Source organism: Sandarakinorhabdus sp. AAP62 (assembly GCF_000331225.1).
Taxonomy (GTDB): Bacteria; Pseudomonadota; Alphaproteobacteria; order Sphingomonadales; family Sphingomonadaceae; genus Sandarakinorhabdus.
Window position 1 is genome coordinate 1 of sequence record NZ_ANFY01000018.1, and the last position, 54,485, is coordinate 54,485.

Below are 54,485 nucleotides of genomic sequence, written 5' to 3' on the forward strand. Positions count from 1 at the left end.
GGGCGGCGCGGCGCCGGCTGCGGGCGGCGCCGCTGGCGCTGCCGTACCGGGCGGGCCAGCAGCGCCGGGTGGGCGCTGGCCGGGCGTGAAGCCAAAGGGATTGCGTGTCAGGGTGCGCAGTTCGGGGGGCAGGCCATTGCCGGCGCGGAAGCTTTCCGCGGCCTTGGCGCGCAGTTCGGCAAAGCGCTTTTCCGCCGCCGCGCGCTCGGCCTTGCCGGGCTTGAGCTGCTGCGTGAAGGTGAAGCCCCAGCGCAGTTCCTGCCGCTGCGAATAGTCGAAATTCACCGGGCGATTGTCGATCTGCAGCAGGCGGCCGCTGCCATCACGGGTGAAGCGATCCGGGAAAGCGGCTTCCAGTTCGGCCGTCGCCGTGGGGAAGGACGCGATCGGATCATCGATGCGCGAACTGATGTAATTGGCGTTGAAGACGATATCGGTCTTTTCAAACGGCTTCAGGTTGAAACCCAGTTTCCACACCTGCCGCGTGTCGTTGAGCAGGGCGCGGTTGCCGCCATCCAATCGGCTGATGTCCACGGTTTCGCCGCGGATGAAGTCGAACACGCGCACATTGGGCGTGATGATGGTGGGATCACCCAACTGGCCAACGCTGGGCGCGCCCTGTTCGCGGGTGAAGCTGGCGATGAAGCTCCAGCCCGGCGACGGCTCCCAATTGGCGCCGGCGCCCCAGGTGATCAGCGTGCCGAAATCCGACAGCGTATCGGCGGCGATATTGCCGTTCAGCGTGAACTTGCCGAGAAATGGCAACACATTGTCGCGTGACGAGGCAATCGGCAGATCGATATTGGCCTGGAAATTGCCCTGCGTGCGCGACAGCTGCGCGGCGCTGACGATGCCGGCGCGGGTGGCGGACGCATCCAATGCCAGATGCTGCACCTGCGCCTTCAGCGCCACACCGACAGCGCCCGCCGGCAAGGAAAGCGGGCTGCCGTTCAGCAGCAGATCTGCGCTGAGATTGTCGGAGATGCTGCGGGCGGTATCGGTGAGCGTCGGCCCGCTGATCGCGCCATAGGGCGAAAGCGTGCCGGCCGTGATCTGGCTCTGCAGCGCGCTCACATCGATGCCACGTTCGATGCGGCTGCGGTTTTCGGCGTGGTTCCAGGTGCTGGTGAGATTCCAGCGCCAATTGCCGATATTGCCATCCAGCACGGTGCCGAGCCGGCTGTTCCAGTTGTCGCCAAAGCGGCCCAGCGGATCGGGGGCATAGCGGTTGACCAGCACCGGGCTGCTGAACGGCGAGAACGCACCGCCGGCAGGCAGATTGAAGCTGGCGGCGGGCAGGCCCTGCATGGCTTCCGTCAGCGTCCGCTCGATGCCGCCGGTCAGCGTCGCGCCCACGGTGGGCGACAGATTGCCGGCGATGGTGCCATTCAGGCTGGCGGTGCGGCTGTCGGGCAACAGGCTGCGGAACGGGCGGATATCGGTGCTGTTGAGGGGTGCGGCGGCAAACTGGCCCAGCGTAGGGCTGGCAACGCCGATCGGTACGCCGAGCACAGTGCGACCGGGAATGACCTCCGCGCCTGGCTGCAGCGCCGAAACATTGCCCTCCAGCGCGAAAGGGCGGCTCTGCGGCGGGGTGGTGATGCGGCGCTCGGCTTCCGTCACCATCGTGTTGATTTCATATTCGGCTTCGATGCTGGTGCGGGTGCCGTTGCGCAGGCGCAGCAGATTGACCTCAAGTTCAGAGGAAAAACGCCCGCCATCCGTGGGCCCGCCGATGTCGAACTCGCCGGTCCACGCCTGGAAGCGCGGGCGCAGCACGAAGTTGATCACCCGCTGATCGGCGCGGAAGCCATATTTCAGGCTGACTTCCTCGGGCAGCACTTCCACCCGGGCGATGGCTTCGGGCGGGATGTTGCGGATTTCCTGAAAGCCCGACGTGCGCTTGCCATTGAGCAGCACCGCCGGCGGGCCGCCGCCACGACCGCGGCCGCTCTGGGTTTGCGGCGCGATCTGGGCGAGGATCTCCGTGATCGAGCCGGCACCGAGCGCGCGCAGTTCCTGCGTGCCGAGAGTCAATTCCGGCTTGATATCGCCCACCACCTGGCCAGGCAGGCGCTGGGTGGAAACGGTGATCACCTCTTCGTCTTCCGGCATGGCTTGCGCGGTTTGGGCAGGCGCCGGCGCGGCAGGCACAGGCGCTTCCTGGGCAGAGGCGAGCGCAGCCGGAGCAGCCGCCAGCAACAGGGCAAATCGAAGGATCAAGGGGGCATTCCTGAATTCGGGGGGCAGATTGATTGGGCTGCCCCTAACCGCATAAGCAGCCAAGGGAAATCCCGTGCGGCAATGTCTACGGCTGGGCGCCGGCTTTCCCCCGCCCCTTGCGCGGGGGATGCGATCAAGGGCATCGTATCAGTGGCAAGGGGAGGACAGACGATGCGGGCACTCTGGATGGCGGCGGTGGCCGCTCTGGCGCTGGCCGGCGCGGCGCGCGCCGAACATCCGGTGCGGGTATATGATGTGCCCAAGGGCGCCCACCCGCATGATGTGGCGCCGGGCCCGCCCGGCACCATCTGGTACACCGCGCAATGGCAGGGCGCGCTGGGCATCATCGATATCAAGACCGGCAGCGTCGAGCAGGTAAGACTGGGCGAGAAATCCTCCCCCCACGGCGTCATCATGGGGCCGGACGGCGCGGCGTGGATCACCGATGGCGGGCTGAACGCCATCGTGCGGGTTGATCCGAAGACGAAGGCGGTAAGAAGCTGGCCGCTGCCCGCCGACAGCGGCTACACCAATCTCAACACGCCGGCCTTTGATGGCAAGGGCCGGGTGTGGTTCACCGGGCAGACCGGCATCTATGGCCGGCTCGATCCCAAGACCGGCAAGGTTGATGTGTGGCCGGCGCCGAAAGGCCGCGGGCCCTATGGCATCGCCGCGACGCCGGATGGCCAGATCTGGTATGTGTCACTGGCCGGCAGTTTCCTCGCCAAGGTGAACATGGAAACGGGCGCAACCACGGTGGTGGAACCGGTCGAACCGGGTGTCGGCAGCCGGCGCGTCTGGTCGGACAGCAAGGGACAGCTTTGGGTATCGGAATGGAACAGCGGGCATCTGGCGCGCTACACGCCCAAGGATGGCCAGTGGAAGCGCTGGAAGATGCCGGGGGACAAGCCGCGGGCCTATGCCGTCTATGTGGACGAGAAGGACGTGGCCTGGGTGACCGAATGGGCCGGCAATGTCACCATCGCCTTTGATACAAAGGCCGAAAAGATCATCGGCACCTATCCCGGCTCTGGCCCCAAGGCCGAAGTGCGGCAGATATTGGGCCGCAAGGGCGAAATCTATCTGCCGGAAAGCGGGCTTGATCGGGTGATGCTGGTGGAGACGGGCAAGAAGGGATGATGTTTGCCGCGCTGCTGCTGGCGGCGGCCCAGGCGCCGCAGGCCAACCAAACGCCGCCGGCGTTTCAATATTGCATCTCGTGCCACAGCGTTGATCCGGCCGAAACCGGCCTGCCGGCGCCCAATCTGGATGGCTTGGTGGGCAGGCGCGCGGGCAGCCGGGCCGATTTCGTCTATTCCCCTGCCCTGCGCGCGGCTGGTGACAAGGGGCTGGTGTGGACGCGCGAGACGCTGACGATGTTCCTGGCCAATCCGGACGCGCTGGTGCCCGGCACCGCCATGCAGCGGCTACCGCCCGGTGCGCCGGTGGACGCGGTGGTGGCGTGGCTGGCCCGGCGCTGATCGCTCCTGACCGCAATCACAAATCGCTCATGCCGAGCCTGGTCATGACCCGACGGATCATGTCGCAAGGCTGTGATCGAGCGCTTTGACCACCACGATATCCGCCACGTCCCTGGCCCGCGCGATATGCTCCAGCCAATTGGGGCGGTTGATGCCATTCCAGACGGACAGCGCGAACTGGCGGGCTTCAGCTTCGTTCAGGTGGCGGAAGCGGGCGTAGAAGCTGTTGGGGTCGTTCGCCGCCGCTGCCCACAGGCCCATGAAGCGGGCAAGGAACCAGGCGATGATGTCGTCTTCTGCCGCATCGATGTAGATCAGCAGGTCGAGCGGCGGGCGCTGGCCGGCGGCATCGGGGGCAAGGCCGAGGCCTTCCACCAGCACGATATCGGCGCCTGAAATGGTGCGGGCCGCTGCCGGATCGACGTCGTAGCTTGTGTGGCTGTAGGACGGAACCGTGACCGCGCCGTGCTTCAATCCGGCCAGCGCGGCCGCCATGGCCGGTGCGTCATAGCTTTCGGGAAAGCCCTTGCGCATGGACAGGCCTTCAGCCTCCAGCACCGCGTTGGGCTTCAGGAAGCCATCGGTGGAAACGATCTCCACCTTCACATTGGCTGGCAGCGCCTCGGCAATCTGGCGGGCCAGGGTGGTCTTGCCCACCGCCACCGATCCGGTGATGCCGACGATCAGCGTTTCGCCGGGGCGGTGCCGGGCGGCGATGCGGGCGGCGAGAGCGGCGGGGGTGGTGGGCGTCATGGCGCAAGTGTGGCTGGGGTTTGGAAGCGGCGCAACCGGCTCCCTTCCCTTGCCAAAGGGCGGGGCTGGGGGAGGGTCATTGGAGACAAGAACCTGCGCTGGCGGTGCGCACCCTCCCCCGGCCCCTCCCTGCAAACAGGGAGGGGAGAAGAATTACACCAGCCGGCTTTGCGCCATCGCCGCCGCGATGAACCCCGAAAACAGCGGGTGCGGGTCGAACGGCTTGGATTTCAGCTCCGGGTGGAACTGCACGCCGATGAACCAGGGATGGTCGGGCCGTTCCACCACTTCCGGCAGCAGGCCATCGGGGGACAGGCCGGAAAAGATCAGGCCTTCCTTCTCGAGCCGACCACGATAGGCGCCGTTGACTTCATAACGGTGGCGGTGGCGTTCCTCGATATGGGTGCTGCCATAGACGCTCGCCGCCACGCTGTTGGCCCCCAGTTCGGCCGGATAGGCGCCCAACCGCATGGTGCCACCCAGATCGCCGCCTTCGCTGCGCGTCTGCAGGCCTTCGGCGCTCATCCATTCGGTGATCAGGCCGACCACCGGCTCCCGCGTTTCGCCGAACTCGGTGGTGCTGGCCGCCGCGATGCCGGCCTGGTTGCGGGCGGCCTCGATGCAGGCCATCTGCATGCCCAGGCAGATGCCGAAGAAGGGCACGCGCCGTTCGCGGGCAAAGCGCACGCTGGCGATCTTGCCTTCGCTGCCACGCTCGCCAAAGCCGCCGGGCACCAATATGCCGTGCATCGGTTCCAGCCGGGCCGCCACATCGGTGCCTTCGAATTCCTCCGCATCCAGCCACTTGATGTTGACCTTCACCCGGTTGGCCAGGCCGCCGTGCACCAGCGCTTCGGTGAGCGATTTATAGGCGTCCTTCATGCCGGTATATTTGCCGACAACGCCGATGGTCACTTCGCCTTCCGGATTGTGGATGCGTTCCGAAATATTCTGCCAGCGGGTGAGATCGGGGCGCGGCGCATCGGTGATACCGAAGGCATGCAGCACTTCGTCATCAAGGCCCTCGGCATGATATTGCAGCGGCACTTCATAGATGCTCTCCGCATCCAGCGCCGAAATCACCGCTTCCTTGCGCACGTTGCAGAACAGCGCGATCTTGGCGCGGTCGCTTTCGGGCAGCGGGTGTTCGGACCGGCAGACCAGCACATCTGGCTGAATGCCGATGCCGCGCAGCTGGGCGACACTGTGCTGGGTCGGCTTGGTCTTCAGCTCGCCCGCCGCCGCGATGAATGGCACCAGCGTGACGTGGATATAGCAGACATTGGCCTTGCCCACGTCGGCGGCCATCTGGCGGATCGCCTCCATGAACGGCAGGCCCTCGATATCGCCAACGGTGCCGCCAATTTCGCAGATGACGAAATCCAGGCCGTCGGTGTCGGCGCGGGCGAATGTCTTGATGGCATCGGTCACGTGCGGGATCACCTGCACGGTGGCACCCAGATATTCGCCGCGGCGTTCGCGGGCGATGATATCGGAATAGATGCGACCCGAGGTGATATTGTCGGTCTTGCGGCTGGCCACGCCGGTGAAGCGTTCATAATGGCCGAGATCGAGATCGGTCTCTGCCCCGTCGTCGGTCACATAGACTTCGCCGTGCTGATAGGGGCTCATCGTGCCCGGATCGACATTGAGATAGGGATCGAACTTGCGGATGCGCACCTTGTAGCCGCGCGCCTGCAACAGGGCCGCCAGCGAAGCGCCCATGAGTCCTTTGCCCAGCGAGGAAACCACGCCGCCGGTGATGAAAATATACCGCGTCATGGGAGAAAAGCCTTAAGCCCATATCGCCGGCCAGCGCCAGCCCCTGCGTTCGCCTGACGCCAATTTCACTGTGGACGAAACTTACCAGCGCAGGAAGAAACGCACCGCCGCGCCATCGTCATCGGGGCTGGCCGCGATATGGCCGGGGTGTTCGCGGTGGAACAGGCTGAACTGCAACTGCCCGGCGGCAAGCGGCACGGCATAGAGCGCCTCGGCGGCGGTTTCGCGCACGCTGGGGCCTGCCCGCACGGGATCGGCAAGGCCAAGCAGCCACAATGCGCCCGACAGGGCGAGCGGGCGCGTGACGGCGAGCGTGAGCGAATCACCCGGCAAACCTGCGCCATCCAGCGTCAGCGCCAGGCTGGCGGCATCGCCGGTCAAGGCGCCGGCGCCGGCAATCAGGCCGCCTGACAGAGCGAGCCGGCTGCTGGCCCGGCGCCATTCGCCCGCCAACCGCGCCCGCGGGCCCAGCGCCAGCCGGCCTGCGAGGCCAAGGCTGGTGGTGGTGCCGCCCGCCAGGCCGAAGCCGGTAGAAAGCCGCGTGCCCATCAGGCTGCCGCGTTCTGCGTCCAGCCGCAGCAGCGCCGCCAGTTCAAGGCCCGGTGTGAGAGTGCGCGACAGACGGACAATCGCCGTGGATTGCAGTGCGGCGGCCTGCCGGTCCTGCGCCGGCAGTACCGATTGGCCAAAGCCGGCGGCCAGGGTGAAGCCGCCCAGCGGCTGGGCGAAAGCGGCCGCACCCAGGGGTCGGCTGCCCAGCGGCAGCGCCGGATCGGCCGTGACCAGATCGGGGCCGCGGCCGTTTGGTTCGGCCCCAGAGTCTGCCAATGCAACCAGCCCGGCCACTGCCTCGCCATGCCCGGCGACCAGCACGGAACCGCCCGAAAGCGCGAGGCGGACATGGCCAACGGGACTCGCCTGCGGCCGCTGGCCGGGGCCGAGCGCCGCCATGGTAGCGCGGTCGCCTGCCCATTGATTGCGCTGTTCGCCGAGCAGCGAGAAGGCGGTGCTGGTGCCATCGCTGCTGGTGAGGGCGCTTTCCGTCGGCGTGGCGAGCAGGCGGCCGGCCAGACGGCCCGGCGGAGCCGTGACCAGGCCCTGGGCCAGATCGACCGTGAAGGCGCGGCCATAGATATCCGTGATGGCGACGCCGGCCAGTGCATTGGTCAGCCGCCCGCCATCGCCCAGCGCTGCCCCCAGCGTACCGCCGGCGGTGATTGCCACGGTCTGGCCGCCGATGCTGCTGGTGCCCAGCGGCTGGAAGGCGCGGGCGATATTGAGCAGGCCGCGGCCATAAATCTCGTCGGTGCCGGCAGCGCCCAGATCATCGGCGGAGCGCAGCAGGATATCGACAATCTGCGCGCCCGAAAGCGCCGGAAAGGCCTGGGCCAGCAACGCCGCCGCGCCGGAAACCACGGGCGCCGCCACCGACGTGCCGCTGTAGAGAAAGGCGGTGCCATCCTGGTTGAAGCTGCGCAGCTCCACGCCCGGCGCCACCAGGAAGTTCGGTGCCAGCACGCCGGCGCGGTTGGAGAAACTGGCAATCTCGTTGCTGGCGTTGACCGCGCCCACCACGATGGTGGTGGCCTGGGACACGGCGACGAGCTGGTTGGCGAAACTTTGTGGGGTGGACAGGGCTTCATTGCCGGCGGACAGCACCAATATGCCGCCGGCTGCAGCCAATCGCGCGGCCGCCGCGCGCTCCGCCGTTGCGGTGCCCGTGCCGCCCAGCGAGACGTTGACAACCCGGGCGCGGGCGTCGGCTGCTGCCGCAAGGCCAGCGGCGATGGCCGTGCCGGAATAGGAACAGCCCTGATCATCACAACTGCCCGGCGTGTCCGCACGCAGGGCCAGCAATGTCGCCTGCGGGGCGACGCCGTGGATGCCGCTGCCATTGCGCGCCGCCAGCAGGATACCGGTGACCGACGTGCCATGGCCGCGTTCATCGGCCAGCGCCCGGTTGGACGCCACGTCGCGGCTGGCCGGCGAGATGCGACCAGCGAATTCGGCCAGCGCCGGGTTCACGCCGGAATCGAGCACGGCGACGGTGATGCCGCTGCCACTGAAGCCGCGATCATAGGCCGCCAGCGCCTGTACCTGCACCGCGCCGTTGGAGCGGCGATATTCCACCGTGTCAAACGCGCTGGGCGTGGGCGTTGGCGTGGGCGTGGGCGTGGGTGTGGGGGTTGGTGCCGGCGGCGGCGCGGGCACTGTTCCTACCCCGCCACCACTGCCGCCGCAGCCGGCAAGCAGCAGCACCAGCGCAAGTGAAGGCAGGACAAGTGAACGCGACATCGGCCGCAGAATGCGCAGATTCGGACCTGAACACAACTGCAGCCCATTGGCTGAACGCGTTGTTTTCAATCCGTTTCGATGCGGCTGTTGGCCTTGGTATCGGGCAAGGCAAGCGCCGCAGTGAGGGCGATGCCGGACATGCCGGTCACATACCAGAAGAAGCCGGATTCGATGCCGGCGCCCTTGAAGGCCAGCGCCACATATTCGGCCGATCCGCCGAAGATGGCGACCCCCAGCGCATAGGGCATGCCGACGCCGAGCGCGCGGATATGGGCCGGGAACATCTCGGCCTTCACCAGGCCCGAAATGCTGGTGTAGCAGGACAATATGGCGAGGCAGCCGATCATCATGGCGAGGCCTTCGATGCCCGGTTTCGCCGTCCCGAGCGCGGTGAGTGCCGGCACGGTGGCGAGGGTGGACATGATGCCGAAGCTGACCAGCAGCGTGCGCCGGCCAAGGATATCGGAAGCAGCGCCAAACAATGGCTGCATGGCGGCATAGGCCAGCAGCGCCATGGCCGAAGCCGACGTGGCCTCCTGCTTGCTCCAGCCGGCCGAGAGCACCAGATATTTCTGCATGTAGGTGGTGAAGGTGTAGAACCACAGGCTGCCGCCGGCGGTGAGCGCCAGCACGATCAGCAGTTCGCGCGGATGGGCGAGCAGGCGCTGCAGCAGCGTGCCGGGCGGGATGACGGCCTTCTGGAACGCCTCGGTTTCATGCAGACCGGTGCGCAGCCAGAACACCAGCACCGCGCAGGCCGCACCGACCACGAACGGGATGCGCCAGCCCCACGCCTTCAGGGCGGCATCATCCATCAGGCCCTGCAGCAGCACCAGCAGCGCCAGCGCCAGCAATTGCCCGCCGACCAGCGTGACATATTGGAAGCTGGCGAGGAAGCCGCGCCATTTCGCCCGCGCCACCTCGCTCATGAAGGTGGCAGACGCGCCATATTCGCCGCCGACCGAAAGCCCCTGCACCAGCCGCGCCAGCAGCAATATCGCCGGCGCCAGCAGCCCGACATCATCATAGGTGGGGGCGACCGCGATCATCAGCGATCCGGTGCACATCATGGCCACCGAGAGCGTGAGCGCCGACTTGCGCCCACGCTTGTCGGCCCAGGCGCCCAGCATCCAGCTGCCGATCGGCCGCATGAGAAAGCCGACCGCGAAAATGGCGGCACTGTTCAGCGCAGCGGCCAGATCATCACCCGGCGGGAAGAAGCGCGGCCCGAAATAGAGCGCGAAGGCCGAATAGGCGTACCAATCATACCATTCGACCAGATTGCCGGCCGCGCCGCCGAAAATCTGGCGCAACTGGCCGGGTTTAGCGGATCCGGCCACGCGATGCGGTTTACTGGGCGACCGGAACGCCGGGCAGGCCCGGCAATTGCTGCGCCGGCGCCGCAGGCGGCGGCGCGGCGGGCGCACCCGCCTTGGCCGCCACGGTGGGATCAATCACCCGCGCCTTGTTGGTGCCCGCTGCCAGCACGGCGAGCAGGATCGCCATCACGATGAACAAGGCCGCCAGGATGGTGGTCGCGCGCGTCAGCAGATTGGCCGCACCACGCGCCGTCATCAGGCCGCCGCCACCGCCGCCTCCAATGCCCAGCGCGCCGCCTTCGGAGCGCTGCAACAGGATCACCGCCACCAGCGCAAGGGTGATGAGGCCGTGGACGACAAGCAGGAAGGTGATCACGTGCGGGCAGGCTTTCGTTCAATCGTGCGGAATATGGGGACGCGCCTTACATGGCTTCGGGCGCGGGTGCAATCAAGGTGCGGGATTGTCGATGGGCCGCGTTACGGCGCAGTGGCTGCGATCGCCAGCAAACTCGCCGCCGTCAGGCTTGCCCCGCCCACCAGCACCCCGCCAACATCGGCGACACCCAGCAATTCGCCTGCATTGGCCGGTGTGACCGAGCCGCCATAGAGAATACGCACGCCATGGCCGGCCGGGCCGAAATGGGCTGTCAGATGCTGGCGGATATGGGCGTGGGCGGCGGCGACATCGTCCAGCGTCGGGATCAGCCCGGTGCCGATGGCCCATACCGGTTCATAGGCGATGATCAGCGCTTCGGCGTCATCCGGCAGCGAGCCTGACAATTGGCTGGTGAGCACCGCATTGGTCTGCCCGGCGTCCCGCTGCGCCCGCGTCTCGCCGATGCACAAGATCACCTCCAGCCCCGCCGCCTGGCCGGCCTGCGCCTTGGCGCGCACGTCGGCATCCGTTTCGCCATTGTCGCGCCGCCGCTCGCTATGGCCCACGATCACGAACCCCGCGCCCAGATCGGCCAGCATCGCCGCCGACACGCAACCGGTGTGGGCGCCCTTGGCGTTTGCATGGCAATCCTGGCCGCCAATCTTCACTGCACCGGCCGAAACAATCACCGCGCGATCAATCAGGGTGAAGGGCGGCGCGATCCACACGCCACGCGCTCCGCTGCCCGCCATCGCGGCAATCTCTGCGATATCCTCGCCAAGGCCATTCATCTTCCAGTTGCCGACAATCAGGGCAGGCATTGGCGCTCCTCCGGTTGGTGGTGGCGCTTGTGGCAAGCGGTGCGCCTCGTTACAAGCGGCGCGTTCGCCTATCCATGGAATTTCGATGCTTGCATTTTTCCGCCGTTCGCTCACCAGCTGGCCCGTGCTCGCCCTGTTCGGGTTGATCCTGGTCGCCTTTGCCATCACCGGGGTGAATGATCCGCTGGGCGGCAGCGCGCCGGCCGGTTCGGTGGCGAAAGTGGGGGAACGCACCATCACCGAGCCCGATCTGCTGCAGGCCATCGATCGCACCGTGCGCGACCTGCGCCAGCGCGATCCCAACCTCACCCAGGCCGAAGCCGCGCGCCAGGGCGTGGTGGAGCTGATGGCCACCCAGTTGATCGGCCAGACCGCCATGGAAGAAATGGGCGGGAAGGCTGGGCTCAGCGCGTCGGACACCGCGGTTGACGTGGTGATCACCGGCATCCCCGCCTTCCAGAGCGGCGGCAAGTTCGATCAGGGCAGCTATGATCGCGCGCTGGCCCAACAGGGGCTGACCGACAAGCGCCTGCGCCAGTCCATCGCCCGCGATCTGGTGCGCGAACAGTTGATCAAGCCGGTCACCGGCGCGCTGGCCGTGCCGGATGGCGTGGCCGAACTCTATGCGCGGCTGCTGGTGGACCGCCACGAAGGCGCCGTTGCCACCATCCCGGCCCCGCCAGCCGGCGCGCCGACGGCGGCCGAAGCCCAGGCCTGGTACAAGGCCAACAGCGCCCGTTTCACCATCCCCGAACGCCGCGGCTTCCGCTATGCCATCATCGATCGCGCCCAGATCGCCGCTGGCGTGACCCTCAGCGACAAGGCCATTGCCGACGAATTTGCCAAGGATCCGGCCAAATATGGCGGCGCCGCCACCCGCGTGCTCGAACAGGTGGTGGTGCCCGACGAAGCCAAGGCCAAGGCCATCGTGGCAGCCGCCGGTACGCAGGGCTTTGCGGCCGCAGCCCAAACGCTGGCCGGCTTTGGTGCCAGCGATATCGCGCTGGGCAGCCAGACCCAGGCCGGCTTTGCTAGGGCGACCTCCAGCGAGGTGGCCAAGGCCGCCTTTGCCCTGCCGGTTGGCGGCGTTTCGGCGCCGATCAAGTCCGGCTTTGGCTGGCACGTGGTGCGCGTCGCCAGCCTTGGCAGCGCCGGCAAATCGCTGGCGCAGGCCCGGCCGGCCGTGGAAGCCGGCCTGAAGGAACGCGCCATCGAAGACGCCGTCGCCGATGTGGTGGCCAGCATCGAAGACGGGGTGGAAGCCGGCAAGAGCTTTGCCGATATCGCCAGGGAAGCATCGCTCATCATCAAGAGCCAGACGCCGGTCACCGACAAAGGTCTGAGTATTGGGGGCCTGGCCCAGGGCCAGCCGCCGCTCACCGGGGAACTGGCCACCATCGCCGCGCGCGCGTTCAAGCATGAGCCGGCCGATGGCCCGGTGGTGGAGGATATTGGCGGCGGCAAACTGGTGGTGATCGAAACCGCCACCGTGTTGCCGGCCGCACCGCCGCCGATTGCCGAAGTGATGCCGCTGGCCATGGCCGGCGCCGCACAGGACAAGGCGATGAAAGCCGCCAAGGTGAAAGCCGATGCCGTGCTGGCCGCCACGAAGAAGGGCGTGAATTTCGCCAAGGCGCTGGCCGATGCCGGCCTTGCCAGCCCGCGCCCGCTGAATGGCCGTCGCATCGACATCATCAATCAGCAAAATGTGCCCGAAGCCGCCCGCGCCTTCCTGAACGGCGCGGCGGGCAGCACGCAACTGATCGCCGGCCAGGGCGGCTGGATCCTCATCCACGTCGATCGCATCATTCCCGGCGATCCCAAGGCGCAGGCCGGCCTGATCGAAGCCAGCCGCCGCGAAGTGGGCAGCGCCCTGCCCGGCGAAATGGCCGAAGGCCTGGCCAAGGCCAGCATGGCTGCCGTTGGCGTGGACAAGAACGACGCCACCATCAAGAAGCTGCGCCAGCGCCTGTCGGGCGACGGCCTGCAATAATCATCATGGCCAACAGCCCGCCAGACCGGCGCATCGCCCCCGATCGCGCCAGCGCCAGCGCGGCCCTCGCCAATGGCAAGCCGCAGCTGATCTGGACGCGCATCGTTGCCGATACCGAAACCCCGGTCTCGGCCATGCTGAAACTGGGCCGCGAAGGTTCGGGCGCCTTTCTGCTGGAATCGGTGGAAGGCGGCAGCGTGCGCGCGCGCTATTCGTTGCTCGGCCTCGATCCCGATCTGGTGTGGCGGGCGCGCGGCGACACGAGCGAAATCAACCGCAACTGGCGGCACGATCAATCCGCCTTCACGCCGGTTGATGGCGACACGCTGACCGCCCTGCGCGCACTGGTGGCCGAAGCCCGCGCCGATGTGCCGGCCGAACTGCCGGCGGCGCTGGCCTGCCTGGTCGGCTATATGGGCTATGAAACGGTGCGGCTGGTCGAACCCAGCGTGCCCGATGCAGGCCCGTCGGCGCTGGGCCTGCCCGACATGGTGTTCGTGCGCCCGACCCTGCTCCTGGTGTTCGACCGGCTGAAGGACGAATTGTTCATCGTCGCGCCGATCTTTGACGCCGCCGATCCCGGTGCCGCCTGGGATGCCGCCGCCGAGCGGCTGGTGGAGGCCGAGCGCCGGCTGGCGCAGGCCCTGCCCGCGCAGCCGCGTGCCCTGGAGGACCTGCCCGCTGCCAATCCCCGCCACCATACCGACAAGGCGCGCTTTGCCGCCATGGTGGACAAGGCGCGCGCGTATATTCTTGCTGGCGACATCTTCCAGGTCGTGCTGTCCCAGCGTTTCTCGGTCGATTTCCCGCTGCCGGCGTTCGATCTCTATCGCGCCTTGCGCCGCATCAACCCCTCGCCCTTCCTCTATTTCCTCGATCTGCCGGGCTTTGCGCTGGTGGGATCATCGCCGGAAATCCTGGTGCGCGCCCGCGCCGGCGACGTGACGATCCGGCCGATCGCCGGCACCAGGCCGCGCGGCAAGGATGCCGCCGAGGATGCCGAGAACCGGGAAAGCCTGCTCGCCGATCCCAAGGAATTGTCCGAGCACCTGATGCTGCTCGATCTGGGCCGCCACGACACGGCGCGGGTTTCGGTGCCGGGCAGCGTGAAGGTGACCGACAAGTTCTTCGTCGAATTCTACAGCCATGTCATGCACATCGTCTCGAACGTGCAGGGCCGGCTGGCCGATGGCGTGGACGCGGTGGCAGCATTGCTCGCCGGCTTCCCGGCCGGCACGGTTTCAGGAGCGCCCAAGGTGCGCGCCATGCAGATCATCGCCGAACTGGAAGGCGTTGGCCGCGGGCCCTATGCCGGCGGTGTGGGTTATTTCAGCCCCAATGGCGACATGGATAGTTGCATCGTGCTGCGCACTGCCGTGGTGAAGGATGGCGTGATGCACGTGCAGGCCGGCGCCGGCATCGTGGCCGACAGCCAGGCCGAATATGAGCAGCGCGAATGCGAGGCCAAGGCCGGCGCCCTGATCGCGGCAGCGCGCGAAGCCATCGCCACGGCTGCCCAAGCCGGATTCGGACAATGAGCATCCCCCATCGCATCCTCGTCATCGACAATTACGACAGCTTCACCTTCAATCTCGTCCATTATCTGGCCGAGTTGGGGGCGGAAACCGTCGTGGTGCGCAACGACGCGCTGACGACGCAGGACGCGATGGCGATGCACCCTGAGGCCATCCTGCTCTCGCCCGGCCCGTGCACGCCGAACGAGGCCGGCATCTGCCTCGCGCTGATCGCGGCGGCGGCCGAAACGAAAACGCCGCTGTTCGGCGTCTGCCTCGGCCACCAGGCGCTGGGCCAGGCCTTTGGCGGCATCGTGGAGCGGGCGCCGCAGGTGATGCACGGCAAGGTGAGCGCCATCACTCATGATGGCACCGGCGTGTTCGCCGGCATCCCCTCCCCGTTCGAAGCGACGCGCTATCACAGCCTCGTCGTGCGCGAGGCCGGCTTGCCGGCCGAACTGGTGGTGAACGCCCACAGCCCCGATGGCCTGATCATGGGCATGCATCACCGCGAACTGCCGCTGCACGGCGTGCAGTTCCACCCCGAATCCATCGCCACCCAGCATGGCCACCGCCTGCTCGCCAATTTCATGGTGCTGGCCGGCCTGAAACCCGATCTTTCGGTCGCGGCATGAGCCTGCTGCCCGATCCGTCCTGCCCGCTTGAGGAAGGCGCGGCGGCCGAGGCCTTTGCCGCCATCTTCGACGGCAAGGTGAGCGACGAGGCTTTGGCCAGTTTCCTGACCACCCTGGCCGATCGTGGCGAGACGGTGGGCGAAGTGGTGGCCGCCGCCCGCGCCCTGCGCGCCCGCGCCATCCAGCCGTTCCGCGCTGCCGATGCGCTCGACGTGTGCGGCACCGGCGGCGATGGCATGCACAGCCTCAACATCTCGACGGCGGTGTCGCTGGTGGTCGCTGCCTGCGGAGTGAAGCTGGCCAAACACGGCAATCGCGCCGCCTCCTCCACCAGTGGCGCGGCCGACGTGCTGATGGTGCTGGGCGTGCCGGAACTGCCGATGGACCGGCTGGGGCCGTGTCTGGACAAGGTCGGCATCACCTTCCTGCATGCGGCCCGCCACCACCCGGCGATGGCCCGCGTCGCCCCGGTGCGGCGCGCGCTGGGCCGGCGGACGATCTTCAATCTGCTTGGGCCCCTGTGCAATCCGGCCGGCGTCGATCAGCAATTGCTGGGCGTCTTCGCCCCCGGCCCGGTGCCGCTGATGGCCGAAGCGCTCCAGCATCTGGGCAGCCGCGCCGCGCTGGTGGTGCACGGCCAGGGCTTTGATGAAGTGGCGCTGTCTGGCGAAACGCACGCCGTGGCGCTGACCGGCGGTGCGCTGAGTGCCCACACCATCACCCCGGAAGCCGCCGGCTTGCCGCGCCAGCCGAACGCGGCGCTGAAGGGCGGCAGCCCAGATTACAACGCCGAGCGGTTGAAGGCCCTGCTCGCTGGCCAGGCCGACGCCTATCGCGACATGGTGCTGCTCAATGCGGCTGCCGCGCTGGGCGTGGTGCGCCCCGGCCTGACCTTGCCCCAAGGCGTGGCGCAAGCCGCCGCCGCCATTGACAGCGGCGCCGCTGCTGACATCCTCGCTCGCTGGATCGCCTTTCGATGACTGACACGCTTTCAACCATCGTCGCTCACAAACGCGACCTCTATGCCGCCCGCAAGGCGCAGCGGGCACTGGCGGATGTGGAAGCCGCCGCCCGTGCGGCCGATGCCCCGCGCGGCTTCATCGCGGCGCTGCACGCGGCGCATGCAGACGGCCGCCACGCGCTTATTGCCGAGTGCAAGAAGGCCAGCCCGTCCAAGGGCCTGATCCGTGCCGATTTCGATCCCGCAGCCCTGGCCCGCGCCTATGCTGCCGGCGGTGCAGCCTGTCTTTCGGTGCTGACCGAGGAACGCTGGTTCCTGGGATCTGACGCCTATCTGCAGGCCGCGCGCGCCGCCGTGTCGCTGCCGGTGATCCGCAAGGATTTCATCGTCGATCCCTACCAGGTGATCGAAGCCCGCGCGCTGGGGGCGGATGCCATCCTGCTGATCATGGCGGCCCTGTCTGACGCGCAGGCCGCCGAACTGGAAGCCGTGGCCCACGATTGGGGCATGGACGTGCTGATCGAAGTGCATGATGCCCCCGAACGGGATCGCGCGCTGCTGCTGAAGACGCCACTGCTTGGCATCAATAATCGCAATCTCAAGACGTTGGACGTCAGTCTTCAGACGAGTTTTGATCTTGCCGATACGCTGGCAATGGATGAGGGCAAGACGCTGGTGGCTGAATCCGGCCTGAGCTCGAATGCCGATCTGGCCGCGCTGGCCGGTGTTGGCATCCGCACCTTCCTGGTTGGGGAAAGCCTGATGCGGCAGGCCGACGTGACGGCAGCCACCCGCCAATTGCTGGGCCTCGCCGCATGAGCAAGCTCAGCCATCTCGATGACAGCGGCGCCGCGCGCATGGTGGACATCAGCGCCAAGGCCGCCACGCGGCGCGAAGCGGTGGCGGAAGGCTTCATCCATGTGGCGAACAACGCCCTGCAAGCCATTGCCGAACAAGCCGTAAAAAAGGGCGACGTGCTCGCCACGGCCCGCATCGCCGGCATCATGGCGGCCAAGCGCACGGCCGACCTGATCCCGCTCTGCCACCCGCTGCCCATCGATGCGGTGAGCGTGGACCTGGCCATCGAGGCCACTGGAATCCGCGCCACCGCCACCGTCGCCACCACCCACGGCACCGGCGTCGAAATGGAGGCCCTCACCGCCGTCTCCGCCGCCCTGCTCACCGTCTACGACATGGCCAAGGCGCTCGACCGGACGATGCGTATCGACGGCATCCGCCTGCTGCGGAAATCCGGCGGCCGCTCGGGCGATTACGTCTCGGAATGAGTGGCTTGCTGCCTTTTCAGGAGGCACTGGATCAACTGCTTTCGGGCGTCGAGGCGCTGCCTGCCGAAACGCTCCCCCTCGATCATTGCGCCGGCCGCGTGCTGGCCGAACCGGTCATCGCCCGCCTGACCCAGCCGCCCTTCGCTGCCGCCGCCATGGATGGCTATGCCATCCGCTGGGCCGATCTGCAGGCAAGGTGGCGCGTGGTCGGGGAAAGCGCCGCCGGCCATGGCTGGGCTGGCTCATTGGGGCCGGGCGAGGCGGTGCGCATCTTTACCGGCGCGCCCGTGCCGAATGGCGCCGATGTGATCGTGGTGCAGGAAGAAGTGACCCGCGACGGCGCGGTGGCGCGGCTGGCCGGCGAAGGCCCGCTGCGCCCGCAAGCCCATATCCGCCCGGCCGGTCAGGATTTTGCAGCCGGTGACAGCTTGATCGCGGCCAGTACGCGGCTTTCGGCCGCCCATCTGGGGCTGGCGGCGGCCGGCGGCTGGGGAGCGCTGCCGGTGGTGCGGCGGCCGCGGGTGACGCTGATCGCGACGGGTGATGAACTGGTGCAGCCGGGCAAGGCGCCAGGGCCGGGCCAGATCATCTCGGCCAATCCGGTGATGCTCACCGCCCTGCTCCGCGCCGCTGGCGCCGATGTGCATGATCCCGGGATCATCCCCGATCATCGCACTGCGCTGGCCGCGGCGTTGCAGGCTGCGGCGGCCGACCTGATCATCACCATCGGCGGCGCATCGGTGGGCGATCATGATCTGGTCGTGCCCGTGCTGCGTGAACTAGGCGCCGATATTGATTTCTGGAAGATCGCGCTGCGGCCGGGCAAGCCGCTGCTGGCCGGGCGGCTGGGCGGCACCCGCGTGCTGGGCCTGCCAGGCAATCCCGTCTCCGCCTTCGTGACCGCCCTGTTGTTCGCGGTGCCGCTGGTGTCTCGGCTGGGCGGGCGTGGCCATGAACTGCCGCTGCAAAGGCTGAAACTGGCCGCGCCGCTGCCTGCCAACGGCCCGCGCCGCGATCATTTGCGCGCACGGCGCACACCAGCCGGTGCCGAACCCTTTGCCCGGCAAGACAGCGCCCTGCTCGCGCTGCTGGCGCAGGCCGAACTGCTGATCATCCGCGAGGCGCACGCGCCAGCCGCTGCCGCAGGCGATGAAGTTACCTGCATTGCGCTTGACATGTTCCATTCTGTTTTCTAGATGTTCTTTCCATGTTCCGTTTGGAGCGGCATGGGAGTCAATGAGATGCTCACCCGGAAGCAGCAGGAATTGCTCATTTTCATCGATGAGCGGCTGAAGTCAGACGGCGTGTCGCCCTCCTTCGAGGAAATGAAGGAGGCGCTGAACCTGAAATCCAAATCGGGCGTGCACCGGCTGATCAATGCGCTGGAGGAACGCGCTTTCATCCGCCGCCTGCCCAACCGTGCCCGCGCGCTGGAAGTGTTGCGCTTGCCCGATGCGCTGAAGGTGGAAAAGCCGGCCCTGGCTCTGGTGGCCAGCCGGCCTGCGCCTGCCCCGCCAGCTGTCGCGATGCTGGCGGCCAACGACACCATCACCGTGCCGCTGCACGGCCGCATCGCCGCCGGTCTGCCGGTGGAAGCGCTGGAAAGCGACCGTTCGATGTCGGTGCCGGCGGCGCTGCTGGGCCCTGGCGATCATTATGCGCTGGAAGTGTCAGGCGATTCGATGATCGATGCCGGTATCTTCGACGGCGATTATGCCCTGATCCGCCGCTGCGACACGGCCCGCGATGGCGATATCGTGGTGGCGCTGATCGACGAGAGCGAGGCGACGCTGAAATATCTGCACCATGAAAAGGGCCTGGTGCGCCTTGATCCGGCCAACAGCAGCTATGAGCCGCAGCGCTATCACCCCGAGCAGGTGCGCATCCAGGGCAAGCTGGCCGGGCTGCTGCGCCGCTATCACTGACAGACGAGATTCCGCTCCCACGCAGCGCCCGCCCTGAACTGGCGGGCGTTGTCGTGACGTTGCCGTTACAAGGCCAGCCGATAGACCCGCGCCGCCGTGCCACTGAACAGGGCGGTCTTTTCGTCTTCGCTGGCACTGGCGCTGAGCAGTTTGAAGGCGTTCCACAGCGTGGCGTAATCGCAGGTGCCGCGATCGACGGGGAAATTGCTTTCGAACATGCAGCGGTCTGCACCAAAGGCGGCAATCGCGGTTTCGATCCACGGCTGCCATTCCTTGGCCAGCATTTCGGCGCTGGCCATCGGTTCGGCCATGAAGCTGGGAAAGCCGCCGAACGGCATGGCCAGCCCGCCCACCTTCATCACCACGTTCGGGCAGGCGGCCAGTGCCTTGATGTTGCCAGCCCACGCCGCAAAATCCGCATCACGCCGGCCAGCGTAAGACGCAGTACCCAGCGGGGTGGCGAGGTGATCACAGATGATGGTGAGATCCGGCACGGCTCGGGCCATGGCAATGAGTTCCGGCAGTTGCGGTGCCAGCAGCCAGCAATCGTAGCTGAGGCCAAGCGCCGCCAGTTCGGCCAGGCCAGCGCGGAAGGCCGGCTGTGCCAGCAGGCCGGGCGGGTTTCGCTGCAACATTCCGAGCACGGCGGGATCCGCATCGCACGCCGGGGAGTGGCGGATACCGCGAAACCGCGCCGGGGCGGCGGCCAGATGCGCCTCCAGCACCGGGCGCACGGCGGCGCCCAAGGTGAGATCGGCATGGCCAACGATGCCGGCGCAGGCGCGGGGCTTGCCGTACAGGCCAGACGCGCTCATGGCGGCGACGCCGTTCACGAACTCGGTTTCGCCCACGCAGCGCAGTTCGGGCGGTCCATCGGCGCGATAGAAGGCCCCGCATTCCAGGAACACGGTGGCAACCACATTGTGCCCGGCCTTCATGTCGGCATTCAGTTGATCGAGCAGATAGAGCGGGCTGAGGCCGATCACCCGTTCAAAATCCGTGGCGTCGGCCGCCGGCTGCGGCACGAAGCGCCGATCCCACAAATGGTGATGCGGATCGATGATCGGGCGTTCCGGATCGATGATGTTGGCCATGTGAGTCTCCCCTTCCCCAGCATCGCCACTCACCGGCGAGGCGGCAAGCTGGCAGTGTTCAGTGGGGTTGCCACGGCCGGTCGCCGGCTGCATCGGCGGCGGTTGCCACCCGCTGCGGCGCCAGCCAGATCGCCACGGCCCCGGTGTGCGCCAGGGCGGCGGCATCCAGTTTCAGCCAGCGCGGCCGGCACCAATAAGGCAGGCGGCGATCGGAAACGACGATATCGGCTGCGGCGCAGGCCGGGGCGAAGCGATCACGCGGGATCAGGCTGCGGCCGGTGGTGGCCAGCACGCGCCAGCGCCGGCCACTGTGCTCCACATCCGCCACGCAGCTTTCCGCCGAACAACGGGCGGATGGCAATGTGCCAAGCCAGACAGCGCTGGCGGGATCGCTGCCCACGGCCTCTGCCCAATTGTCGATCAGGAAATCGCCCACGCGTTCACGGGCATGCGCCAGCCGGCCATCGGGCAGCCGCAGCGCGAAATGACGGCCGTCGCTGCTGACCAGCAGATCGGGCACAGCTGCTGCCCAGGCCAGCAGCACCGCGCCGGTGATCGGCGCCAGCCCCCACCAACGCGCGCGGCTGCGCCACAGCGCCAGCCACAGACCTCCCGCGGCCCCCAGCGCAAACGCCGGCCCCGGGATGGCGGCGCTGGTGATCACGGCGCCGGGCAGCGATGCGGTGAAATCCGCCAGATCGATCAGGCCCTGCATGGCCCAGCCGGCCAGTGGCCACAGCCAGCCCAGCCCCAATGCCTCGCCGAGCATGGCCAGCATCAGCGCCGGCATCACCACGAAGCTGGTGTAGGGAATGGCCACGATGTTCGCGGCGATGCCGTACAGCCCACTGCGGCCGAAATGAAAAAGGCCGATGCCCGACAGCGCCAATTCCGCCACCAGGCCTGAGGCCAGCAGCGAGGCGGCCGCGCGGGCCAGCCATTGCCACCAGGGTTCATCCTCCCGCACCGCCGTCAGCCATTTGCCGAGCCGGCTTTCATAGAGCGCGACGATGCCGATGACGGCGGCAAAGCTCATCTGGAAACTGGCGCCGAGCAGCGCTTCGGGCCGTACCACCAATATGGCAAAGGCCGCCGCCGCCAGCAGCCGCAAACTCAACGCCTGCCGGCCCAACATCAAGCCGACAACGACGATGCAGGCGGCAATCACCGCCCGCACCGTGGGCACCTGTGCGCCGGCCAGCAGCGTATAGGCCAGCCCCGCCAGCGCGCCCGCCGCCAGCGCCAGCGTGGGCACCGGCACCCGCAGCACCAGCCACGGCCACAGGCCCAGCAACCAGCGCATCATGAGCGACACGCTGCCCACCACCACCGCAATATGCAGGCCGGAGATGGAGAGCAGATGCGCCAGGCCGGCATCGCGCATGGCCTGCGCCGTGGCCGGCGGGATCGCCCCCTGCCAGCCGGTGACAAAGGCGGCGGAAACAGCACCGGCCTCGCCGGGCATGCGCGCCGTGATCAGGGCTTGCAAGCGGCTGCGCACACCGCCCAGCCACAGGCCCGGGCCGGGTGGCGGCGCGGCCACGATCGCGACCTGTCCCAGCGCCACGCCGGTGCCGCCAATGCCATCGAACCAGGTGCGGCGGGCAAGATCATAACCGCCCGGCACCGCTATGCCCGACGGCGGGGACAGCAGCGCGCGCGCCGTCACAATGGCGCCAGCGGGGATCTGTGGCTGCTCACCGCGCAGGCGCATGCGCAGGCGCGTGGTGCCGCCGGGCAGGCCGTGGCCAGCGGCCGGCACCAGCACCAGACGCTGATCACCAAAGGCCAGCGGCTCGGCGCTTTCCACCCGGGCGGTGAGGGTGGCGAACACCCGCCCGGCCAGCACCGGATGATGATTGAGCGCGAGCCGCAGTTCGGCCGCCCCCAGCCCGGCCAGCAGCAGCAGCGCCATCCAGGCCAGCGGTCGCAAGCCGGCCAATACAAGGCCGCCGGCCAATGCTGCTGCGCCCAGCGCCGCCGCCTGCCGCCACGGCGCCCATGGCAGCGCGAACCACAGCGCGATGCCGGCCGCCAGCGCCACCGGCAACCACAAGGGCAGATGCGCGCGTTCGGCGTCCAGCCAGCGGTGCCAGCCGGCCATCAACGCTTGCCCCGCGGTTTGTCTCGCTTCGATCCTTCTGCTAACCACCCGCGCGTTCCGTCTGCCCCTCCCGGCCAGACCCTGAACCCACAGGATTGGATGAAACGCGCATGAGCGCAAGCCACGGATTTTCCGGCAAAGTCGTCACCCGCTTTGCCCCCTCGCCCACCGGTTTCCTGCACATTGGCGGCGCCCGCACCGCGCTGTTCAACTGGTTGTTTGCGCGCCACCATGGCGGCGAATTCCAGCTGCGCATCGAGGATACCGATCGCGCCCGTTCCACCGAGCCGGCAATCGCGGCGATTCTGGACGGGATGACCTGGCTGAACCTGAACTGGGATGGCGAGGTGGTCTATCAGTTCAGCCGGGCCGCCCGCCATGCCGAGGTGGCGCATGAACTGCTCGCCACCGGCCATGCCTATCGCTGCTATGCCACGCCCGAGGAACTGGCCGAACTGCGCGAACAGCAGCGCGCCGCCAAGCAGCCGATGCGGTATGACGGGCGCTGGCGCGACCGCACCGATTGGCCGAACGATGCCCCCTACGTGATCCGCCTGAAAGCCCCGCGCGACGGGGCCGTTACCATCGATGATCAGGTGCAGGGCCCGGTGACGGTGAACAATGCCGAACTCGATGATTTCGTGCTGCTGCGGTCCGACGGCACGCCCACCTACATGCTCGCCGTGGTGGTGGACGATCACGACATGGGCGTGACGCACGTGATCCGCGGCGATGATCACCTCAACAATGCCTTCCGCCAGCTGGCGCTGATTCGTGCGATGAACTGGCCGGAGCCGGTTTATGCCCATATCCCGCTGATCCACGGCGCTGACGGCGCGAAACTGTCGAAGCGGCACGGGGCGCTGGGCGTGGATGCCTATCGCGACGAACTGGGCATGCTGCCGGAAGCGGTGGAAAATTATCTGCTGCGCCTGGGCTGGGGCCATGGCGATGCCGAGATCATCAGCCGCGATGAAGCCGTGCAGTGGTTCGATCTTGCCGGCGTCGGCCGCTCGCCGTCTCGGTTCGACATGAAGAAATTGGAAAACCTCAACGGGCATTATCTGCGCGCCGCCGATGATGCGCGGCTGGTGGCGCTGATCGCCGGCCGGGTGGCTGCGGCATTGGGACGCGAATTGACCGATTCCGATTCCGCGCTTTTGCAGCGCACCATGCCGGAGTTGAAGAAACGCGCCAACAACCTCAATGATTTGGCAGGCAGCAGCCTTTTCTATCTTCGCAGCCGCCCAATCCCCATGGACGAAGCCGCTGCCAAGCTGCTAGCGTCTGCGACACCGGGGCTGCTTGACCGCGCCCGGGCACGATTCGCCGCCCAGTCTGACTGGACGGCCGCCGCGCTGGAACAGGTGGCGCGTGAACTGGCGGAAAGCGAAGCGGCCAAGCTTGGTCAGATCGCCCAGCCGTTGCGCGCTGCTGTAACCGGTTCGGCCCAATCGCCCGGACTGTTCGAGGTTCTCGAAGTGCTGGGCAAGGATGAGGTACTGGGGCGGATCGACGACGCCCTGGCCGGTTGAAGAAGGGAAAAGAGCCATGACGGCCACGTTCGGCATTGACGGAAAATCCGCCGACTATCCGGTGCACAAGGGCAGCATTGGCCCCGAAGTCATCGATATCCGCAAGCTTTATGCCAACACCGGCCGCTTCACCTTCGATCCGGGCTTCATGAGCACCGCGTCGTGCGAATCGAAGATCACCTATATCGATGGCGACGAAGGCGTATTGCTCTATCGCGGCTATCCGATCGATGAGCTGGCCGAACGGTCGAACTTCCTGGAAGTGGCCCACCTGTTGCTGAACGGGGAACTGGCCAACACCGAGGATCAGGCCAGGTTCAATTCCAACATCACCCGCCACACCATGATCCACGAGCAGCTGGCGACCTTCTATCGCGGCTTCCGGCGCGACGCCCACCCGATGGCGATCATGTGCGGCATCGTGGGCGCCATGGCGGCCTTCTATCACGACTCGACCGATATCCACGATCCCAAGCAGCGCGAGATCGCCTCGCACCGGATCATCGCCAAGATGCCAACACTGGCGGCGATGGCCTATAAATATTCGATCGGCCAGCCCTTCCTCTACCCGGACAACAGCCTGTCGTTCGCGGGCAATTTCCTGCGGATGACCTTTGGCGTGCCGGCCGAACCCTATGTGATCAATCCGGTGGTGGAAGACGCCATGGAGAAATTGCTGATTCTCCAGGCCGATCACGAGCAGAACGCCTCCACCTCCACCGTGCGGCTGGCCGGCTCGTCGGGCGCCAATCCATTTGCCTGCATTTCGGCCGGGATCGCCTGCCTGTGGGGCCCGGCGCACGGCGGCGCCAACGAGGCCGCGCTCAACATGCTGCGCGAAATCGGCCGGCCGGAACGGATTCCGGAATATATCGCCCGCGCCAAGAACAAGGATGATCCGTTCCGCCTGATGGGCTTTGGCCACCGCGTCTACAAGAATTACGATCCGCGCGCCAAGGTGATGGCCAAGGTCGCCAAGAACGTGCTCGACAATCTGGGCATCAATGACCCGGTGTTCGACGTGGCCCGCGAACTGGAACAGATCGCGCTGACCGATCCCTATTTCATCGACAAGAAGCTTTATCCCAACGTCGATTTCTATTCCGGCGTGGTGATGTCGGCCATTGGTTTCCCCACCTCGATGTTCACCGTGCTGTTCGCCATCTCGCGCGCCGTCGGCTGGATCGCGCAGTGGACGGAAATGATGGAGGATCCGGAGCAGAAGATTGGCCGCCCACGCCAGCTCTACACCGGCCACGCTCGCCGCGATTATGTGCCGCTCAGCCAGCGCGGCTGATCGCCCGCACGGAATCCTGTGGATATCCCTGTGAATCGGGGCTGCCGGCTTGAACGGCGGCCCCTTTTCCTGTTTGTGCTATTGCATGGGTGATTTTCTGGCTCCTCCTGAACCGCGCCGCTGGCCCTGGATCCTCGCGATCATCGCCAGCCTGGCCTGGACCGCTGCCATCATTGCCACCTGGGGTGCCGCGACCGGCGCGATCGCCATTTCGGCCACGGTGCAGCCACTGCTGCTGATGCTGGCGGCCCTGGCCGGGCCGTTGGGCGTGGCGCTGCTGGCCTTCGTGCATTTGCGGGATGCCGGGGCGGTGAATGCCGCCCGTGCCACCATTGCCGATGCGCGGAGCCAGCAGGCCGCCGAATGGCTGGAGCACAGCTCCGAATCCCTGGCTCGGCTGGAAGAGCAACTGGCGGCCGCCACCGCCCGCATGGCCGCCATGGAAGCGCCCGTGGCGGACCACAGCAGCGCCATCGCCAATGCCACCAACGCGTTGGAAAGCGCCAACAGTCGCCTGGCCGAAACGGTGGCCAGGGCCATGGCCGCCAGCACGGATCTCAGCGGCGCCGTCCCCGCCGCCAGCAAGCAGGCCGAAGCCCTGACCGAATTGATGAGCCGGGCGGACAATCAGCTGCGCAGCCAGCTGGCCGAAACCGAAACCCTGCTGGCGAGCCTCTATACCCGCGCCAGCGAAGCCGAAGCCGAAGCCCGCGCCGCCGCCCAGGCCAGCCGCGGCGAGATCAACGCGCTGGCCCAGGCCAGCCAATCCGGCCTTGAAGCCATGGCCAGCGCTGCCGCCCAGGCCCGCGCTGCGGTGGAAACCCCGATCGGCGCGCTCAACGCGGCCATCGATGATGCCTTCACCCGCACCAGCCTTTCGGTCGAACAGACCCGCGATGCCGTGCACGCGCAGACCAGCGCGTTGCTGGCCAGTGTCGATCAGGCCCGCACCGCGCTGGCGCACATCGGTGGCGAAAGCGCGCGGGAACTGGATGAACGGCTCGCCAGCCTGCAACTGCTGGCCAGCAAGGTGGCCGGCGAGATCGAAACCAGCGGCCGCAATGCCGCAGCACTGGTGGACGAACTCGGCAGCCGCGTCGAAGCGCTGGAAACACGCCTCGCCGCCGCCATCGCCAACAACAGCGAGGCGCTGTCCGGCCTTGATGCCCGCCTGGCCGCTGCCAACGAACAGGTCGCCGGCTTCACCGCGCCGCTTGGCGACGCCGATGCCGCACTCTCGGCCGTGCAGCTGCGACTGGAAGCCATGGGCAGCGAAGCCGGCCGCACCATTGCGCTGTTCGAAAGCCAGCTGCCGGCCGGCGAGAGCCAGGTGAGCGCGCTGCGCGGGCAGATCGCCGGGCTGGAAGCGCAATTGGCCAGCATCAAGGAACAGGCCGCTACCCTGGCCGAACCGCTGGAATCGGGCAGCGCCACGCTGAACGACGCCAGCAACCGGCTGACCAGCGCCCGCGAAACCCTGACTGCCACCACCGACGAACTGGCCGACGCCATCGCCCGCGCGCAGGAGCAGATGCGCGCGCTCGAAGACGACACCAGCCGCCTCTCCCTCACCGCCTCCGGCGACCTGATCGACACGTTCGCGCGCGTGCGCGAAGTGGCCGACAATGCCGCCGGCGCCATGCGCACCGCGCTGGCCGGCGTGATCCTCGAAGCCGAGGAAGCGCTGGACAAGGCCGCCATCAGCCGCACCGAGGCCGCCTTTGCCGCCCCGATCCGCGATCGCATCGAGGAACTGCTGGAATTGCAGGGCCGCGCCGGCGAATCTGCCCAGGCCGCCGCCGAACGCGTGGCGCAGCGCCTGGTCGGCCTGGCCCGCACCCTTTCCGATGTGGAAGCCCATGTGGACGCGGTGGAAACCCGCGCCGAAGTGCGGGTCCGCAATGCCCTGGGCCGCCGCGCCAACGGGCTGATCGACAGCCTGCAATCCAGCGCCATCGATCTGGCCAAGCTGCTGGACTACGACATCGACGACAAGACCTGGGCCGATTATGCCGCCGGCGACGCCAGCGCCATCGCCCGCCGCCTCGCCCATGGGCTGGACAGCGGTGCCGGCCGCCAGTTCGTGCGCCACTATACCCACGACGCCGAATTCCGCACCGAAGCCAGCCGCTACCTGCAGGAATTCGAATCGCTGGTCGCCGATGTGGTGCCGGAACGGGGCGGCGAGGCACTGGGGGCGACGTTGCTGTCGTCCACATTGGGCAAATTGTATCTGGCGATCGGGCAGGCGGCCGGGCGGTTCAATTGAGGCGGATGTCACCTCTCCCCGCCGGGGAGAGGTCGAGAGATGCCCGCAGGGCGGCCCGGGAGGGGGGCTGTTTCAGCGCATGTTGACCCTCTCCCGCCGCGCGACGCACGAGTCGACCTCTCCCCGCCGGGGAGAGGTGAGCAAGGGGAGAGCAGCATGGCACGCATCTTGGTAACAGGCGCCCGCCGCGGCATCGGCCGGGAAATCACGCTGACCCTGGCCCGCGCCGGCCACGATTTGGTGGCCACCATGCGCGATCCCGGCGGCTGCGATCTGGCAGACATTGCTGCGCAGGAAGGCCTGTCGATCAGCCTGGCGACGCTGGACGTGGATGATGATGCATCGGTTGCCGCGCTGTTCGCGCAAGCAGGCATGGCCAGCGTTGATGTGCTGATCAACAACGCCGGCATATTGTCGATCAACGCCCTGGAGGATGAATCCATGGCCATGATCCAGGCAGTGATGAACACCAATTTCTTTGGGCCGCTGCGCTGCATGAAGGCCGTGGTGCCCAGCATGCGCGAACGGCGCCAGGGCCTGATCATCAACATCTCGTCGATCGCCGGGCGCATGGCGGTCTTCTCGCACAGCGCCTACGGCCCATCGAAATTCGCGCTGGAAGCCGCCAGCGAAGTGGCCGCACAGGAACTGGCGCCCTTTGGCGTGCGGGTGGCGCTGGTCGAACCGGGCATCATCGCCACCGATATGGCCGTCGCCAACCTGCCGCAGCCGCGCGCCGACAGTGAGTATCCCAGCGGTCGCCGCATGGTCGCCATGAACGCCGATGCGGATAAGGGCACACCGCCTGCCGTGGTGGCAAACGCCGTGCTTGATATCGTCAGCGGTCGGAACACCGCGTTCCGCACGCTGTGCGGCGATGATTCCCAGATGTTCATCGGCATGCGCACCCGCATGAGCGACGACGCCTGGATCGCGATGAGCGACACGCTGGACGATGCCGAGTTCTTCGCGCGGATGACAGCCGCCGCACAGGGCTGATGACTCGCATCAAGATCTGCTGCATCGCCTCCCCCGCCGAAGCCGCGCTGGCCCTGGCCGCTGGCGCTGATGTGCTGGGGCTGGTCGCCGCCATGCCGAGCGGGCCGGGGCCGATCAGCGACGACGCCATTGCCGAAATCGCGGCCGGCCTGCCACCCCATGTGCTCAGCCTGCTGCTCACCGCCGAAACCACCGCCACTGCAATCGCCGATCATGTGCACCGCACCGCTGTGCACGGAGTTCAGATCGTCAGCCATATCGATGCCGCCGAACAGGCGAAACTGGCCGCCCTGCTGCCCGATCACCAACGCTGGCAGGTGGTGCATGTGGAGGATGAAGCCGCCCTCACCATGATCCCGGCACACGGCCCGCACGTTACCGGCTTCCTGCTCGATTCCGGCCGGCCATCGGCGCGCGAACTGGGCGGCACCGGGCGCGTGCATGATTGGGCAATCAGCGCCGCCTTCGTGGCGACGAGCCCGGTGCCGGTGTTCCTGGCGGGCGGGCTCAACCCCTGCAACGCGGCGGCAGCCGTGGCGCAGGTGCGGCCGGCGGGGCTGGATGTGTGTTCCGGCCTGCGCGTTGATGGCCGGCTGGATGCAGGGCTGGCGCGGGCGTTCGTGGCAGCGGTAAAGTAAGGGGGCCTCTGGCCCTGCACCCGCTTTCGATTGTTTGAACCTCTCATCTTCAAAGGCCCGTCATGCTGGCGCAGGCCAGCATCCAGCGTGGCACAAGTGTCCATTGCGATGCAGCAGGCATGGCGCGAACCAGTGGATGCTGGCCTGCGCCAGCATGACGGGCACTCTTGAAGCAGGTTACCCTCAAACAAACGGGTGCAGGAACTGCGTCCCTGCTCGCCGGAGGCCTCTTATTCTGCCTTCATTGGCGCGTACGGCCCATGGTTCCGCCAGAAGGGCACATCATCGACGCCGATCCAGCCAAATTCATAATTGGCCATGAACAGGCCGAACAGCAGCCCGCTGATCAGCGTCGTCCACAGCAGTTTCTTGCCGATCAGCGGATTGCTGGGGGCGGAGCTGGCCTGGCCGGGCACGGACTCGCTGCCGTCTTCATCGGGGGTGCGCACGCCGAACGGCAGGACGGCGAAGAGGGTGAGCGTCCAGAACAGCAGGTAGATGGCAAGGGCGGATTGCAGCTTCACAACCGCGTCACCTGCACATCTGTCACGGGTTTCTTGCCGGTCCATTCGCGGGCGATGCGGCGCACCGCCACGCGGATGGCTTCGGCATAATGCTCGGCGCGTTTCGGATCACCCTTCGCGGCGGCCTTTTCGGCGGCTTCGGCGCATTCGGCGAGGAATTCGTCCTTGTCTTCCTCCACCGGAACGCCGTGGGCGCTGACTTTCGGGGTGGCGGCGGGCAGGCCGTTCTTGCCGACGACGACGCTCACCGCGATCAGGCCGTAATTGGCCATGCGGCGGCGTTCGACGATGGTGGCGCCATCGGCGGGCAGGATGACATCACCATCCAGCACCAGCCGCCCGGCCGGTTCGTGGCTGAGCAGGTGCGGGCCATCGGGCGCCAGGCGGATGGCGCTGCCGTTGATCGGCACCATCGCCCTGGGCACGCCGCAGTCCTTTGCCAGCTTGGCGTGCTCTTCCATGTGGCGGCGTTCGCCATGCACGGGGATGGCGATTTCGGGCCGGATCCATTCGTACATGGCTTCCAGTTCCGGCTGGCCGGGGTGGCCGGAGACGTGCACATGCGCCTGTTTTTCGGTGATGACGTCGATGCCGCGCGTGGCCAGCGCGTTCTGGACGCGGCCGATGGAAAGTTCGTTGCCGGGGATCTGCTTGGAGGAATAGACGACGAGATCGCCCGGCTCCAGCCGCAGTTTCGGGTGGCTGCCTTCGGCAATGCGCGACAGCGCTGCCATCGGTTCACCTTGCGCGCCGGTGCACAGGATCAGCACCTTGTTGCGTGGCAGGCTCATCGCCGTGTCCCAATCGATGGGTTCGGGCAGGTCTTTCAGATAGCCGGTGGCGCGGGCGACGCCGACGATGCGATCCATCGAGCGGCCGGCCAGCACAAGCTCGCGGCCACAAGCTTTCGCCACCGCGCCCAGCGTGCCGAGGCGGGCGGCGTTGCTGGCAAAGGTGGTGACCAGCACGCGGCCCGATTTGCGCGCCTTGACGACGCGCATCAGGCCATCGCGCACATCGGCTTCGCTGCCGCTGGCTTCGGGGTTGAAGACGTTGGTGCTGTCGCCGATCAGCGCCAGGATGCCGCTGTCGCCGATGGCAGTGAGCTGCGCTGCGGACGCTGGCGTGCCCATCTGCGGCGCATCATCCAGCTTCCAATCGCCGGTGTGGAAAATGCGGCCATGGGGCGTATCGATGATCAGCGCATTGCCTTCGGGGATGGAGTGGGCGAGCGCGACATAGGTGAAGCCGAACGGGCCGAGCTTGAGCGAGCCGCCCATGGGCACGATCTTCAGCTTCACTTCGTCCTGCAGCCCTTCTTCCTCCAGCTTCTTGGCGATCAGGCCGGCGGTGAACGGGGTGGCGTAGAGCGGCACCTTCAGATCGGCGGCGAGATAGGGGATGGCGCCGATATGATCCTCGTGGCCGTGGGTGAGCACGATGCCGAGCAGATCCTTGCGGCGCTCCTCGATGAAGGCGAGATCGGGCAGCACCACGTCGATGCCGGGATAGCGCGGATCGCCGAAGGTCATGCCGAGATCGACCATCACCCATTTGCCCTGGCAGCCATAGAGATTGACGTTCATGCCAATTTCGCCGGACCCGCCCAAAGGCAGGAAAATCAACTCGTCACCGGGTGTCATCAATCAGGGTTCTTTGCATTTAACTGGTGGAGGCGGATCAGACCCTTGATGGTCAGGTCGCCGTCAACATGGGCTATGGCAGTGGTGTGGCGCTGGAACAAGGTGGCCAATCCCCCCGTGGCAATCACGGTGACCGGGCCGGCGATTTCGCGGGACAGGCGCGTCACCAGCCCTTCGATCAGGCCGACATAGCCCCAGAACACGCCGGATTGCATGGCGTGGACCGTGCCCTTGCCGATGGCGCCGCCATTGCCGGTGGGCGGTTCAACGGCGATGCGCGGCAGCTTGGCGGCGGCCTGATAGAGCGCGTCCATCGACAGGTTGATGCCCGGCGCGATGGCTCCGCCCTGATAGGCGCCATCGGCCGATACCACATCGAAGGTGGTGGCGGTGCCGAAATCGACGATGATCAGATGGCCCGGCCACAATGCATGGGCAGCGACGGCATTGACCAGGCGATCGGCGCCGACTTCGGCCGGATTGGGCAGATCGATCGCCAAGCCCAGGTTGATCTCGCCAATGGCGACCACTTCGGGTTCGACCTCGAAATATTTGCGGCACAGGCGCTGCAGGTTGAACAGGGTTTGCGGCACCACGGTGGAGATGATGGCGGCATCGACACTGCCCATGGCGACGCCTTCCAGCGCCATCAGCTGGTGCAGCCACACGGCATATTCATCCGCCGTGCGCTGGCCATCTGTGGAGATGCGCCAGCGTTGGGCGATGACATTGCCATCGCACAGCGCGAAGACGATGTTGGTATTGCCGACATCAATGGCGAGCAGCATCGGGCCTCTCCCGGTTCAATATCCCCATAACAGGGCGAAGACTTCACCGGCGTGGATGGCACGCGTGCTGCCGTCGTCAAGCTGCATCAACAGCGCGCCATCGTCGGCAAGGCCGGTGAACAGGCCTTGCGGGCTTTCGCTGCCGAGCCGCGCGACGATGCGGCCGCCGACGCCAGAGGCCCGCGCCAGCCAGGCGGCACGGATGGGAGCGAAGCCATAGGTGGCCCAGGTTTCACGCCAGTGCGCAAAGGCAGCCGCCAGTTCATCAAGCACGGCGGCGGGCGTGGGCACGGCAAGGCCGGCGGCGGCCAGGCTGGTGGCGGGGCGTTCGGTGCTCGTCGGATAGTGGGCAAGGTTGATGCCGATGCCGATCACCAGCGCCTCCCCCTGCCGTTCGAGCAGGATGCCGGAGCATTTGGTGCCATCCAGCAGCACATCGTTGGGCCATTTCAGCGTGAAGCGTTCACCTCTCCCCGCCGGGGAGAGGTCGAGAGACGGCGTAGCCGACCCGGGAGTGGGGTTGGCCCCGCCCCTCTCCCGCCGGGCTTCGTCCGAGTCGACCTCTCCCCGGCGGGCAGAGGTGATGTGCGTCAGCGCATCGTGCAGCGCCAATGCAGCGACGAAGCTGAGTTGCTGCACCTGGCCTAGGGCTTTCACCAGCACGCTGCCCATGAAGTTTCCGGCGCCATCATTCCACACCCGGCCGCGGCGGCCACGGCCGGCGGTCTGGCGATCGGTGATCACCCAATGGCCGTCAGGCAAGGCTTGGGCGCGGGCCAGCAGCCAGTCGTTGGTGGAACCGACCTCGGTGAGGTGGGTGACGCTGCTCAAGCCGGAAAGAGTGCCGCAGCGGCGCGAGCGGTGGCGGCAACCAGCGGCGAGATGGCCAGCATGCCGATGGGCGAGCAGAACAGCGCGCAGGCCGCGATCATGGCGCCGTTGACCGCGCTGCCTTCCGTCGCCAACGGCCCAAAAGGTGCTGGGGCGGGTTCATCGAAGTACATGATCTTGATCAGGCGCAGATAATAGAAGGCGGCGATCACCGACGCGACGAAGCCGATCAGTGCCAGCGCGATCAGGCCGGAGGCAATGGCAGCCTGGAACACGGCGAACTTGGGCCAGAAGCCGAGCAGCGGCGGGATGCCGGCGAGGCTGAACATGAAGATGGCGAGCGCGGCGGCAAGTTTCGGCTGGGTTTTCGACAGGCCGGCGAAATCGGCCATGCTTTCGACCGGGCTGCCATCGGGACGGCGCAGTTGCAGCACGACCAGGAAGCTGCCCAGCGTCATCGCGACATAAACGGTGACGTAGAAGAGCAACGCTGAAATGCCGGCCGGCGTGCCGGGGGTGAGGCCGACGAGCGCGAAACCGATGTTGGCAATCGACGAATAGGCCAGCAGGCGTTTGATGTTGGTTTGCGCGACGGCGGCGACGGCGCCCAGCACCATCGAGGCGATGGCGATGAAGATCAGGATCTGCTGCCAATCGCCGGCGATGTTGCCGGGGAAGGCGACGATCATCACCCGCGCCAGCAGGCCCAGCGCAGCGGCCTTGGGCGCGGCGGAGAAGAAGGCGGCCACAGGGGTTGGCGCGCCTTCATATACATCGGGCGTCCACATGTGGAACGGCACGGCGGAAACCTTGAAGGCAAGGCCGGCGAGGATGAAGACGATGCCGAACAGCAGCCCGATGGAACGTTCGGTCTGTCCGGAGACGACGCCAGCGATCACGTCCAGCTGGGTGGAGCCGGAGAAGCCGTAAATGAGGGTGACGCCGTAGAGCAGGATGCCCGAAGCCAGCGCGCCCAGCACGAAATACTTCAGGCCGGCCTCGGCGGAACGGTCGTCCTGCCGATGGAAAGCCGCCAGCACATAGGACGGCAGCGCGGCGAGTTCGAGGCCGACATAGAGCGTGAGCAGATCATTGGCCGAAACCATCATCGTCATGCCCAGCGTCGCCAGCAGCAACAGCACCGGATATTCGAAACGGCCGGAACCGCTTTCCTGCAACCACGGCAGCGCCAGCAGCACGGAGGCCGCGGACGCCGCGAGGATGACGACCTTCAGGAAGGCCGAGAAATCATCGGCGACATAAAGGCCGTCGAAGGCGCGGGTGATGCCGGCGGGGGCATCGAGCAGCGTGAAGCCGGCCAGCGCCAGGATGGCCACGGCGAACAGGCTGGTGACGGTGAGGGCCCGAGAATCCTTTGGGCCCTTGCCGGAGAAGGTGCCGAGCATCAGCGCCGCAAGGCTGCCGAGCGTGAGCACGGTTTCCGGGCCAGCGATGGCGATGGAGGTGAAGATCGGGTGCATCAGTGGTGGCTCTCTTGCGCCGCAGCCGGGGCTGCCAGCGCGGGCATTGCTGGCGACAGGCTCATGTCGGTCGGCACGGTGGCGAGCGCGCGACCTTCGAGGCGGGCGACGACTTCGGCGATGGCCGGTTTCATCGGGGTCTGGAAGCTCTTGGGATAAATGCCCATCCACAACGTGGCGATGATGATCGGCACCAGGATGGCGATCTCTCGCGCGTCCAGGTCCGGCATGGCGCGCGTGTCGTCACCGGCGGCCTTGCCATAGGCGACGCGGGCATAGAGCCAGAGCATGTAGGCCGCGCCGAGGATGATGCCGGTGGTCAGCACGAACGTCGCCCAGGTGCTGGTCTGATACATGCCCAGCAGCACGAGGAATTCCGCGACGAAGCCCGAGGTGGCCGGCAGGCCGACGCTGGCCATGGTGAAGAACAGCAGCACCAGCGCATATTTGGGCATGGTATCAGCAAGGCCGCCATAGCGGCCGATCTCGCGGGTGTGGAGGCGATCGTAGATCACGCCGACGCACAGGAACAACGCGCCGGACACGAGGCCGTGGCTGAGCATCATCACCATCGCGCCTTCGATGCCCTGCGTGTTCAGCGCGAATAGTCCACCGGTGACGAACGCCATGTGGGCGACGGACGAATAGGCGATCAGCTTCTTCATGTCCTGCTGCACCAGCGCGACCAGGCTGGTGTAGACGACGGCCACCATCGACAGGCCGAACACCAGCCAGATCAGCTGCGCCGAGGCATCGGGGAACATCGGCAGCGAGAAGCGGATGAAGCCATAGCCGCCAAGTTTCAGCAGCACGCCGGCGAGGATGACGGAGCCGGCCGTGGGTGCTTCGACGTGGGCATCGGGCAGCCAGGTGTGCACCGGCCACATCGGCATCTTCACCGCAAACGAGGCGAAGAAGGCGAGGAACAGCCAGAACTGGGCTTCCTTGGGGAAATCGACCTTGCTGAGTTCGCCAATGTCGGCGGTGCCGGCGAAATTCACCATCCACAGCATGGCGACCAGCATCAGCACCGAGCCCAAGAGCGTGTAGAGGAAGAATTTGTACGACGCATAGATGCGCCGCGCGCCGCCCCAGATGCCGATGATCAGGAACATCGGGATCAGGCCGCCTTCGAAGAACAGGTAGAACAGGAAGATGTCGCGCGCCGCGAAGGTGCCGATCATCAGCGATTCCATCAGCAGGAACGCGGCCATATATTCCGGCACGCGCTTCTTCACCGCCACCCAACTGGCGAGGATGCACAGCGGCATCAGGAAGACGCTGAGTTCGATCAGCATCAGCGCGATGCCGTCGATGCCCAGCGACCAGTTCAGGAAGGGCGCGAACAGCGGCAGATTCTCGGTGAACTGGAAGGCTGCGGTCGACTGATCAAACTGCGTCCACAGCCAGATGCCGAGAGCGAATTCCACCAGCGTGGTGGCGAGCGCGACAACGCGGGCGCGGCCGGCGCGCTCTTCGTCGCCACCGGGCAGCGTTGCCACCACCAGGGCTGCCACCACCGGCAGCAGGATCATGAACGAAAGGATCATCAGCGCATCATCCAGGCGGCGGCGGCGGCAAGGCCGACCAGCATGACGAGGGCATAGCTATAGACATAACCGGTCTGGAAACGCCGGGCGATGTTGCTGCCCACCACCACCACATCGGCGGCGCCATTGGGGCCGAAACGATCAATCGTCTGCTGGTCACCGCGTGTCCAGAAGATGCGACCAATCCATTGCGCGGGCCTGACGAACAGCGTGTCGTACAGCTCGTCGAAATACCATTTCCGCAAGAGGAACTGGTAGAGGCCGGGCACTTCCTTCTGCCACCAGATCGGGATCGACGGCTTGTTGAGGAACACGTGCCAGGCGAGGCCGAGGCCAAGGAAGAAGGCGACCGACGGCGTGTAGACCACCCAGGCCGGCACTTCGTGCATGGCGTGCATCAGATGCGTGTCGAAGGCGAGACTGCCGCGCCAGAAGGCCACGCCGCCTTCCGCACCGACGAACTGTTCGTGCCACACGAAGCCGGCCAGCAGCGCGCCGGTGCCCAGCACGAACAGCGGGATCAGCATGGAGAGCGGGCTTTCGTGCGGGTGATAGCCAGCCGTCGGATCATCATGGCCGTGGTGATGATCATGGGCATGATGGTCGCCATGGCCATGATCGCCGTGCGCGGCATGCTGGATATGCTCCGAACCGGCCCAGCGCGGGGCGCCGAAGAAGGTGAGGAACACCAGCCGCCAGGAATAAAAGCTGGTGAGCGCTGCCACGATCGCCCCGACGAAGAAGGCGAAGGTGCCGTGCGACGTGCCGCTGGCGAAGGCGGCTTCCAGGATCGCATCCTTGGAATAATAGCCGGCGGTGAAGAAGAAACCGGTGAGCGCCAGCGTGCCGATCGTCATCATCCAGAAGGTGATGGGGATGTGGCGACGCAGGCCGCCATAGAAGCGCATGTCCTGCTCGTGGTGCATGGCGTGGATCACGCTGCCGGCGCCAAGGAACAGCAGCGCCTTGAAGAAGGCGTGGGTGAACAGGTGGAACATGGCCGCGCCATAGGCACCCGCGCCGGCCGCGAAGAACATGTAGCCCAGCTGCGAGCAGGTCGAATACGCGATCACCCGCTTGATGTCGTTCTGCACCATGCCAACGGTGGCGGCAAACAGCGCCGTGCAGGCGCCGATCACGCAGACGACCGCTTGGGCGGTGTCGCTGGCTTCGAACATCGGGGACAATCGGCAGACCATGAACACGCCGGCCGTCACCATGGTGGCAGCGTGGATCAGCGCGGAGACGGGCGTCGGGCCTTCCATGGCGTCGGGCAGCCAGGTGTGCAGGCCCAATTGGGCGGACTTGCCACACGCGCCGACGAACAGCAGCAGGCAGAGGCAGGTCATCACGTAGACCTGGGAACCGAGGAAGCTGAACGTCTGGCCGCTGTGCTGCGGCACGGCAGCAAGGATGGCATCGATGGAGACGGTGCCGAACACCAGGAAGGTGCCGAAGATGCCCAGCGAAAAGCCGAAATCGCCGACGCGGTTGACCACGAAGGCCTTGATGGCAGCCGCGTTGGCCGAGGGCTTGTGATACCAGAAACCGATCAGCAGGTAGGAGGCGAGGCCGACCCCTTCCCAGCCGAAGAACATCTGCACCAGGTTATCGGCGGTCACCAGCATCAGCATGGCGAAGGTGAACAACGAGAGATAGGCGAAGAACCGGCTCTGCGACGGGTCTTCTTCCATATACCCCCAGCTGTAGAGGTGGACGAGCGCCGAGACGCTGGTGACGACGACCAGCATGACTGCGGTGAGCGTATCGACTTTCAATGCCCATTTGACGTTGAGGCCGCCGCTTTCGATCCAGTCCAGCACCGGCACGGTATAACCGGCGGTGTCGTTGAGCCAGAAACCGGTGAAGATCACCCAGGCCAATGCGGCGGAGACGAACAGCCCACCAGTGGTGAGCGCCTTGGCCGCGGTGTGGCCAATGGCGCGGCCGCCGAGCCCGGCGACAAGCGCGGTGAGCAACGGCAGGAAGACGAGGATGGTGATCATCGTCAGCCCTTCATCAGATCGGCTTGATCAACCGCCACCGTGCCACGGCCGCGGAAATAGATGACCAATATGGCAAGGCCAATGGCCGCTTCGCCGGCCGCCACGGTGAGCACGAACATCGCGAAGATCTGGCCATGCACCTGGTGCAGGAAGGCCGAGAAGGCGACGAGGTTGATGTTCACGGCGAGCAGGATCAATTCCAGCGCCATCAGGATGATGATGATGTTGCGGCGGTTGAGGAATATCCCGAACACGCCGAGCACGAACAGCGCGGCGGATACCGCCAGATAATGGGTGAGGCCGATCATAGTTCGACCCCCTGGCCCAGACCGGCCTTGCCGACGCCCAAGGTGCCGGCCGGCGTGCGCGCATTCTGCACGTTGATATCCTGTTTCTTGAGGCCGACCCGGCGGCGATGGGTGAGCACGATGGCGCCCACCATGGCGGCCAGCAGCAAGAGGCCGGCCATCGAGAAGACGAAGAAATAGCGGGTGTAAAGCTGGCTGCCGATCCACTGCGTGTTGGTCATGCCCTCTGGCGGACCCGCCAGCGCTTCATGGACGATCACGCCCTGCCCCGGCTGCCAGCCCATGGTGACGAGCAATATCTCGGCAAGGATGATGCCGGAGACAGCGAGGCCCAGCGGCAGATTCTTCATGGCGCCGCGCTGCAACGCCTTGAAATCGATATCCAGCATCATGACGACGAACAGGAACAGCACCGCCACCGCACCGACGTAGACGATGACCAGCAGCATCGCCAGAAACTCGGCGCCCAGGATGATGAACAGGCCGGCAGCGTTGAAGAAGGCGAGGATCAGCCAGAGCACGCTGTGCACCGGGTTCCGCGCCGTGATCACCATCAGCCCGCTGGTGAGCAGCAGGAAGGCGAAGAGATAGAAGGCGAAGGCGGCCATCAGTTCGCCCCTTCCCTGTCATGCTGGCGCAGGCCAGCATCCAGCGTGGAACGGGGGCTTGCGCCATGGATGCTGGCCTGCGCCAGCATGACGAACGCCATTTTCATCAGCGCCACTCCGCATCTGCAGCAATGTTGCTGGCGATGGCGCGTTCCCACTTCTCGCCGTTGGCGAGCAGCTTGCCCTTGTCGTAGATCAGCTCTTCGCGGGTCTCGACCGAAAATTCGAAGTTCGGCGTTTCGACGATGGCATCGACCGGGCAGGCTTCCTGGCACAGGCCGCAATAGATGCACTTGGTCATGTCGATGTCGTACCGCGTGGTGCGGCGGCTGCCGTCTTCGCGCGGTTCGGCTTCAATGGTGATGGCCTGCGCCGGGCAGACGGCTTCGCACAATTTGCAGGCGATGCAGCGTTCCTCGCCATTGGGATAGCGGCGCAGCGCGTGCTCCCCACGGAAGCGCGGCGATACCGGGCCCTTTTCGAAGGGATAGTTGAGTGTTGCCTTGGGGCGGAACACATAGCGCAAGGTCAGCCACAGGCCGGAGACAAACTCCAGCAGCAGCAGCGACTTGGCGGAGCGGAGCAGCGCGGTCATCACAGCACTCCCGGCGCAGTGGCAAAGTGGCCGGTGAACATCAGCCAGCCCGAAACGACAACCACCCAGAACAGACTCAGCGGCAGGAAGACTTTCCAGCCCAGCCGCATCAGCTGGTCATAGCGGTAACGCGGCACGGTGGCCTTCACCCAGGCGAAGGCAAAGAACATGAAGGCCATCTTGGCGAGGAACCAGACGAAGCCGGGGATGATGTAGAGCGGCGCCCAGTCCAGCGGCGGCAGCCAGCCACCCAGGAACAGGGTGGGCACCAGCGCGCACATGAAGAGGATGTTGGCATATTCGCCGAGGAAGAAAAGCGCGAAGGACATGCTCGAATATTCGACCTGGTAGCCGGCGACGAGCTCGGCTTCGGCTTCGGGCAGATCGAAGGGCGGCCGGTTGGTTTCGGCCAGCACGGTGATGAAGAACATGATCGCCATCGGAAACAGCAGCGGATTGAACACGTTGCCGTTCAAGATGCCGAGCACATTGCCCTTCTGGCTCATCACGATGTCGGAAAGGTTCAGGCTCTGCGCGTACATCATCACGGCAACCAGGATGAAGCCCATCGAGACTTCATAACTGACCATCTGCGCCGCCGAACGCAGGCCGCCGAGGAAGGCATATTTGGAGTTGGACGCCCAGCCCGACATGATGATGCCATAAACGCCCATCGAGGAGACGGCGAAAATATAGAGCAGGCCGACATTGAGATCGGCGAGCACGAGGCCCGCATCGAACGGCATCACCGCCCACACCACCAGCGCCAGCACGAAGGTGATCATCGGCGCCATCAGGAACACGCCCGTGGAGGCGCCGGTGGGAATGATGGTTTCCTTCATGAACAATTTGGCGGCGTCCGCGAAGGTCTGCAACAGGCCGAACGGGCCAACCACGTTGGGGCCGCGCCGCATCTGCATCGCCGCCCAGATCTTGCGATCGGCATAAACCGCCAGCGCCACGCCCACCATCACCGGGAAGGCAATGGCGAGAATCAGCGCCAGATTGGCGAGGAACCAGCCCGGGCCCTGCCCGAATTGTTCGATGAACCAGCCGGTGAAGGTCATTCGGCGGCCTCCTGCACCACGACCAGCGACGACACGCAGGCGGCCATGGTGGCACTGGCGCGCGCCACCGGATTGGTGAGGTGGTAGTTGCTGTAGATATGGTGCAGCGGGCCCTGCACCGGTTCCGCGCTGACGGCTGGCAGCGTTTCGGCACGGGCGATCAGGCCGTCGCGGGCCAGATCGGGCCACTCGGCGGCGATACGCTGGCGCAGGGCCGACAGATCATCATAAGGCAGTTTTGCGCCAAGCACCGAGGAGAGCGCGCGGAAGATCGTCCAATCCTCGCGGGCGTCACCGGGTGGCTGCGTGGCTTTCAGTGCGCGCTGCACGCGGCCTTCCAGATTGACATAGGTGCCAGGCTTTTCGGTGTAGGCCGCCGATGGCAGGATCACATCGGCATGGCGCACGCCGTGATCGCCGTGCGTGCCGATATAGACGGTGAAGCGGCCAGCCATCACATTGACTTCATCGGCGCCAACCAGGAACAGCGCTTTCACCTTGCTGTCACCCAGCAGCGCATTGACACCGCCTTCAACGGCGAGGCCCAGCCGCAGGGCGCCAGCACGGGCAGCGGCGGTGTGGACGAGGTTGAAGCCGTTCCAGCCCTCCCTGACCACGCCGAGCTGCGCTGCGGCCGCGCGAGCAGCGGCATAAAGGCCCGGCGTCTTCAGCGCGCCCATGCCGACGATGATCGCCGGGCGCTGCGCCTTGGCAAAGGCCGCGACGACTTCGGCCGGCAGCGCACCGAGCAGCGCAGCATCGTCACCCAACTGGGTGAGCGGGAAGGACAGATCAACATCTGGCCCGATGCTGAACGCCCTGGCCTTGCCCTTCAGCACGGCCTTCCTGAGCCGCACGTTCAGCAGCGCCGCTTCCTGGCGCGGGTTGGTGCCGACAAGCAGTATGGCGTCGGCCGTCTCGATATTGGCGAGCCCGGTGTTGAACAACCAGCTGGCCGGCTCACCCGCGTCGAACTGCGCGCCATCCTGGCGTGATTCGATGCGGCTGGAGCCCAGCGCCGCCAGCAGATCGCGCAGCGCCACCATGTCTTCCACCGCGTTCAGATCGCCAACGATGCCGGCAATCTCCTCGCCCTTCAGCCCCTTCAGGCCGGCGGCGATGGCCGCAAAGGCTTCGGCCCAGCTCGCCTTCTGCAGCTTGCCATTCACCCGCACCCACGGCGTGTCGAGCCGGCGTTCGGACAGGCCATCGACGGCAAAGCGGCTCTTGTCGCCCAGCCATTCTTCATTGACATCATCGTTGATGCGCGGCGTCACGCGCAGCACGGCGGCACCGCGGCTGCCGACGACGATGTTGCTGCCGATGGCATCCATCACGTCGATCGAATCGGTCTTCTTCAGCTCCCACGGCCGCGCCTGGAAGGCATAGGGCTTGGAGGTGAGCGCGCCGACCGGGCAGAGATCGATGACATTGCCCGACACCTCGGAGGTGACGGCCTTTTCGAGGTAACTCGTGATCTGCATCGACTCGCCACGGCCGATGGCGCCGATTTCCTCGACCCCGGCCACTTCCTCGGCAAAGCGCACGCAGCGGGTGCAGTGGATGCAGCGGGTCATCACCGTCTTGATTAGCGGACCCATGTATTTTTCGGTCACCGCCCGCTTGTTCTCATCATAGCGGCTGGAACCCTTGCCATAGGTCATGGCCTGATCCTGCAGATCGCATTCGCCGCCCTGATCGCAGATCGGACAATCGAGCGGGTGGTTGATGAGCAGGAACTCCATCACCCCTTCGCGGGCCTTCTTCACCTTTTCGGTGCGGGTGTGGATCACCTGGCCATCGGCGGCCGGCATGGCGCAGCTGGCCACCGGCTTTGGCGATTTTTCCATTTCCACCAGGCACATGCGGCAGTTGCCGGCGATGGACAGGCGCTCGTGATAGCAGAAACGCGGGATTTCGGCGCCGGCCGCTTCGCAGGCCTGCAACACCGTGGCGCCGTTCGGCACCTCCACTTCGATCCCATCGACGGTCAATTTCGGCATGACGTCAACCTTGCCGGATATGCCGCTGAGGGGCCCGGCCGCAAACTGGCCGCACGTGCATAGAGATCACTTCCAAAAGGGACGGCATCGCACCGCCGTCAGACCGTTCGGGGTATAGCGGCGCCTCTTGGCCATGGGAAGGCCAAAGAGCGACATTCTGCCGCGCTGCAGCATTTTTCGCAGGGACGTTTGCAGCGCCAGCCGCACTGCAGCACGGCGTTGCCGGTCTGCCGCGGTGGCTTGGACGCCCGCTGTTTCAAGCCTATAGGCCGCGCATGACAAAGCCCATCCACATCATCGGCGGCGGCCTCGCCGGTTCGGAAGCCGCCTGGCAGATCGCCGAGGCCGGGATCCCTGTCGTCATCCACGAAATGCGCGGGGTGCACGGTACCGACGCGCACAAGACCGATGGGCTGGCCGAACTCGTCTGCTCCAACAGTTTCCGCAGCGACGATCCCGACAACAATGCCGTTGGCCTGATTCACCAGGAAATGCGGGCGCTGAACAGCCTCATCATGGCCGAGGCCGACAAGGCAAGGGTACCGGCAGGTTCAGCCCTCGCCGTGGACCGCGACCAGTTTTCCGATGGCGTGACGGCAGCACTGACCGCCCATCCCAACGTCACCATCGTGCGCGAGATGATCAGCGGCCTGCCGCCGGAAGACTGGGACAGCGTGATCATCGCCACCGGGCCTTTGACAGCTACGCCGCTGGCCGAAGCCATTCGCAGCCTCACCGGCGAGGACGCGCTGGCCTTTTTCGATGCCATCGCGCCGGTGATCCATTTCGAGTCCATCAACACCGACGTCGCCTGGTTCCAGAGTCGTTGGGACAAATCGTCTGGAAACGCCGCTGACGCGGCTGGGGGCGGCGCCAAGGATTACCTGAACTGCCCGATGGACAAGGCGCAATATGAAGCCTTCATCGATGCGATGCTGGAAGCCGAAAAGGCCAGCTTCAAGGAATGGGAGGCCAACACACCCTATTTCGATGGCTGCATGCCGATCGAGGTGATGGCCGAGCGTGGCCGCAACACGCCGCGTTTTGGCCCGATGAAGCCGGTGGGCCTCACCAACCCCGCCACCGGCCATCGGGCCTGGGCGGTGGTGCAGCTGCGGCAGGACAATGCACTCGGCACGCTGTGGAACATGGTGGGGTTCCAGACCAAGATGAAACATGCCGAACAGGTGCGGGTGTTCCGCATGATCCCGGGTCTCGAAAACGCGCAGTTCGCCCGGCTGGGCGGCCTGCACCGCAACACCTTCATCAAATCACCGATTCTGCTGGATGGCACGCTGCGGCTGAAGGCGCGGCCGGCGCTGCGTTTTGCCGGCCAGATCACCGGCTGCGAAGGCTATGTCGAATCCGCCGCCGTGGGCCTGATGGCGGCGCGCTTTGCCATTGCCGAGCGGCAGGGCCGTGAACCGGTGCCGCCACCCGCCACCACCGCATTGGGCGCGCTGCTCCACCACGTCACCGGCGGTGCCGAGGCCGCGACCTTCCAGCCGATGAACGTCAATTTCGGGCTGTTTCCGCCGCTCAGCCCGGTGCCGAAGAAAGACCAGCGCAAGCCGGCGTTGGTTGCACGGGCGCGCGCCGATCTGGCCAACTGGATGAAACAAGCCTGAGGTTCAATCCTCGTCCGGCACCGGGCACACACAAGCCGCCTTGGGCTTGCGCTTGATGGCCGTGGTGGCAAACTCCTTCGCGTTCAACTGCCCATCGGCATTGCGATCGGCACGGGCAAATTTCGTGGCGGTCGCCGCGGCAAATTCCTCGAAATCCAGCCGGCCGTCCTTGTTGCGATCGGCGCGGTCAAAGGATTTCCGGCGGTTGCTCAGAAACTCCGTGCGATCCACCGCGCTGTCCCTGTTCTTGTCATAGCGCTTGAGGCGGCGCGCTTCGCGCTCGGCATCGGACAGGGGCGATCTTGGCGCCGCAAGCGGCGTTGCAGAAGCGTCAACCGCTGGCGGATCGGCCACCGCCAGCGCAGCGGCCGGCTGGGTGACCGGCGGCGCGCGCCAGATGATCAGGCCGGCGCCCAGCAGGCCCGCCAGAGCCACGACAAAGCCAAGGATGCGGCGCAATGCATTGCTCCCCGTGTCACGCGACCCTGTGCGCCCAGCGATACGCTGCCTCAGCGCCCGAGTGCAACCACCTTGAACATCAGCGCCTGCCGGGCGAGCGTGCCGCGCGGTTCGGGTGGGCGGCCGGCGGCGCGGTTGGCGGCATCACGCGCTGCCAGTTCCACCAGCGCGCGCAGCGGGCGCAGCAGCACCGATGTGCGATCGGGCGGGCTTTGCGCCAGCGCCATGGCCCGGCCCAGATAATCTCCTTCCGCCGGATCGGCGCCCAGCAGCCGGGCTGCCAGGATGAACAGGCGCACGCTGCCATTTGCGCTGGCAGCCGCATCGCCGTTCAGCCGGGCCAACCAGCCGTCTTCCAGCGTGGCCAGATCGGCGCCCGACAGCCGTGGCAGCACGCGCGTCTGCAGCGCCTGAAGCAGCGGCTGCGCCGGGGCGGGCTGGGTATCGAGTTCGATCAATCGGTCCCGCCACCAGGCCAGCTTGATCTCGCCCAGCAAGGGCTCGGTCGTGCTGGCCACCACCTGCGCCAGCTCGCAATCGAGGGCGAGCAGCGCGACCAGGCCGGGCCGGGCTGGCTCTGCCGCATAAAGGCAGGCCAGCCAACGCTCCCGGTCGTGCTGCTTCAGCTCGTCGGCAATCTGGGGCAGCGCAGACATGCGGCTCCGATCAGGCGGGGCCAACGCGGAAGGCGCACAATTTGTTGCCATCCGGATCGCGGAAATAGGCCCCATAAAAGGCCTGCGGGCCTTCATCGCCGCGCACGCCGGGGGCACCTTCATCGCTTCCACCGGCAGCCAGTGCAGCCGCGTGCATGGCATCCACCTTGGCGCGCGTATCCAGCACCAGGGCGATCATGGTGCCGTTGCCAGCCGTGGCGGGCTGGCCATCATAAGCCGGGCCAACGCCGAGCATCGGCGCCGTCCAGCTTGTACCCCAGCACACGGCGCCGGTGGGAAATTCCATCAGCCGCCTGATGTCGACGCTGGCGAACAGCGCATCATAAAAGGCAAAGCTGCGGGGCAGATCATTGCTGCCGAAAAGCGCGTAACCGATCATGCGATTCCTCCTTTGGCCATCATGGCCAGCAAACGGTGACACAGGCGTTGCAGCGCGGCGATGACGTGCCAGGTCATTTTGCCAGTTCGGCCATGATGATGTCTTCCGCCGACGAAAAGGCCGAGGCGACGTGGGGCGACTTGAACGGATCTGCGCTGGTGCCGGTGAGCGCATAGGCCATGACGCGCCCACGCGTCCGATCCACCCACAGGCCGGCGAGCAGGCCATAGGCTTCGCCCAGATGGCCCCACCAGCGCGCCCCTGGCACCGGCTGATCGGTCGCCCCTGCCCGGCCGGTCAGGCACTGCGGCCCGGCACCATAACACAGCATCTGGCCCTGATAATCATCGCCCGGCACGGCCCCGCCGGCCTGCCAGACAGGCGTGAGCATGGCCTTCACCGTCGCAGGCTTCAGCAGACGCACAGAACCAGATTCGGTGGCAACCTCGCCGCCGCGCAGCAGCAACTGGCCAATGCGGGCAAGATCGGGAATGCTGATGCGCAAGCCGCCCTGGGGCGAGAACATCGTGCCATTGCTGCCCAGTTGATAGGCGGCCAGATCGCAGTTTGACGTGCTGCGCACGGGGCAAGCGGCACGCTGGCCCTTCAGATCGTCCACCTGGGGCACCCACGGGCCATCAGGGTTCCACGCAGTTTCATCGCTGCCCTTGCGATACAGCACGGCGGCGCGCGCCACCGCTGCATCAGACGCGCCTTGCCAATTATAGCCGGCATCGATCCTGAGCGGCGCCAGCACCAGCCGGGTCATCAACCGGTCAAAACGCTCGCCGGTGGCCGCCTCCATCACGCTGCCGATGATGCCGTAATTGAGATTGGCATAGGCAAAGCGCCGGCCTGGCGCGCCCGGTCCCCAATGTTCGGCGGTCAACTTGTCCTGCAGCCGTTCTTCGAGGGCAAAGCCATAGCCCGGGCCATCGACGATGCCGCTGGTGTGCGAGAGCAGCTGGCGCAGCGTGACCGGAACATCCTTATGCGCCGGGTGGCGCAGGGTCCAGCCCAGATACTGGCCCACATCCTTGTCGGGATCGAGCCTGCCCTGCTCCACCAGCCGCCAGACCGCGATGGCAACCACCAGTTTGGAGACAGAGGCAACGCGGATCACGCTATCGGCCTGCAGCGGGCGATTGGCGGCGATATCGGCCAGGCCATGGGCTTCGGCGCGGATGATGCGGTTGCGGTCGGCCACCACGCCGACAACGCCGGAAAGCTGCGGTGCGCGGGCTTCCGTGCCGGCAACCAGGGCGGCCAGCGGGTTGCCAAGGGGATTTGCTTCGGTCGGGCTGGCCAACAAAAGGCAGAAAGCAGGAAGGGTGCGCATGTCTGGCTTCATAAGCAGGCGCGGCAGGCATGGCCAGCCGGCATCGGCTGCGCTAGCCTGCTGGCATGACGACAAGACTTGCCATTGGCCTGATGTCCGGAACCTCCATCGACGGTATCGATGCCGCGCTGGTGGAAACCGATGGCGAAGGGGTGGTGAACCCGATCGCCTTCATGTTCTTCCCCTATGAACCGGATTTTCGCCCGCGCCTGCGCGCCGCCATGGCGCGCGCGTTGGAGATGCACGCCCCGGCCCGTGATGCGCTGATCGACGCGGTGGAACAGGAATCGACCGGCCTGCACGCCATGGCCGTGCATCGGCTGTTGGCGGCCACCCACACGCGCCGCGATGATGTGGCGGTGATCGGCTATCACGGCCAGACCATCGCGCACCGGCCCGACCGCAAATGGACCTGGCAGATCGGCGATGGCGCCACGCTGAAAGCCGCGACGCGCATCCCCGTCGCCTTTGATTTCCGCAGCGCCGATGTGGCGGCCGGCGGCCAGGGCGCGCCGCTGGCGCCGGGCTATCACCGGGCGCGATCGGAGGAATTGGGCCGGCCGCTGGGGGTGCTGAATCTGGGCGGGGTCGGCAATCTCACCTGGTTTGCAGCGGACGGGACGTGGGGCAGTTTCGATACCGGGCCGGGCAATGCGCTGATCGATGATTGGGTGCGCGCCCACACCGGGCTTGGGTTTGACGAGGATGGCAAGGTCGCAGCCAGCGGGATGTGCCATGACAATGTGCTGCAAACGCTGGCGGACAATCCCTGGTTCGATGCGCCGCCGCCGAAATCACTGGACCGCAACGCCTGGGATATCGGCGCGCTGCGCGGCCTGGCCCCCGGCGACGGTGCGGCGACGCTGACGGCGTTCACGGCGGAAACCGTGCGCCTTGCCCTCACCCATGTCCCGCCCATCGGCCGGCTGCTGGTGACGGGCGGCGGCCGGCTCAACCCGGTGCTGATGGCCGAACTTGCCACGCGCTGCGGCGTGCCCTGCGATGCGGTGGAAACGGTCGGCTGGAATGGCGATGCGCTGGAGGCCGAGGCCTTTGCGTGGCTGGCCGTGCGGGTACTGGATGGCAAGCCGCTGAGCTGGCCGGAAACGACCGGGGTGCCGGTGGCGATGGCGGGTGGACGGGTGGCCTGATCGCTAGCTGAAAACGGGCAGCTTGGTCCGGAACAGCAGCACAGTCAGCAACACCAGCGCACTCAGGCCGACGAAGGCTGTGCAGAAGATGACGAGCAACATCACCAGCCAGTACCAGAAAGCGGATTCGGATTGGCGGCAAAGCGTGCCGCGATAACGGATTTCGCGCGTTCTTAGCGCCGCAACTGTAGCGCGCAGCATGAAGATGAAGAGTGCCGGCAGGAATAACGCCGTCACAATCAGCAGCACCAGCCCGCTGGGGCCGGGATCAAACAGCGCCGGCCTCACCGCCCGCCGTTCGCCAGCCGCATATCCAGATAGGCGTCCACCTCGCCCATCAGCAGATCCATTTCATTCTGGAAGAAATGGTTGGCGCCCGGAATGGTGCTGTGGTGGATGGTGATGTGGCGCTGGGTCTTCAGCTTGTCGACCAGCTTCTGCACGGCCGATGGCGGCACCACTTCGTCGGCTTCGCCATCCACGATGATCCCGCTCGACGGGCACGGGGCCAGGAAGGTGAAATCATACATGTTGGCCGGCGGCGCGATCGAGATGAAGCCCTTGATCTCGGGCCGGCGCATCAGCAGTTGCATGCCGATCCAGGCACCGAAGGAGAAGCCGCCCACCCAGGTGGTGTGGGCTTCCGGGTTGAACTGCTGCAGCCAATCGAGCGCGGAGGCGGCATCGGAAAGTTCGCCGATACCGTTGTCGAACACGCCCTGGCTGCGGCCGACGCCGCGGAAATTGAAGCGCAGCGTTGCAAAGCCGCGCTTCACGAAGCTCTGATACATGGCCAGTACGATCGGGTGGTTCATCGTGCCCTGAGCCGGATGCGGCTGCAACAGGATGGCCACCGGCGCGCGCGGGCCAGCGCCGGGCTGGTAACGGCCTTCAAGACGCCCTTCGGGGCCGGTAAGAATGACTTCGGGCATGGGATTCCCAGTTCTGGCGCAAAGCGCGGCAAGCGCCCTATATGGCCTCAAAAGGCCCTGTTGCAATGAAAAGCCGAATCTCTCTCGATCATGCCGCCACCACGCCGGTGAACGCGGCGGCGCGCGCGGCGATGATGGCCGCGCTCGATCTGGGCGGCAATCCGTCAAGTGTCCACGCTGGCGGCCGCGCGGCCCATGCGTTGCTGGAAGGCGCGCGCGATGCCGTGGCGCGCTTTGCCGGCGTGGCCGCGGAACAGATCGTCTTCACCAGCGGGGGCACCGAAGCCCTTGCGCTGGCGGCGAATGGCGCGCGGCTGGCGGGGCCGGCCCGCCCGCGCTTTCTGGTGGGCGCGACCGAGCACAGCGCCGTGTTGCAGGCGCGCGACGATGCAGTGGTGATGCCGGTGGACAGCAGCGGCCTGATCGATCTGGCGGCGCTGGTCGCTGTGCTTGCCGATGGCCCGGCGCTGGTGGCCGTGCAGGCCGCGAACAATGAAACCGGTGTGATCCAGCCGTTGGCCGAGGTGGCAACGCTGGTGCGCGATACCGGCGGGTTGCTGCTGGTGGATGCCGTGCAGGCGGCGGGGAAGATGACGCTGCCCGATGCAGACTTCGTGGCGCTGTCGGCCCACAAGCTGGGCGGGCCACCGGGCGTGGGCGCGCTGATCGTGAAAGACCCCGCCAGTTTGATCCCGGTGCAGCGCGGCGGCGGGCAGGAGCGTGGCCATCGCGGCGGCACGCCAAACCTGCCCGGCATCGCGGGCTTCGCCGCCGCCGTGGCCGAGCCGCACGACTGGAACGCGGTTGCCGCGCGGCGCATGGCGCTGGAAACATGGTTGAAAGCCGCCGGCGCGATCATCCACGGCGAGGCCGCGCCGCGCCTGCCCAACATCAGCAGCATCGGCCTGCCCGGCGTGGCCGCGTCAACCCAGGTGATGATGCTGGATCTCGAAGGCTTCATGGTCTCCGCCGGGGCGGCCTGCTCGTCGGGCAAGGTGAAATCCAGTCACGTGCTCGCCGCGATGGGGCTGGGCGCGGCGGCGGGCGAGGCCATCCGCGTCAGCCTGTCACCGGCCACCACGGATACCGAGCTTGACGCATTCGCCTCCGCCTGGCTTGCCATGGCGGCGCGGTTGGGCCGAAAGGGCGCGGCATGACCATGCCGATCTATCTTGATTATGGCGCGACGACACCGCTCGATCCGGCGGTGGCGGCGGCGATGGAACCGTGGGGCGTGGGTGGTTTCGGCAATCCGCACAGCGCGCATCTGTGGGGCTACAAGGCCAAGGCGGCGGTGGAACTGGCGCGCGCGCAGGTGGCGACGCTGATCAACGCACCGGTGGAAAGCATCGCCTTCACCAGCGGGGCGACCGAAAGCAACAATTGGGCGCTGAAGGGCCTGCTCACCGCGCCGGGGCAGACGCGGCGGCGCATCGTCACGCTGGCGACAGAGCACAGCAGCGTGCTGGAAACCGCGCACTATCTGGCCAGCATCGGCGCGCAACTGACCATCGTGCCGGTGCGTTCAAACGGCCTGGTGGATCTCGGCGACCTCGAACGCGCGCTGGGCGAGGATGTGGCGCTGGTTTCGGTGATGGCAGTGAACAACGAGATTGGCGTGGTGCAGGATCTGGCGGCCATCTCCACCCTCGTCCACGCTGTCGGCGCCGTGTTCCACGTCGATGCGGCACAGGGTTTCGGCAAGGTGCCAATTGGTGTCGAAGCCATGGGCATCGATCTGATGAGCATCACGGCCCACAAGATCTACGGCCCCAAGGGCGTTGGCGCGCTGTATCGGCGGCCGTTCACCGTGATCGCCCCGCTGCTGCACGGCGGCGGGCAGGAGGATGGCCGCTCGGGCACGTTGCCCACCGCGCTCATCGCCGGACTGGGTGAAGCGGCGCGCATCGCAGGCGAACGCATGGCCGCCGATCACGCCCATGCCCTGATGCTGCGCGACCGGCTGCTGGCCGCGCTGACCGTGCAGAGCCAGATCAACGGCGATCTGCAGCGGCGCTGGCCGGGCAATCTCAACCTCAGCTTTCCGGGCGTCTTCGTGCCGCTTCTGCAGCATTTGCCCGGCCTGGCCATCAGTTCCGGTTCGGCCTGTGCTGCGCTGACCGGGCGGCCCAGCCATGTGCTGACCGCGCTCGGCCTGCCCGATGTCACGGCAAAGGCCTCGCTGCGGCTGGGCTTCGGCCGATTCACCACCACCGATGAGATCGATGCCGCTGCCACCCTGTTGAATGCTGCAGTGCGGCAAAAACTTGCAGAAATGGATTGATCGCGGCACATTGCAGCGCATGACCCGCATCCGCTTCATTTCTGCCGATGGCAGCCAGGAAGCCCTGGTGGAGAGCAAGCCCGGCGACCGGCTGCTCGACGTGGCGCAGGCGCATGGCATGCCGCTGGAAGGCACGTGCGAAGGCGCCATGGCCTGCTCGACCTGCCATGTCTACCTGGTGGGCGGCGATGTCGAGAAACTGCCGCCGCCGGCTGAGGAAGAAGAGGATATGCTGGATTTCGCCGCCGGCGCCAACCGCCAGAGCCGGCTGGCCTGCCAGATCAGGCTGACCGCCGATATCGCCAGCCTGGATGTGAAGATCCCGCGCGGCGTTGTCGACATGAGCCGCTGACGCGGCGGGGTCAACCTGAACCGCTGAACGGCGAATATTCTGGGGTGGGAACCGGGAACGACCCAGACCGGAATCGTTGCGGCTGCTTCCTTCCGGACCTGACCGGGTTGGCGAGCGGCCTGTCCGCCCGGCTCCCACGGCGCATATGGCGATTGTTGCCCGGCAGCGCAAGCCCGGCTTCAAAGCTTGCGTGACGCGCCCGCCTGGCCCGGCTAGAACAGGCCTGCATGTCAGACGAATCCGATATCGCCTTTCCGGGCCTTGAACTGCCTGCCGCAGTAGCCGCACCAGCCTATCGCGTGCTGGCGCGCAAATATCGCCCGGCTACCTTTGATGCGCTGCTGGGCCAGGATGCCATGGTGCAAACGCTCGGCAATGCCATCGCGCGCGGCCGGCTGGCGCAGGCCTGGCTGCTCACGGGCGTGCGCGGGGTGGGGAAAACCTCCACCGCGCGCATCATCGCCAAGGCGCTGAACTGCATCGGGCCGGATGGCAATGGCGGCCCGACCATCAACCCGTGCGGGGTGTGCGAGCCCTGCACCGCCATCGCCGCCGGCCGCCATCTTGACGTGGTGGAGATGGACGCGGCATCGAATACCGGTGTCGATGATGTGCGCGAGATCATCGAAGGCGTGCGCTATGCCGCAGTCTCGGCGCGCTACAAGATCCACATCATCGACGAAGTCCACATGCTGTCGAAGGCAGCGTTCAACGCGCTGCTGAAAACGCTGGAAGAACCGCCGCCGGGCGTGAAGTTCATCATGGCCACCACCGAGGTGAACAAGGTGCCGGCCACGATCCTGTCGCGTTGCCAGCGCTTTGATCTGAAACGCGTTTCGGCCGAAACCCTGGCCGAACACTTCGCCCGCATCCTCGAACAGGAGCAGGTCGGCTTTGAAGCCGATGCGCTGGCGTTGGTGGCACGGGCCGCGGAAGGCAGCGTGCGCGATGGCCTGTCCATCCTCGATCAGGCCATTGCCCACAGCGGCGAGACGATCACCGCAGACGCGGTGCGCGACATGCTGGGCCTTGCCGATCGCGGCGCCGTGCGCGCCCTGTTCGGCCATGTGCTGGAGGGCCGCGTGCCCGATCTGATGGCCGCCGTCGCCCGCCAATATGATCTGGGGCAAGACCCGGCGCAGCTGCTGCGCGAACTTTTGGGCCTGGTGCACGGCATCACCCGCCAGCGCCTGGCGCCGCGCCGCGATCCGCTGCTTTCGGCCGAGGAACAGGCCGCGCTCGACACCTGGGCGAAGGCGCTCACCTTCCCGCGGCTCTCGATGCTGTGGCAGATGTTGCTGAAGGGGCTGGAGGAAGTGCTGTCGGCTCCGGTGCCGCTGCAGGCCGCCGAAATGGCGTTGCTGCGGCTGTGCCATGTGGCCGATCTGCCCGATCCGGGCGCGCTGGTGAAGCAATTGCAGCAGCAGGGCGCCACCGTTGCCGCGCCTGCCGCGCCAGCACCCACACCGTCGGGCGCACCCGCCGCTGCACTTCCCGCTGCGCCGCCGGCCAGCGCGCCGCCGGCTGGCGAAATGCCCGACAGTTTCGAAGCCCTGGTCGCCCTGTTCCGCCGCCAGAGCGAGGCACGGCTGGCGCATTATCTGACCGACGATGTGCGGCTGGTCCGCTTTGCGCCGCCGCTGCTGGTGCTCGCCGCCAGCGGCCTGCCCAAGGATGTGCCGCTGGCCATCCACCGCAGCCTGGAAGAATGGACCAGCGCGAAGTGGCAGATCGACTGGCAGACCGACGGCGGCGAGGCGACCTTGCGCGAAGCAGAGCTTGCGCGTCTGGCTGCGTTGGAGGCACAGATGCGGGCCGATCCGACCGTGGCCGCGCTGCTGTCGGCCTTTCCCGACGCGGAACTCACCCCCCTCAAACAAAGCGCCTGAGAAGAGACATGCCCAGCCTCGAAGAACTGATGAATGCGGCCCGCAACGTGCAGGAGCAGATGGCCCGCGCCCAGGCCCAGCTTGACCAGATCGAGGTGGAAGGCGCGTCCGGCGGCGGCCTGGTGACGGTGCGCGCCACCGCCCGCGGCGCCGTGCGCGGCCTCAACATCGATCCATCGCTGCTGACGGCCGAATCGAAGGAAATGCTGGAAGATCTGATCGTGGCGGCGTTCAATGACGCCAAGACCAAGGCCGATCAGGCGGGCAGCGCCGAGATGGGCAAGCTCACGGCCGGCATGCAATTGCCGCCGGGTTTCAAGCTGCCGGATTTCTGATGCGGCGTCCGTCCCTGGTCCTGTTGGCGATGCCGTTGCTGCTGGCAGCCGCGCCGATCTATCAGCGCTGGGGCGAAGTTGATTTTGGCGGCCGCCGCGGCGTGTATCTCGAAGAGGATAGCGAGCGCCCCGGCATCGTCACCATGGCGCTGTGCAGCACCAGCAGCAGCGTTGTCGAGCTGCGCCATTATCGTCCGCAAATGGCACCGAACCTGGTCGCGCAGCTTGATCGCCGCGCCAGCCCTGGCCGGGAAATCACCAGCTGCGACCGTGGCTGCCAATTGGCCACCCAGGCCATCGCCCGCCGCAATGCGCTGCCGGAAGCCGATCTGCTGCCGGCAGGCGGGCGGGCGTGG

General features: G+C 66.5%; 50 protein-coding genes and 1 other RNA gene. 23 read left to right on the top strand and 28 right to left on the bottom strand.

The features are described 5' to 3' along the window. The coding region (locus D619_RS16860) for a TonB-dependent receptor (RefSeq protein WP_017669294.1) at nt 1-2,223 on the bottom strand (2,223 nt) is incomplete at its 3' end. Nucleotides 2,224-2,394: 171 nt separating this feature from the next. Between D619_RS16860 and D619_RS0114330 the strand changes: the two genes are divergently transcribed. Together D619_RS0114330 and D619_RS16865 are read left to right on the top strand one after the other, a co-directional pair. Further along, nucleotides 2,395-3,363, top strand: a complete 969-nt coding sequence (locus D619_RS0114330) for a lyase (RefSeq protein WP_051033519.1) — start codon at nt 2,395-2,397, stop codon at nt 3,361-3,363. Beyond that, nucleotides 3,360-3,704, top strand: a complete 345-nt coding sequence (locus tag D619_RS16865; protein WP_017669296.1) for a c-type cytochrome — start codon at nt 3,360-3,362, stop codon at nt 3,702-3,704. Before D619_RS0114330 ends, D619_RS16865 begins: the two co-directional genes overlap by 4 nt. A gap of 57 nt (nt 3,705-3,761) precedes the next feature. On the opposite strand, the gene D619_RS16870 is transcribed toward D619_RS16865, so the two are convergent. The 6 genes from D619_RS16870 to tpiA form a co-directional block, all read right to left on the bottom strand. Next, nucleotides 3,762-4,457 (bottom strand): type I pantothenate kinase, encoded by a 696-nt coding sequence (locus D619_RS16870; protein ID WP_017669297.1) that lies wholly within the window; start codon nt 4,455-4,457, stop codon nt 3,762-3,764. 153 nt (nt 4,458-4,610) lie between these two features. After that, nucleotides 4,611-6,239 carry a CTP synthase gene (locus D619_RS0114345; protein WP_017669298.1) on the bottom strand — a complete coding sequence of 543 codons (1,629 nt, stop codon included), beginning with the start codon at nt 6,237-6,239 and terminating at the stop codon, nt 4,611-4,613. 81 nt (nt 6,240-6,320) lie between these two features. Next, complete coding sequence (locus D619_RS0114350) at nt 6,321-8,534, bottom strand: S8 family peptidase (protein WP_081587180.1); 2,214 nt, start codon at nt 8,532-8,534, stop codon at nt 6,321-6,323. Nucleotides 8,535-8,599: 65 nt separating this feature from the next. After that, nucleotides 8,600-9,874: an MFS transporter gene (locus tag D619_RS0114355; protein WP_026091081.1), complete on the bottom strand. Its 1,275-nt coding sequence runs from the start codon at nt 9,872-9,874 to the stop codon at nt 8,600-8,602. A 10-nt stretch (nt 9,875-9,884) separates the two neighbouring features. Continuing rightward, nucleotides 9,885-10,229 (bottom strand): preprotein translocase subunit SecG, encoded by a 345-nt coding sequence (gene secG, locus D619_RS0114360; protein WP_017669301.1) that lies wholly within the window; start codon nt 10,227-10,229, stop codon nt 9,885-9,887. A 101-nt stretch (nt 10,230-10,330) separates the two neighbouring features. Next, the gene (gene tpiA / locus D619_RS0114365) at nt 10,331-11,050 is read right to left on the bottom strand and encodes a triose-phosphate isomerase (RefSeq protein ID WP_017669302.1); all 720 of its coding nucleotides are present in this window, start codon (nt 11,048-11,050) and stop codon (nt 10,331-10,333) included. 85 nt (nt 11,051-11,135) lie between these two features. On the opposite strand from tpiA, the gene D619_RS0114370 reads away from it, so the two are divergent. From D619_RS0114370 to lexA, 8 genes are read left to right on the top strand one after another with little or no spacing between them, the layout of a single operon-like run. Beyond that, the gene (locus tag D619_RS0114370) at nt 11,136-13,043 is read left to right on the top strand and encodes a peptidylprolyl isomerase (protein ID WP_017669303.1); all 1,908 of its coding nucleotides are present in this window, start codon (nt 11,136-11,138) and stop codon (nt 13,041-13,043) included. Between the two features lie 5 nt (nt 13,044-13,048). Then, nucleotides 13,049-14,581 carry an anthranilate synthase component I gene (locus D619_RS0114375; protein ID WP_017669304.1) on the top strand — a complete coding sequence of 511 codons (1,533 nt, stop codon included), beginning with the start codon at nt 13,049-13,051 and terminating at the stop codon, nt 14,579-14,581. Continuing rightward, entirely contained in the window at nt 14,578-15,192 is a 615-nt protein-coding gene (locus tag D619_RS0114380; protein WP_017669305.1) for an aminodeoxychorismate/anthranilate synthase component II, read from the top strand. The genes D619_RS0114375 and D619_RS0114380 overlap by 4 nt, the downstream gene beginning before the upstream one ends. Further along, a complete protein-coding gene (gene trpD, locus D619_RS0114385) occupies nt 15,189-16,172 on the top strand; it encodes an anthranilate phosphoribosyltransferase (RefSeq protein WP_017669306.1) in 984 nt (327 codons plus the stop codon). Before D619_RS0114380 ends, trpD begins: the two co-directional genes overlap by 4 nt. Next, the gene (trpC, locus tag D619_RS0114390) at nt 16,169-16,972 is read left to right on the top strand and encodes an indole-3-glycerol phosphate synthase TrpC (protein ID WP_017669307.1); all 804 of its coding nucleotides are present in this window, start codon (nt 16,169-16,171) and stop codon (nt 16,970-16,972) included. Before trpD ends, trpC begins: the two co-directional genes overlap by 4 nt. Continuing rightward, entirely contained in the window at nt 16,969-17,439 is a 471-nt protein-coding gene (gene moaC / locus D619_RS0114395; RefSeq protein WP_017669308.1) for a cyclic pyranopterin monophosphate synthase MoaC, read from the top strand. The genes trpC and moaC overlap by 4 nt, the downstream gene beginning before the upstream one ends. Continuing rightward, entirely contained in the window at nt 17,436-18,635 is a 1,200-nt protein-coding gene (glp, locus tag D619_RS0114400) for a gephyrin-like molybdotransferase Glp (protein ID WP_017669309.1), read from the top strand. The genes moaC and glp overlap by 4 nt, the downstream gene beginning before the upstream one ends. Before the next feature lie 45 nt (nt 18,636-18,680). Next, complete coding sequence (lexA, locus tag D619_RS0114405; RefSeq protein ID WP_017669310.1) at nt 18,681-19,364, top strand: transcriptional repressor LexA; 684 nt, start codon at nt 18,681-18,683, stop codon at nt 19,362-19,364. Between the two features lie 65 nt (nt 19,365-19,429). On the opposite strand, the gene D619_RS0114410 is transcribed toward lexA, so the two are convergent. Both D619_RS0114410 and D619_RS16875 read right to left on the bottom strand, forming a co-directional pair. Next, nucleotides 19,430-20,458, bottom strand: a complete 1,029-nt coding sequence (locus D619_RS0114410) for an amidohydrolase family protein (protein WP_026091083.1) — start codon at nt 20,456-20,458, stop codon at nt 19,430-19,432. A 58-nt stretch (nt 20,459-20,516) separates the two neighbouring features. Beyond that, nucleotides 20,517-22,562 (bottom strand): ComEC/Rec2 family competence protein, encoded by a 2,046-nt coding sequence (locus D619_RS16875; protein ID WP_017669312.1) that lies wholly within the window; start codon nt 22,560-22,562, stop codon nt 20,517-20,519. A gap of 110 nt (nt 22,563-22,672) precedes the next feature. Here D619_RS16875 and gltX point away from each other — a divergent pair, with 110 nt between their 5' ends. The 5 genes from gltX to D619_RS0114440 all read left to right on the top strand — a co-directional run bounded on the left by gltX (nt 22,673) and on the right by D619_RS0114440 (nt 29,300). Continuing rightward, nucleotides 22,673-24,097, top strand: coding sequence for a glutamate--tRNA ligase (gene gltX, locus D619_RS0114420; protein WP_017669313.1), 1,425 nt, complete (start codon nt 22,673-22,675; stop codon nt 24,095-24,097). A gap of 16 nt (nt 24,098-24,113) precedes the next feature. Then, on the top strand, nt 24,114-25,394 hold the full coding sequence (gene gltA, locus D619_RS0114425) for a citrate synthase (RefSeq protein ID WP_017669314.1): 1,281 nt from the start codon (nt 24,114-24,116) through the stop codon (nt 25,392-25,394). Nucleotides 25,395-25,479: 85 nt separating this feature from the next. After that, nucleotides 25,480-27,663 (top strand): hypothetical protein, encoded by a 2,184-nt coding sequence (locus tag D619_RS0114430; RefSeq protein ID WP_017669315.1) that lies wholly within the window; start codon nt 25,480-25,482, stop codon nt 27,661-27,663. A gap of 156 nt (nt 27,664-27,819) precedes the next feature. Beyond that, the gene (locus D619_RS0114435; RefSeq protein WP_017669316.1) at nt 27,820-28,662 is read left to right on the top strand and encodes an SDR family NAD(P)-dependent oxidoreductase; all 843 of its coding nucleotides are present in this window, start codon (nt 27,820-27,822) and stop codon (nt 28,660-28,662) included. Further along, nucleotides 28,662-29,300 (top strand): hypothetical protein, encoded by a 639-nt coding sequence (locus D619_RS0114440; RefSeq protein ID WP_017669317.1) that lies wholly within the window; start codon nt 28,662-28,664, stop codon nt 29,298-29,300. Before D619_RS0114435 ends, D619_RS0114440 begins: the two co-directional genes overlap by 1 nt. A gap of 230 nt (nt 29,301-29,530) precedes the next feature. Here D619_RS0114440 and D619_RS0114445 read toward each other — a convergent pair whose 3' ends face one another. From D619_RS0114445 to nuoG, 12 genes are all read right to left on the bottom strand, one after another. Beyond that, the gene (locus D619_RS0114445; RefSeq protein ID WP_017669318.1) at nt 29,531-29,824 is read right to left on the bottom strand and encodes a DUF1467 family protein; all 294 of its coding nucleotides are present in this window, start codon (nt 29,822-29,824) and stop codon (nt 29,531-29,533) included. Continuing rightward, nucleotides 29,821-31,467, bottom strand: a complete 1,647-nt coding sequence (locus D619_RS0114450; RefSeq protein ID WP_017669319.1) for a ribonuclease J — start codon at nt 31,465-31,467, stop codon at nt 29,821-29,823. The genes D619_RS0114445 and D619_RS0114450 overlap by 4 nt, the downstream gene beginning before the upstream one ends. Then, a complete protein-coding gene (locus D619_RS0114455; protein ID WP_017669320.1) occupies nt 31,467-32,255 on the bottom strand; it encodes a type III pantothenate kinase in 789 nt (262 codons plus the stop codon). The genes D619_RS0114450 and D619_RS0114455 overlap by 1 nt, the downstream gene beginning before the upstream one ends. Nucleotides 32,256-32,270: 15 nt before the next feature. Continuing rightward, a complete protein-coding gene (locus tag D619_RS18400; RefSeq protein WP_017669321.1) occupies nt 32,271-33,086 on the bottom strand; it encodes a biotin--[acetyl-CoA-carboxylase] ligase in 816 nt (271 codons plus the stop codon). After that, nucleotides 33,083-34,567: an NADH-quinone oxidoreductase subunit NuoN gene (gene nuoN / locus D619_RS0114465; protein WP_017669322.1), complete on the bottom strand. Its 1,485-nt coding sequence runs from the start codon at nt 34,565-34,567 to the stop codon at nt 33,083-33,085. Before nuoN ends, D619_RS18400 begins: the two co-directional genes overlap by 4 nt. Next, nucleotides 34,567-36,117: an NADH-quinone oxidoreductase subunit M gene (locus D619_RS0114470; protein ID WP_017669323.1), complete on the bottom strand. Its 1,551-nt coding sequence runs from the start codon at nt 36,115-36,117 to the stop codon at nt 34,567-34,569. The genes nuoN and D619_RS0114470 overlap by 1 nt, the downstream gene beginning before the upstream one ends. Then, entirely contained in the window at nt 36,117-38,123 is a 2,007-nt protein-coding gene (gene nuoL / locus D619_RS0114475) for an NADH-quinone oxidoreductase subunit L (RefSeq protein WP_017669324.1), read from the bottom strand. Before nuoL ends, D619_RS0114470 begins: the two co-directional genes overlap by 1 nt. Before the next feature lie 2 nt (nt 38,124-38,125). Continuing rightward, the gene (gene nuoK, locus D619_RS0114480) at nt 38,126-38,431 is read right to left on the bottom strand and encodes an NADH-quinone oxidoreductase subunit NuoK (protein ID WP_017669325.1); all 306 of its coding nucleotides are present in this window, start codon (nt 38,429-38,431) and stop codon (nt 38,126-38,128) included. After that, complete coding sequence (locus tag D619_RS0114485) at nt 38,428-39,042, bottom strand: NADH-quinone oxidoreductase subunit J (protein ID WP_026091085.1); 615 nt, start codon at nt 39,040-39,042, stop codon at nt 38,428-38,430. Before D619_RS0114485 ends, nuoK begins: the two co-directional genes overlap by 4 nt. 103 nt (nt 39,043-39,145) lie before the next feature. Further along, on the bottom strand, nt 39,146-39,634 hold the full coding sequence (nuoI, locus tag D619_RS0114495; RefSeq protein ID WP_017669328.1) for an NADH-quinone oxidoreductase subunit NuoI: 489 nt from the start codon (nt 39,632-39,634) through the stop codon (nt 39,146-39,148). Further along, a complete protein-coding gene (nuoH, locus tag D619_RS0114500) occupies nt 39,634-40,701 on the bottom strand; it encodes an NADH-quinone oxidoreductase subunit NuoH (protein ID WP_017669329.1) in 1,068 nt (355 codons plus the stop codon). Before nuoH ends, nuoI begins: the two co-directional genes overlap by 1 nt. After that, entirely contained in the window at nt 40,698-42,704 is a 2,007-nt protein-coding gene (nuoG, locus tag D619_RS0114505; protein WP_017669330.1) for an NADH-quinone oxidoreductase subunit NuoG, read from the bottom strand. The genes nuoH and nuoG overlap by 4 nt, the downstream gene beginning before the upstream one ends. Nucleotides 42,705-42,979: 275 nt before the next feature. Here nuoG and trmFO point away from each other — a divergent pair, with 275 nt between their 5' ends. Further along, entirely contained in the window at nt 42,980-44,332 is a 1,353-nt protein-coding gene (trmFO, locus tag D619_RS0114510) for a methylenetetrahydrofolate--tRNA-(uracil(54)-C(5))-methyltransferase (FADH(2)-oxidizing) TrmFO (RefSeq protein ID WP_017669331.1), read from the top strand. Nucleotides 44,333-44,335: 3 nt separating this feature from the next. Here trmFO and D619_RS0114515 read toward each other — a convergent pair whose 3' ends face one another. The 4 genes from D619_RS0114515 to D619_RS16890 all read right to left on the bottom strand — a co-directional run bounded on the left by D619_RS0114515 (nt 44,336) and on the right by D619_RS16890 (nt 47,186). Continuing rightward, nucleotides 44,336-44,791, bottom strand: a complete 456-nt coding sequence (locus D619_RS0114515) for a hypothetical protein (protein ID WP_017669332.1) — start codon at nt 44,789-44,791, stop codon at nt 44,336-44,338. A 50-nt stretch (nt 44,792-44,841) separates the two neighbouring features. Next, nucleotides 44,842-45,447, bottom strand: coding sequence for a squalene/phytoene synthase family protein (locus D619_RS16885; RefSeq protein WP_017669333.1), 606 nt, complete (start codon nt 45,445-45,447; stop codon nt 44,842-44,844). 10 nt (nt 45,448-45,457) lie between these two features. Continuing rightward, nucleotides 45,458-45,847, bottom strand: a complete 390-nt coding sequence (locus tag D619_RS0114525; RefSeq protein ID WP_017669334.1) for a VOC family protein — start codon at nt 45,845-45,847, stop codon at nt 45,458-45,460. 73 nt (nt 45,848-45,920) lie between these two features. Further along, nucleotides 45,921-47,186, bottom strand: a complete 1,266-nt coding sequence (locus D619_RS16890; protein WP_017669335.1) for a serine hydrolase domain-containing protein — start codon at nt 47,184-47,186, stop codon at nt 45,921-45,923. Nucleotides 47,187-47,251: 65 nt separating this feature from the next. On the opposite strand from D619_RS16890, the gene D619_RS0114535 reads away from it, so the two are divergent. Continuing rightward, on the top strand, nt 47,252-48,337 hold the full coding sequence (locus D619_RS0114535; RefSeq protein WP_081587183.1) for an anhydro-N-acetylmuramic acid kinase: 1,086 nt from the start codon (nt 47,252-47,254) through the stop codon (nt 48,335-48,337). Nucleotides 48,338-48,340: 3 nt separating this feature from the next. Here the strand turns inward: D619_RS0114535 and D619_RS0114540 are convergent, their stop codons facing one another. Both D619_RS0114540 and D619_RS0114545 read right to left on the bottom strand, forming a co-directional pair. Further along, the gene (locus tag D619_RS0114540; protein ID WP_017669337.1) at nt 48,341-48,625 is read right to left on the bottom strand and encodes a hypothetical protein; all 285 of its coding nucleotides are present in this window, start codon (nt 48,623-48,625) and stop codon (nt 48,341-48,343) included. Then, a complete protein-coding gene (locus tag D619_RS0114545) occupies nt 48,622-49,269 on the bottom strand; it encodes an alpha/beta hydrolase (RefSeq protein WP_017669338.1) in 648 nt (215 codons plus the stop codon). The genes D619_RS0114540 and D619_RS0114545 overlap by 4 nt, the downstream gene beginning before the upstream one ends. Before the next feature lie 65 nt (nt 49,270-49,334). Here D619_RS0114545 and D619_RS0114550 point away from each other — a divergent pair, with 65 nt between their 5' ends. The 3 genes from D619_RS0114550 to D619_RS0114560 are packed head-to-tail and all read left to right on the top strand — an operon-like array spanning nt 49,335 to nt 51,905. Continuing rightward, a complete protein-coding gene (locus D619_RS0114550; protein ID WP_017669339.1) occupies nt 49,335-50,426 on the top strand; it encodes a cysteine desulfurase family protein in 1,092 nt (363 codons plus the stop codon). After that, nucleotides 50,423-51,553 carry a cysteine desulfurase family protein gene (locus D619_RS0114555; RefSeq protein ID WP_017669340.1) on the top strand — a complete coding sequence of 377 codons (1,131 nt, stop codon included), beginning with the start codon at nt 50,423-50,425 and terminating at the stop codon, nt 51,551-51,553. Before D619_RS0114550 ends, D619_RS0114555 begins: the two co-directional genes overlap by 4 nt. 19 nt (nt 51,554-51,572) lie before the next feature. After that, the gene (locus D619_RS0114560) at nt 51,573-51,905 is read left to right on the top strand and encodes a 2Fe-2S iron-sulfur cluster-binding protein (RefSeq protein WP_017669341.1); all 333 of its coding nucleotides are present in this window, start codon (nt 51,573-51,575) and stop codon (nt 51,903-51,905) included. Nucleotides 51,906-51,950: 45 nt separating this feature from the next. Here the strand turns inward: D619_RS0114560 and ffs are convergent. Then, nucleotides 51,951-52,039, bottom strand: an RNA gene (ffs, locus tag D619_RS17710) — signal recognition particle sRNA small type. A gap of 93 nt (nt 52,040-52,132) precedes the next feature. Between ffs and D619_RS0114565 the strand changes: the two genes are divergently transcribed. The 3 genes from D619_RS0114565 to D619_RS0114575 all read left to right on the top strand — a co-directional run. Then, on the top strand, nt 52,133-53,794 hold the full coding sequence (locus D619_RS0114565; RefSeq protein ID WP_017669342.1) for a DNA polymerase III subunit gamma/tau: 1,662 nt from the start codon (nt 52,133-52,135) through the stop codon (nt 53,792-53,794). 8 nt (nt 53,795-53,802) lie between these two features. Beyond that, a complete protein-coding gene (locus tag D619_RS0114570; protein ID WP_017669343.1) occupies nt 53,803-54,129 on the top strand; it encodes a YbaB/EbfC family nucleoid-associated protein in 327 nt (108 codons plus the stop codon). Next, on the top strand, nt 54,129-54,485 hold a 357-nt coding region (locus tag D619_RS0114575), incomplete at its 3' end, for a hypothetical protein (RefSeq protein WP_026091087.1). The genes D619_RS0114570 and D619_RS0114575, both read left to right, overlap by 1 nt.

Bases quoted from the DNA above. Each gene is read 5' to 3' on its own strand.
- nuoN (WP_017669322.1), bottom strand. From the start codon at position 34,567: ATGCACCCGATCTTCACCTCCATCGCCATCGCTGGCCCGGAAACCGTG.
- D619_RS0114375 (WP_017669304.1), top strand. From the start codon at position 13,049: ATGGCCAACAGCCCGCCAGACCGGCGCATCGCCCCCGATCGCGCCAGC.
- D619_RS0114430 (WP_017669315.1), top strand. From the start codon at position 25,480: ATGGGTGATTTTCTGGCTCCTCCTGAACCGCGCCGCTGGCCCTGGATC.
- D619_RS0114550 (WP_017669339.1), top strand. From the start codon at position 49,335: ATGAAAAGCCGAATCTCTCTCGATCATGCCGCCACCACGCCGGTGAAC.
- gltX (WP_017669313.1), top strand. From the start codon at position 22,673: ATGAGCGCAAGCCACGGATTTTCCGGCAAAGTCGTCACCCGCTTTGCC.
- D619_RS0114560 (WP_017669341.1), top strand. From the start codon at position 51,573: ATGACCCGCATCCGCTTCATTTCTGCCGATGGCAGCCAGGAAGCCCTG.
- D619_RS0114535 (WP_081587183.1), top strand. From the start codon at position 47,252: ATGACGACAAGACTTGCCATTGGCCTGATGTCCGGAACCTCCATCGAC.
- D619_RS16885 (WP_017669333.1), bottom strand. From the start codon at position 45,447: ATGTCTGCGCTGCCCCAGATTGCCGACGAGCTGAAGCAGCACGACCGG.
- D619_RS0114565 (WP_017669342.1), top strand. From the start codon at position 52,133: ATGTCAGACGAATCCGATATCGCCTTTCCGGGCCTTGAACTGCCTGCC.
- D619_RS16890 (WP_017669335.1), bottom strand. From the start codon at position 47,186: ATGCGCACCCTTCCTGCTTTCTGCCTTTTGTTGGCCAGCCCGACCGAA.
- D619_RS0114545 (WP_017669338.1), bottom strand. From the start codon at position 49,269: ATGCCCGAAGTCATTCTTACCGGCCCCGAAGGGCGTCTTGAAGGCCGT.
- nuoL (WP_017669324.1), bottom strand. From the start codon at position 38,123: ATGATCACCATCCTCGTCTTCCTGCCGTTGCTCACCGCGCTTGTCGCC.
- D619_RS0114555 (WP_017669340.1), top strand. From the start codon at position 50,423: ATGACCATGCCGATCTATCTTGATTATGGCGCGACGACACCGCTCGAT.
- nuoG (WP_017669330.1), bottom strand. From the start codon at position 42,704: ATGCCGAAATTGACCGTCGATGGGATCGAAGTGGAGGTGCCGAACGGC.
- trmFO (WP_017669331.1), top strand. From the start codon at position 42,980: ATGACAAAGCCCATCCACATCATCGGCGGCGGCCTCGCCGGTTCGGAA.
- lexA (WP_017669310.1), top strand. From the start codon at position 18,681: ATGCTCACCCGGAAGCAGCAGGAATTGCTCATTTTCATCGATGAGCGG.
- D619_RS16870 (WP_017669297.1), bottom strand. From the start codon at position 4,457: ATGACGCCCACCACCCCCGCCGCTCTCGCCGCCCGCATCGCCGCCCGG.
- D619_RS0114470 (WP_017669323.1), bottom strand. From the start codon at position 36,117: ATGATCCTTTCGTTCATGATCCTGCTGCCGGTGGTGGCAGCCCTGGTG.
- D619_RS0114435 (WP_017669316.1), top strand. From the start codon at position 27,820: ATGGCACGCATCTTGGTAACAGGCGCCCGCCGCGGCATCGGCCGGGAA.
- glp (WP_017669309.1), top strand. From the start codon at position 17,436: ATGAGTGGCTTGCTGCCTTTTCAGGAGGCACTGGATCAACTGCTTTCG.
- gltA (WP_017669314.1), top strand. From the start codon at position 24,114: ATGACGGCCACGTTCGGCATTGACGGAAAATCCGCCGACTATCCGGTG.
- D619_RS0114440 (WP_017669317.1), top strand. From the start codon at position 28,662: ATGACTCGCATCAAGATCTGCTGCATCGCCTCCCCCGCCGAAGCCGCG.
- D619_RS16865 (WP_017669296.1), top strand. From the start codon at position 3,360: ATGATGTTTGCCGCGCTGCTGCTGGCGGCGGCCCAGGCGCCGCAGGCC.
- D619_RS16875 (WP_017669312.1), bottom strand. From the start codon at position 22,562: ATGGCCGGCTGGCACCGCTGGCTGGACGCCGAACGCGCGCATCTGCCC.
- D619_RS0114370 (WP_017669303.1), top strand. From the start codon at position 11,136: ATGCTTGCATTTTTCCGCCGTTCGCTCACCAGCTGGCCCGTGCTCGCC.
- moaC (WP_017669308.1), top strand. From the start codon at position 16,969: ATGAGCAAGCTCAGCCATCTCGATGACAGCGGCGCCGCGCGCATGGTG.
- D619_RS0114450 (WP_017669319.1), bottom strand. From the start codon at position 31,467: ATGACACCCGGTGACGAGTTGATTTTCCTGCCTTTGGGCGGGTCCGGC.
- nuoH (WP_017669329.1), bottom strand. From the start codon at position 40,701: ATGACCTTCACCGGCTGGTTCATCGAACAATTCGGGCAGGGCCCGGGC.
- nuoI (WP_017669328.1), bottom strand. From the start codon at position 39,634: ATGACCGCGCTGCTCCGCTCCGCCAAGTCGCTGCTGCTGCTGGAGTTT.
- trpC (WP_017669307.1), top strand. From the start codon at position 16,169: ATGACTGACACGCTTTCAACCATCGTCGCTCACAAACGCGACCTCTAT.
- D619_RS0114380 (WP_017669305.1), top strand. From the start codon at position 14,578: ATGAGCATCCCCCATCGCATCCTCGTCATCGACAATTACGACAGCTTC.
- D619_RS0114525 (WP_017669334.1), bottom strand. From the start codon at position 45,847: ATGATCGGTTACGCGCTTTTCGGCAGCAATGATCTGCCCCGCAGCTTT.
- D619_RS0114345 (WP_017669298.1), bottom strand. From the start codon at position 6,239: ATGACGCGGTATATTTTCATCACCGGCGGCGTGGTTTCCTCGCTGGGC.
- trpD (WP_017669306.1), top strand. From the start codon at position 15,189: ATGAGCCTGCTGCCCGATCCGTCCTGCCCGCTTGAGGAAGGCGCGGCG.
- D619_RS0114570 (WP_017669343.1), top strand. From the start codon at position 53,803: ATGCCCAGCCTCGAAGAACTGATGAATGCGGCCCGCAACGTGCAGGAG.
- D619_RS0114410 (WP_026091083.1), bottom strand. From the start codon at position 20,458: ATGGCCAACATCATCGATCCGGAACGCCCGATCATCGATCCGCATCAC.
- nuoK (WP_017669325.1), bottom strand. From the start codon at position 38,431: ATGATCGGCCTCACCCATTATCTGGCGGTATCCGCCGCGCTGTTCGTG.
- D619_RS0114455 (WP_017669320.1), bottom strand. From the start codon at position 32,255: ATGCTGCTCGCCATTGATGTCGGCAATACCAACATCGTCTTCGCGCTG.
- D619_RS0114350 (WP_081587180.1), bottom strand. From the start codon at position 8,534: ATGTCGCGTTCACTTGTCCTGCCTTCACTTGCGCTGGTGCTGCTGCTT.
- D619_RS0114330 (WP_051033519.1), top strand. From the start codon at position 2,395: ATGCGGGCACTCTGGATGGCGGCGGTGGCCGCTCTGGCGCTGGCCGGC.
- tpiA (WP_017669302.1), bottom strand. From the start codon at position 11,050: ATGCCTGCCCTGATTGTCGGCAACTGGAAGATGAATGGCCTTGGCGAG.